This window comes from Leisingera aquaemixtae (assembly GCF_019801145.1).
Lineage (GTDB): Bacteria > Pseudomonadota > Alphaproteobacteria > Rhodobacterales > Rhodobacteraceae > Leisingera > Leisingera aquaemixtae_A.
The window spans coordinates 1-57,671 of record NZ_JAHVJQ010000011.1 but is presented as its reverse complement, the minus strand read 5'-3'; the positions used below and the strand labels follow the sequence as shown (position 1 = coordinate 57,671).

At 68.6% G+C, this 57,671-nt stretch carries 41 protein-coding genes (1 of these 41 running past the window's edge); 23 read left to right on the top strand and 18 right to left on the bottom strand.

Annotated features, from left to right (window positions below; all coding sequences use genetic code 11):
- The 3 genes from KUW17_RS20040 to KUW17_RS20030 form a co-directional block, all read right to left on the bottom strand.
- Positions 1 to 1,590, bottom strand: the 5' portion of a protein-coding gene (locus KUW17_RS20040) for a calcium-binding protein (RefSeq protein WP_222482082.1). It extends 861 nt beyond the left edge of the window; the window shows 1,590 of its 2,451 coding nt (coding positions 1-1,590); its start codon is at positions 1,588 to 1,590; its stop codon lies off the left edge, out of view.
- 196 nt (positions 1,591 to 1,786) lie between these two features.
- Positions 1,787 to 2,455 (bottom strand): hypothetical protein, encoded by a 669-nt coding sequence (locus KUW17_RS20035; RefSeq protein ID WP_222482081.1) that lies wholly within the window; start codon positions 2,453 to 2,455, stop codon positions 1,787 to 1,789.
- Positions 2,452 to 3,399 (bottom strand): helix-turn-helix transcriptional regulator, encoded by a 948-nt coding sequence (locus KUW17_RS20030; protein ID WP_315899412.1) that lies wholly within the window; start codon positions 3,397 to 3,399, stop codon positions 2,452 to 2,454. The genes KUW17_RS20035 and KUW17_RS20030 overlap by 4 nt, the downstream gene beginning before the upstream one ends.
- Positions 3,400 to 4,249: 850 nt before the next feature.
- Between KUW17_RS20030 and KUW17_RS20025 the strand changes: the two genes are divergently transcribed.
- Positions 4,250 to 4,876 carry a helix-turn-helix domain-containing protein gene (locus KUW17_RS20025; protein ID WP_222482079.1) on the top strand — a complete coding sequence of 209 codons (627 nt, stop codon included), beginning with the start codon at positions 4,250 to 4,252 and terminating at the stop codon, positions 4,874 to 4,876.
- A gap of 316 nt (positions 4,877 to 5,192) precedes the next feature.
- Here the strand turns inward: KUW17_RS20025 and KUW17_RS20020 are convergent, their stop codons facing one another.
- Complete coding sequence (locus KUW17_RS20020) at positions 5,193 to 6,434, bottom strand: glycosyltransferase family 4 protein (RefSeq protein WP_222482078.1); 1,242 nt, start codon at positions 6,432 to 6,434, stop codon at positions 5,193 to 5,195.
- A gap of 159 nt (positions 6,435 to 6,593) precedes the next feature.
- Here KUW17_RS20020 and rfbC point away from each other — a divergent pair, with 159 nt between their 5' ends.
- From rfbC to KUW17_RS19980, 8 genes are all read left to right on the top strand, one after another.
- Complete coding sequence (gene rfbC, locus KUW17_RS20015; protein ID WP_222482077.1) at positions 6,594 to 7,154, top strand: dTDP-4-dehydrorhamnose 3,5-epimerase; 561 nt, start codon at positions 6,594 to 6,596, stop codon at positions 7,152 to 7,154.
- On the top strand, positions 7,151 to 8,203 hold the full coding sequence (gene rfbB / locus KUW17_RS20010) for a dTDP-glucose 4,6-dehydratase (RefSeq protein WP_222482076.1): 1,053 nt from the start codon (positions 7,151 to 7,153) through the stop codon (positions 8,201 to 8,203). The genes rfbC and rfbB overlap by 4 nt, the downstream gene beginning before the upstream one ends.
- Positions 8,204 to 8,330: 127 nt before the next feature.
- Positions 8,331 to 8,804, top strand: coding sequence for a metal-dependent hydrolase (locus KUW17_RS20005; RefSeq protein ID WP_222482075.1), 474 nt, complete (start codon positions 8,331 to 8,333; stop codon positions 8,802 to 8,804).
- Positions 8,801 to 9,649, top strand: coding sequence for a dTDP-4-dehydrorhamnose reductase (rfbD, locus tag KUW17_RS20000; protein ID WP_222482074.1), 849 nt, complete (start codon positions 8,801 to 8,803; stop codon positions 9,647 to 9,649). The genes KUW17_RS20005 and rfbD overlap by 4 nt, the downstream gene beginning before the upstream one ends.
- The gene (rfbA, locus tag KUW17_RS19995) at positions 9,646 to 10,548 is read left to right on the top strand and encodes a glucose-1-phosphate thymidylyltransferase RfbA (RefSeq protein WP_222482073.1); all 903 of its coding nucleotides are present in this window, start codon (positions 9,646 to 9,648) and stop codon (positions 10,546 to 10,548) included. Before rfbD ends, rfbA begins: the two co-directional genes overlap by 4 nt.
- A 169-nt stretch (positions 10,549 to 10,717) precedes the next feature.
- Complete coding sequence (locus tag KUW17_RS19990) at positions 10,718 to 12,715, top strand: secretin N-terminal domain-containing protein (RefSeq protein ID WP_222482072.1); 1,998 nt, start codon at positions 10,718 to 10,720, stop codon at positions 12,713 to 12,715.
- Positions 12,648 to 14,180, top strand: a complete 1,533-nt coding sequence (locus tag KUW17_RS19985; protein WP_222482071.1) for a GspE/PulE family protein — start codon at positions 12,648 to 12,650, stop codon at positions 14,178 to 14,180. The genes KUW17_RS19990 and KUW17_RS19985 overlap by 68 nt, the downstream gene beginning before the upstream one ends.
- A complete protein-coding gene (locus KUW17_RS19980) occupies positions 14,177 to 15,385 on the top strand; it encodes a type II secretion system F family protein (RefSeq protein WP_222482070.1) in 1,209 nt (402 codons plus the stop codon). The genes KUW17_RS19985 and KUW17_RS19980 overlap by 4 nt, the downstream gene beginning before the upstream one ends.
- 16 nt (positions 15,386 to 15,401) lie before the next feature.
- Here the strand turns inward: KUW17_RS19980 and KUW17_RS19975 are convergent, their stop codons facing one another.
- Complete coding sequence (locus KUW17_RS19975) at positions 15,402 to 15,878, bottom strand: type II secretion system protein N (protein ID WP_222482069.1); 477 nt, start codon at positions 15,876 to 15,878, stop codon at positions 15,402 to 15,404.
- A gap of 126 nt (positions 15,879 to 16,004) precedes the next feature.
- On the opposite strand from KUW17_RS19975, the gene KUW17_RS19970 reads away from it, so the two are divergent.
- Positions 16,005 to 16,517 carry a tetratricopeptide repeat protein gene (locus KUW17_RS19970; protein ID WP_222482068.1) on the top strand — a complete coding sequence of 171 codons (513 nt, stop codon included), beginning with the start codon at positions 16,005 to 16,007 and terminating at the stop codon, positions 16,515 to 16,517.
- 45 nt (positions 16,518 to 16,562) lie between these two features.
- On the opposite strand, the gene gspM is transcribed toward KUW17_RS19970, so the two are convergent.
- The 7 genes from gspM to gspG are packed head-to-tail and all read right to left on the bottom strand — an operon-like array spanning position 16,563 to position 21,249.
- Positions 16,563 to 17,066: a type II secretion system protein GspM gene (gene gspM, locus KUW17_RS19965; protein ID WP_222482067.1), complete on the bottom strand. Its 504-nt coding sequence runs from the start codon at positions 17,064 to 17,066 to the stop codon at positions 16,563 to 16,565.
- Positions 17,063 to 18,292, bottom strand: a complete 1,230-nt coding sequence (gspL, locus tag KUW17_RS19960) for a type II secretion system protein GspL (protein ID WP_222482066.1) — start codon at positions 18,290 to 18,292, stop codon at positions 17,063 to 17,065. The genes gspM and gspL overlap by 4 nt, the downstream gene beginning before the upstream one ends.
- 6 nt (positions 18,293 to 18,298) lie before the next feature.
- On the bottom strand, positions 18,299 to 19,264 hold the full coding sequence (gene gspK / locus KUW17_RS19955) for a type II secretion system minor pseudopilin GspK (protein ID WP_222482065.1): 966 nt from the start codon (positions 19,262 to 19,264) through the stop codon (positions 18,299 to 18,301).
- A complete protein-coding gene (locus KUW17_RS19950; RefSeq protein ID WP_222482064.1) occupies positions 19,261 to 19,917 on the bottom strand; it encodes a type II secretion system protein GspJ in 657 nt (218 codons plus the stop codon). The genes gspK and KUW17_RS19950 overlap by 4 nt, the downstream gene beginning before the upstream one ends.
- 11 nt (positions 19,918 to 19,928) lie before the next feature.
- Positions 19,929 to 20,339 (bottom strand): hypothetical protein, encoded by a 411-nt coding sequence (locus KUW17_RS19945; protein ID WP_222482063.1) that lies wholly within the window; start codon positions 20,337 to 20,339, stop codon positions 19,929 to 19,931.
- On the bottom strand, positions 20,324 to 20,800 hold the full coding sequence (locus KUW17_RS19940; RefSeq protein ID WP_222482062.1) for a prepilin-type N-terminal cleavage/methylation domain-containing protein: 477 nt from the start codon (positions 20,798 to 20,800) through the stop codon (positions 20,324 to 20,326). Before KUW17_RS19940 ends, KUW17_RS19945 begins: the two co-directional genes overlap by 16 nt.
- On the bottom strand, positions 20,785 to 21,249 hold the full coding sequence (gene gspG, locus KUW17_RS19935) for a type II secretion system major pseudopilin GspG (protein ID WP_222482061.1): 465 nt from the start codon (positions 21,247 to 21,249) through the stop codon (positions 20,785 to 20,787). The genes KUW17_RS19940 and gspG overlap by 16 nt, the downstream gene beginning before the upstream one ends.
- Before the next feature lie 133 nt (positions 21,250 to 21,382).
- Between gspG and KUW17_RS19930 the strand changes: the two genes are divergently transcribed.
- From KUW17_RS19930 to KUW17_RS19920, 3 genes are all read left to right on the top strand, one after another.
- Complete coding sequence (locus tag KUW17_RS19930; RefSeq protein WP_222482060.1) at positions 21,383 to 22,150, top strand: prepilin peptidase; 768 nt, start codon at positions 21,383 to 21,385, stop codon at positions 22,148 to 22,150.
- 88 nt (positions 22,151 to 22,238) lie between these two features.
- Positions 22,239 to 23,840: a tetratricopeptide repeat protein gene (locus tag KUW17_RS19925; protein ID WP_222482059.1), complete on the top strand. Its 1,602-nt coding sequence runs from the start codon at positions 22,239 to 22,241 to the stop codon at positions 23,838 to 23,840.
- The gene (locus tag KUW17_RS19920; protein WP_222482058.1) at positions 23,837 to 25,063 is read left to right on the top strand and encodes an SEL1-like repeat protein; all 1,227 of its coding nucleotides are present in this window, start codon (positions 23,837 to 23,839) and stop codon (positions 25,061 to 25,063) included. Before KUW17_RS19925 ends, KUW17_RS19920 begins: the two co-directional genes overlap by 4 nt.
- A 45-nt stretch (positions 25,064 to 25,108) precedes the next feature.
- Here KUW17_RS19920 and KUW17_RS19915 read toward each other — a convergent pair whose 3' ends face one another.
- Both KUW17_RS19915 and KUW17_RS19910 read right to left on the bottom strand, forming a co-directional pair.
- Entirely contained in the window at positions 25,109 to 32,695 is a 7,587-nt protein-coding gene (locus tag KUW17_RS19915) for an Ig-like domain-containing protein (protein WP_222482057.1), read from the bottom strand.
- A gap of 260 nt (positions 32,696 to 32,955) precedes the next feature.
- Positions 32,956 to 36,039: an FG-GAP-like repeat-containing protein gene (locus tag KUW17_RS19910; RefSeq protein WP_222482056.1), complete on the bottom strand. Its 3,084-nt coding sequence runs from the start codon at positions 36,037 to 36,039 to the stop codon at positions 32,956 to 32,958.
- Between the two features lie 64 nt (positions 36,040 to 36,103).
- Here KUW17_RS19910 and KUW17_RS19905 point away from each other — a divergent pair, with 64 nt between their 5' ends.
- Positions 36,104 to 37,012, top strand: a complete 909-nt coding sequence (locus KUW17_RS19905) for a hypothetical protein (RefSeq protein WP_222482055.1) — start codon at positions 36,104 to 36,106, stop codon at positions 37,010 to 37,012.
- A gap of 35 nt (positions 37,013 to 37,047) precedes the next feature.
- Positions 37,048 to 37,671, top strand: a complete 624-nt coding sequence (locus tag KUW17_RS19900; protein WP_315899411.1) for a sulfotransferase family 2 domain-containing protein — start codon at positions 37,048 to 37,050, stop codon at positions 37,669 to 37,671.
- A 37-nt stretch (positions 37,672 to 37,708) separates the two neighbouring features.
- Here the strand turns inward: KUW17_RS19900 and KUW17_RS19895 are convergent, their stop codons facing one another.
- The 3 genes from KUW17_RS19895 to KUW17_RS19885 form a co-directional block, all read right to left on the bottom strand.
- A complete protein-coding gene (locus KUW17_RS19895) occupies positions 37,709 to 38,968 on the bottom strand; it encodes a hypothetical protein (RefSeq protein ID WP_222482053.1) in 1,260 nt (419 codons plus the stop codon).
- Between the two features lie 59 nt (positions 38,969 to 39,027).
- The gene (locus tag KUW17_RS19890; protein WP_222482052.1) at positions 39,028 to 39,441 is read right to left on the bottom strand and encodes a hypothetical protein; all 414 of its coding nucleotides are present in this window, start codon (positions 39,439 to 39,441) and stop codon (positions 39,028 to 39,030) included.
- A 192-nt stretch (positions 39,442 to 39,633) separates the two neighbouring features.
- Positions 39,634 to 40,752 carry a polysaccharide biosynthesis/export family protein gene (locus KUW17_RS19885; protein WP_222482051.1) on the bottom strand — a complete coding sequence of 373 codons (1,119 nt, stop codon included), beginning with the start codon at positions 40,750 to 40,752 and terminating at the stop codon, positions 39,634 to 39,636.
- Positions 40,753 to 40,841: 89 nt separating this feature from the next.
- Between KUW17_RS19885 and KUW17_RS19880 the strand changes: the two genes are divergently transcribed.
- The 7 genes from KUW17_RS19880 to KUW17_RS19850 all read left to right on the top strand — a co-directional run bounded on the left by KUW17_RS19880 (position 40,842) and on the right by KUW17_RS19850 (position 53,943).
- Complete coding sequence (locus tag KUW17_RS19880) at positions 40,842 to 41,708, top strand: NAD-dependent epimerase/dehydratase family protein (protein ID WP_222482050.1); 867 nt, start codon at positions 40,842 to 40,844, stop codon at positions 41,706 to 41,708.
- Positions 41,709 to 41,726: 18 nt separating this feature from the next.
- Positions 41,727 to 42,338: a sugar transferase gene (locus KUW17_RS19875; RefSeq protein WP_222482049.1), complete on the top strand. Its 612-nt coding sequence runs from the start codon at positions 41,727 to 41,729 to the stop codon at positions 42,336 to 42,338.
- Positions 42,339 to 42,572: 234 nt separating this feature from the next.
- Positions 42,573 to 44,453, top strand: coding sequence for a polysaccharide biosynthesis protein (locus KUW17_RS19870; RefSeq protein WP_222482048.1), 1,881 nt, complete (start codon positions 42,573 to 42,575; stop codon positions 44,451 to 44,453).
- A 175-nt stretch (positions 44,454 to 44,628) separates the two neighbouring features.
- Positions 44,629 to 46,845 carry a YjbH domain-containing protein gene (locus KUW17_RS19865; RefSeq protein ID WP_222482047.1) on the top strand — a complete coding sequence of 739 codons (2,217 nt, stop codon included), beginning with the start codon at positions 44,629 to 44,631 and terminating at the stop codon, positions 46,843 to 46,845.
- Positions 46,842 to 47,531 carry a YjbF family lipoprotein gene (locus KUW17_RS19860; RefSeq protein WP_261397308.1) on the top strand — a complete coding sequence of 230 codons (690 nt, stop codon included), beginning with the start codon at positions 46,842 to 46,844 and terminating at the stop codon, positions 47,529 to 47,531. The genes KUW17_RS19865 and KUW17_RS19860 overlap by 4 nt, the downstream gene beginning before the upstream one ends.
- Positions 47,532 to 47,706: 175 nt before the next feature.
- Positions 47,707 to 47,970 carry a hypothetical protein gene (locus KUW17_RS19855; RefSeq protein WP_222482046.1) on the top strand — a complete coding sequence of 88 codons (264 nt, stop codon included), beginning with the start codon at positions 47,707 to 47,709 and terminating at the stop codon, positions 47,968 to 47,970.
- Between the two features lie 477 nt (positions 47,971 to 48,447).
- Positions 48,448 to 53,943, top strand: coding sequence for an Ig-like domain-containing protein (locus tag KUW17_RS19850; protein ID WP_222482045.1), 5,496 nt, complete (start codon positions 48,448 to 48,450; stop codon positions 53,941 to 53,943).
- A 144-nt stretch (positions 53,944 to 54,087) separates the two neighbouring features.
- On the opposite strand, the gene KUW17_RS19845 is transcribed toward KUW17_RS19850, so the two are convergent.
- The gene (locus tag KUW17_RS19845; protein WP_222482044.1) at positions 54,088 to 54,672 is read right to left on the bottom strand and encodes a polysaccharide biosynthesis/export family protein; all 585 of its coding nucleotides are present in this window, start codon (positions 54,670 to 54,672) and stop codon (positions 54,088 to 54,090) included.
- Positions 54,673 to 55,067: 395 nt separating this feature from the next.
- On the opposite strand from KUW17_RS19845, the gene KUW17_RS19840 reads away from it, so the two are divergent.
- The gene (locus KUW17_RS19840) at positions 55,068 to 56,468 is read left to right on the top strand and encodes a hypothetical protein (protein ID WP_222482043.1); all 1,401 of its coding nucleotides are present in this window, start codon (positions 55,068 to 55,070) and stop codon (positions 56,466 to 56,468) included.
- Positions 56,469 to 57,671: the final 1,203 nt, after the last annotated feature.

Genomic DNA, 57,671 nt, shown 5'->3' with positions numbered 1-57,671 from the left:
CTTGTCGCTGTCGGCGCCGCCCTTGATGGTGTCATTGCCGGCATCGCCATAGAGGCGGTCGTGGCCGGCATTGCCGAGCACCCAGTCGTCGCCGTCATTGCCGTGCAGCTTGTCGCCGCCCTTGCCGCCCATCAGCTTGTCATTGCCGTCGCCGCCGAAGCCGAGGTCGTCGCCGCGGCCGCCGACGATCACGTCATTGCCGCCTTCGCCGAACATGGTGTCGTCGCCGGAGCCGCCGCGGATGCGGTCATTGCCGTCCGGGCCTTCGTCGATCGGGGTGTAGCAGTCCGGGCAGTCGACCTCTTTCAGCCCGTCTTCCATCTGGGCATGGGCCTGCACCTCTTCCCGGGGCTCGTCGTCGTCGCAGCAGCTCCAGTCGATGTAGTAGCCCTTGACGTCGGCGCCGAGGTTGGTGCCATGGTCGCCGAAGATCAGGTCGCCCTGGGCGCCGCCTTCCAGCACGTCGTTGTTGGAGCCGCCGCGCATGGTGTCGTGGCCGGCGCCGCCATTGACATCGTCGCGGCCGGAGCCGCCGTCCATCAGGTCGTCGCCGCGGCCGCCCTGCATCAGGTCGTCATCGGCTTCGCCGAACATGGTGTCGTTGCCGCCCTGGCCGTCCATGGTGTCGTTGCCGTCGCCGCCCAGCATGCAGTCGTCGCCGTCATCGTCGTCGGTCTTGTTGCCGGTGGGGCTGTCGGCGCCGAAGTCGAGGTCGTCATTCTGCGACTGGCGTTCATCGCCGAACATCTCGTCGTCGCCGATGCCGCCGATCACCAGGTCGTCGCCGAGGCCGCCGGCCATGCGGTCGTTGCCCTGCTGGCCGTGCATGCGGTCATTGCCGTCGCGGCCGTACATGGTGTCGTTGTTGTTGGAGTGGTCACTGTCGTAACGGCCGTTCAGGTCGTTCTGGCCGTCGTCGCCCCACATCCAGTCGTCGCCGCCTTCGCCGTCCATGCAGTCGTTGCCGTCCTCGCCGTAGAGGTAGTCGCCGCGGTCGCCGTCTGCATAGCTGTAGTCGCCGTCGGCATCGTCGCCGAAGATGTGGTCGTCGCCCTTGCCGCCGAACACGGTGTCGCTTTCCTCGCCGCCCAGCAGCGTGTCATTGCCGGTCTCGCCGTCGATGTAGTCGCAGCCTTCCTCGCCGTCGATCCAGTCGTCGCCGTCATCGATATAGACTTTGCCGTAGATCGGCACCTGGTACTCTTTCCAGGTTTCCGGGTCGACCCGGGTCTCGTAGCCGGTGATCACGGTTTCATAATGGCCCTTGCCGTCGGCATTGCCGCCGAACAGGTAGTCGTTGCCGGTGCCGCCTTCGATCAGGTCGTCGCCGTCCTGGCCCTCGATGTAATCCTGGCCGGCTTCGCCATCGAGCCGGTTGTTGCGCTCGTTGCCGTAGATGGCGTCATCGCCGGCCCCGGCTTTGGCATTGTCGCCGGCGTCGTGGTCGTTCAGGTCGATCACATTGCCGTCGGTGCCGCCGCGCTCGGTGGTGCCGTCGTTGTAGTCCGGGTCGTGCTTGTCATCGCTGAAGCGGATGTCGCATTCCGGATTGCAGACTTCCCAGTCCGGGTGCTGGTCTTGGATACCCATGGTGAATTTCCTCCTCGTTAACGGTACGGGGCTGGGCAGCGGGCAGCTGCCCGGGTCCGTGCCCCTGCCAGGGCCGCTGCCCGGGAAACACCCCCGGGGCGGGCTGGCGCAAAAAAGGCGTCGTGGTGCCTTCTAGGCGGTATTGCAGCGCATCCGCGCCGCGGCCGATGCCCCCAAATGGGGACAAAATGCGGTCTTAAGGCGCGGGCGGCGGCCCGCCGGCCAGGCCGGCAAGCGCTGCGGCCGCGGCCTGCACGCCCGCCTGCAGCGGGGCGTGCCAGTACATTCCGGCCGCCGCTGCGGCGGCGGCCAGCGCCAGCGCCGCCAGCGGTCCGCGCCAGCGCCGCCGCGGCTTTGGCGCCGCTTCGGCCAGCGTCTCGGCCAGGGCGGCTTTCAGCACCGGTTCCAATTCGATCCTGAGCGCCCCCTCCATCCGGTTCACCGCTTCTTCCAGCTGGTCGATGCGGGCGGTCAGCGCGGCGCGGTCGGCAGCAGCCTTCTGCGCGGCTTGCGCGCCCAGCCCCTCGTTGAGGGTGGTGAACATCTCGGCGATGCGCTTGTGCAGCGCCACCAGGTCGGCCTGCGCCGCCAGCGGCGCGCCGTCCGGGACGCCCTGGCGCAGCGCGGCGGCAATCTGCGCCAGCACCGCGGCGCTCAGCCGCGGCGGCTGCACCGGCTGGTCCGGCGCCTGCGCGGGGTGTGCGGCCTGCGCGGCGGGCTCTCCGGCGGCCGCCTTTTCGGCGTCCGGCTGCGGCGCGGGGCGCTCCGGCCTGGCCTGGGCGGTCTGCGCGGCCTGGGCCGGCTGCGGGCTGCCGGCCGGGGCGGGCGGGCCCTGCACCGGCGCATCAAGCGTCAGCTTGTTCATGACGCTCTCCCCAGCGAGGCCTGCCAGGTCAGCCGCTGCGCCATCTCGGCGCGACCGCCGGCCTGCAGCTTGGCCAGCACCCGCTTGGCATAGGTATTGAAGGTCTGCTCCTTGAGGCCGGCGATATGCGCCGCCTCACGGTTGGTCAGCCCCAGCTGAATGAGCGCCGCCACCCGCGCTTCGGCCGGCGACAGCCCCATCTTCTGGGCCAGCATCTCGATGCGGCGGCGGCCGGGCTGGCGCGGCAGGATCGCCACCACCAGCGGCTGGCCGGCGCCGGCGCAGCGGTAGCGGGTCAGCGACACCGGCAGCCGCATGCCGCTCTTGCGGTCCTCCAGGAACAGGATCAGCTCGCGCGGGCCGCGGCTGCTGCCGCGGCGCGAGCGGGCGCATTCGGCCACCGCGGCATAGAAGCCCGCGGTGTCGCCCGGGCGGGCGCAGCTGAGACGGCCGCCGCGGCCGCTGAGCAGATCGCCGCCATCGAGCATGTCGCGGCCCGATTCATTGCAATGCAGCAGGGTGCCTTCGGCGTCGAGCACCAGCACCGCGCTGTCGGTCTTTTCGGAAATGGTCCACAACAGCGCGCTGGTCACCGCCGCCTGGGTCTCGCCCGCCAGCTCGCGCAGGCTGTCCTCGCGCAGCACCGGCCAGATCGCCTGCAGGATGTCGCGGCAATGGGCGTCATGCGGGCCGCCGTCGAGCTTGAGCGCGATCAGGTCCTCGCTGCCGTCCTCGAAGCCGCAGGAAAACAGCGCCCAGCCGCGGCCCGCGGCCAGTTCCGCAGCCAGCTGGCCCGGCAGCCGGGCCGCCAGCGCCAGCGCCGCCTTTCCCCCGGCGCGGCGCGGGCGCAGCGTCTTGGCGGCGCCGGGCTGCAGCTGCCGCCGCAGCGCCGCCGCCGCCGCGGCGGAGCAGGCAGACCCCAAGGGTGGCGCGCTGGTCAGCACCGGGGCTTTGCGGTGTCCCGGCTGCACCAGGGCCAATTGCGTCAGAGAAGAGATTTGCCTTTGCAGAGACTTAGAAAACAATAACTTGCCCGTTTGCGAAACGGACGCACCCAACATACCCATGTTGCCCCCCGGCATGACATAATGAATGTCTTGAGGGTAGCACGATGGCCGTCGCGTCAAACCGGGCAGAGGGGGTACGCCAAAGGCCGGAGCGCAGCCGGGCGGGGCCGGGGCAGAGGCTCAAAATACCACCATGGGGGTAGCTGCACGGAGCAGGAGCGGCGAATCGGCGAAGCTTTAAGTTGTTCTCTGAGTGAATTGCGTTGTCTTAAAATTGTAAATTTCAATATGGAAACGATCCGTTTCCCCAATGGCGACAATGCCAAGGGAGTAAGGCGCCCTGGCCGGTTTGCGTGAAAAAACAGCCGGATAAGGCAGGAACCGGGGCCGGCGGGCGGCGCGGCCTGCCAAAAAGCGCTGCTCCGGGCGGGGAAGTTCCTTAACAATAAAGGATAGATTCGCTACGGTTTATCCACAGCAATGCGCATCAGAAGTGTTTCCTGCTTGCATGCGCGGCCTGGCCCGGGACGTTTTTTCGCGGGCGTGTTCTGTATTTATCACGATCCGGAAACGGCAGCGCCCGGGCGCCGCCGGGGCCCAGGCGGCGGCAGGCAGGTGAAGTGTGTTCCGGGGTGCGGCGGCGCATTGCCAGACAGGCAGCCTGCGGGGGTGGGCGGCCATAACAGCGCGCTCCAGGGGGACGGCCGGATGCAGATCCGGAATGTTACGAGTAAAGGAGTTTTTGATGCCTGTTCACATTGTGGGGGAAAGCAGGCTTCTCAGGGACATGTTTCTGACCATCTGTGAAGCAAATGACTATGAGACCGGGCGCTGCTGCAGCAGCCTGGCGGAACTGCCGCAGCTGCCGCCGCGGGATATGATCCTGTTCTACAGCCATGATACCGGCGACGGGCTGCTGCAGGAGCTGCAGGCGTTCCGCGCCCGCAACGGCGCGGTGCAGCTGATCCTGATCACCGGCGACGGCTGCCCCGCCGCCGCCCAGACGCGGCTCAGCCATTATGCCGAGGCGGTGATCCCGGAGCGCAAATCCGCCGGCGCGCTGATTGCCGCGCTGCAGGTGGTGAAGGACGGCTACCGCATCGTGCTGTCCGGTGCGGCGGCGGCGGACGCGGCCGCGGCGGAGGCCGCGAACGGGGAACTGCCGCAGGCTGCGGAGGCGCCTGGGCCTGCCCGCCAGGGCCAGCGGCACGGGCTGTCGGAGCGCGAGCAGCTGATCCTGGCCAAGCTCACCGAAGGCGCCACCAACAAGAGCATCGCCAATGAACTGGGCATCTGCGAAGCCACGGTGAAGGTGCATCTGCGCACCTGCTTCCGCAAGATCGGCGCCAAGAACCGCACCCAGGCGGCGCTTTGGGCTTCCGAGCAGCTGCCGCCGCAGGCGCACCGCCACTGACCGCGGGCCGCGGCAGGCAGGCACAAGGGCAGGCGTCCCGGCCTTGAGGGCTGGAGGCGCCGCTTGCCGGATGCGGGCGGGGCCGGGGCCCGCCGCATCCGGCCGGTATGCCGCACGCGGCGCCAGGCAAAAGTGTTTTGGGTGAGCAAGCTTCCCGGAAATGTTCCGGGAAAGCGCTCCGCTTGTGAATGGGCACAGCCCGAAGGCGCCGCTGCGCGGCGGCTGCACCGGCCTTGAGGCGGAACCGGCGGAAATGGCCGTATCAGAGCCTGGTTTCCCGCGCCTCCGGCTACAGCTTTGTCCTCCGCGCCTCCGGCTAGATCCTGATTTTCCGGGCCTCCGGCACGAGCGCATTGATTTGTGCGATATGCTCCGGCAGGCAGCGGGTCAGGAAATCGTATTTTTCCACCACATGGGCGCGGGCATTGGGGCCGATATGGGCGTAGTCCTCGGGATTGGCCAGCACGTCCGCGACCTGATCGGCCAGTTTCTCAGGGGAAAAGAAATCCACCAGCAGCCCGGTCTCGCCATGGCTGACCGCCTCGCGCACCGGCGCCACATCGGCCGCCACCACCGTCGCCTGCATCGCCATCGTCTCCAACAGCGACCAGCTGAGCACGAAGGGCATGGTCAGATAGATGTGGCAGCGGCTGATCTGGATGATCCGGCAGAGGTCGTCATAGGGAACCTTGCCGAGGAAATGCACCCGGCTCCAGTCGACGCTCTTGCCCAGCTCATCCTCCATCTCGCCGCGCAAACCGCCGGGGTGCTTGCTTTCGGCGCCATAGGAGGTCTCGCTGCCGCCGATCATCAGGACGCGCGCATTGGGGCGCTGCGCCTGAATCCGCGGCAGTGCGCGCATCATGATGTGGAAGCCGCGGGCGCGCTCCATGTTGCGGGCAATATAGGTGACCACCTCGTCGTCGCGGGTGAGCGGTTGCTCCAGCCGCCCGAGCGCGACCGAGGCGGCGGGATCAGGGCCCAGCTTGTCGGTGCGGATGCCGTCATGGCAGAGATACATGCGGTCGTGGAAGCTGGCCGGAAACCGGTCGCGCTGCCAGGCAGTGGGCACATGGCCCAGGTCGACCTGCTCGATGCTGGCATAAGGCACGGTGTTGCGCGCCTCGGCAAAGAAATAGGCCTGGTCGTTGGGCGGGTTTTCCGGGTCGAAGCCGACCAGCCCGCCGGAGGTGCGGTAGAAATACTCGAAGAAGCCGATCACCGGCACATCCGGGTAGGGGTCTTTCATGAACAGCAATTCGCCCCAGCCGGTGTGGCCGATGATGATGTCGGGGGTGAAGCCCTGCGCCTTCAGCTGCCGCGCCGCCAGCGCCGCGCCGAGGCCGGTGCCGGCCGCTGCCTCCCAGTCCTTGGAGAGGCCGAAGGCATCCTTGGCAGGCGTGTGGAAGGGCTTGTAGACAACCGATCTGATGCCCTTCAGCTGCACGCCCTTGCGCTGGGTCAGAAAGACGATCTCATGGCCGCCTTGCGCCGCCAGCCAAGGCGCAAGCTCGCGGTACTGGCCAGGCATGTTCTGATGCACAAACAAGATTTTCATGAAACCATGCTTGCCGGGGCAGCGGCGGGGATGCAAGCCGGGGCGGTGCCATTGCCGGGCCGCTGTTGCAGCGCTGCGCGCGCCCGGCGCTGGCGCCGGGCGCGCGCAGCAGCTACAACGGTCAGAAGAGACAGAAACCCAGGAACCGGGGCGGATAGAATGCAGGTTGAGGAAACCGGATTGCCGGGGCTGAAGGTGCTGACGCCGCCCCGCTTTGGCGATGCGCGCGGGTTTTTCAGCGAAAGCTGGAACAAGCGGCGGATGCAGGAGGCGGGGATCGATCTGGATTTCGTGCAGGACAACCATTCGCTGTCAGCGGCGGCGGGCACCCTGCGGGGCTTGCATTTCCAGGCGCCGCCCCATGCCCAGGACAAGCTGGTGCGCTGCGGCCGGGGGGCGCTGTTCGACGTGGCGGTGGACATCCGCAGGGGCTCGCCCGGCTATGGAAAATGGTTCGGGATCGAGCTGACGGCGGAAAACGGCAGGCAGGTGCTGGTGCCCAAGGGATTTCTGCACGGCTTTCTCACCCGGGTTCCTGAAACCGAGGTGATCTACAAATGCACCGATTACTACGCGCCGGACTGCGACGGCGCGGTGGCCTGGGACAGCTGCGGCATCAACTGGGGGTTTGAGGGCACCCCGGTGCTGTCGGAAAAGGATGCCGCGGCGCCCGCGTTTGCGGAGTTCAACAGCCCGTTTGGGTGGGAGGGTGCGGCATGAAGCTCCTGGTCACCGGCGGCGCCGGTTTCATTGGCTCCGCGGTGGTGCGGCTGGCGATTGCCCGCGGCCATCAGGTGGTGAACCTCGATGCGCTCACCTATGCCGCCTGCTTGGACAATGTGGCCGCTGTGGCGAAAAGCCCGGCCTATGCCTTTGAGCAGGCCGACATCCGCGACCGCGCCGCATTAGACACTGTTTTTGACCGCCACCAGCCCGATGCGGTGATGCATCTGGCGGCAGAAAGCCATGTCGACCGCTCGATCGACGGGCCCGGCGATTTCATCGAAACCAATATCACCGGCACCTTCAACATGCTGGAGGCGGCCCGCAAATACTGGACCCAGGCGGGCAGGCCGGAGGCGTTCCGCTTCCACCATATCTCCACCGACGAGGTCTACGGCAGCCTGCCCGCCGACCCGTCGGTGCAGTTCACCGAAGCAACGCCTTACGATCCGCGCTCGCCCTATTCCGCGAGCAAAGCCGCCAGCGACCATCTGGTCAGGGCCTGGCACGAGACCTACGGGCTGCCGGTGGTGCTGAGCAACTGCTCCAACAACTACGGGCCGTACCATTTCCCGGAAAAGCTCATCCCGGTGGTGATCCTGAATGCCTTGGCGGGCAAGGAGCTGCCGGTTTACGGCGACGGCTCCAACGTGCGCGACTGGCTCTATGTCGAGGACCACGCCGATGCGCTCTTGCTGGTGGTGCAGCAGGGCGCGCTGGGGCGCAGCTACAATATCGGCGGCGAGAACGAGCGGTCGAACCTGGAGCTGGTCAACACGCTCTGTGCCATCCTGGATGAAAAACGGCCGCGCAAGGATGGGAGGTCTTACAAAGACCAGATCACCTTTGTGAGTGACCGCCCGGGCCATGACGCGCGCTATGCCATCGACCCGAGCCGCATCCGGCAGGAGCTGGGCTGGCGGCCTTCGGTGACAGTGGAGGAAGGGCTGGAGCGCACGGTGCAGTGGTATCTGGACAACGAGGCCTGGTGGCGGGCGCTGCAGGACCGCGACGGCGTCGGCCGGCGGCTGGGGACGGGGACGTGATATCGCGAGCGGCAGAAGGGCCGCGCCTCCCCGCGGGACGGCGCAAACGCGCCGCCCCAGGGGGGCGGGACGGCGCGGCCCGGGCCGCAAGCGCCCCGGGCGGACCCTTCCTCAATTGGGATCTCTCATGCTGACCGCGCATCTGCCCTCGGGCTATGTGCTGGCGCGGCTGGCGCCTGAGGGGCACCGGTTCCTGATGCCCGCCGCCCTTCTGGGCGCGGTGCTGCCGGATTTCGATATGCTGTGGTTTCACTTCATTGACGATGGCAGCATCCATCATCATCGCTACTGGGTGCATGTGCCCGCCTTCTGGGCGGCCGTTGCGGCTCTAACTCTGCCGGTTCTGGCCTTTCTTGCCCGCGCCTTGCTGGCTCCGGCGCTGATGTTCTTTGCCGCGCTGTTCCTGCACATGGTCCTGGATACCATCGGCGGCGGCATCCTGTGGGCGGCGCCTTTTGACAGCGGGCTTTATACGCTGGTGGAAGTGCCGGCCGCTCAGGCGCATTGGGTGCTGTCCTTCCTGCTGCACTGGACCTTTTTGCTGGAGTTGGGCGTCTGGGCGCTAGCCTTGTATCTGTGGCGCACGGGGAGGTGCATATGATCCTAGTGTTCGGCAAGACCGGCCAGCTGGCCCGCGAACTGGCGGCGCAGGGCGGTGCCGCCTGCCTGGGCCGCGATCAGGCGGATCTGTCGGATCCGGCGGGGTGCGCGGCCGCCATCCGCGCCCATGCGCCTGCCGCCGTGATCAATGCCGCCGCCTATACCGCGGTGGACAAGGCCGAGGAGGAAGAGGCGCTGGCAACCGTGATCAACGGCGAAGCCCCCGGCGCGATGGCGGCGGCCTGCGCGGAATTGGGCATCCCCTTTGTCACCGTCTCCACCGATTACGTCTTTGACGGCAGCGGTGATGCCCCCTGGCGGCCGGGGGATGCCACCGGCCCCTTGAATGCCTATGGCCGCTCCAAGCTGGCGGGCGAAGCCGCGGTGCGCGCGGCGGGCGGCGCCTATGCCATCCTGCGCAGCTCCTGGGTGGTCTCGAGCCACGGGAACAACTTCGTGAAAACCATGCTGCGTCTCGGCAAGGAGCGCGGGCGCCTGACCATCGTGGCGGACCAGATTGGTGCCCCGACCCCGGCGCGGGACCTGGCCGCGGCCTGCCTTTCGGTGGCGCGGCAGCTGGGCGAAGATCCGGCCAAATCCGGCACCTATCATTTTGCAGGGGCGCCCGAAACCAGCTGGGCTGGGTTCGCGCGGGAGATCTTTGCCGGGGCCGGCATGGCCTGCGCGGTGGAGGATATTCCGGCCTCCGCTTACCCCGCACCGGCAGCGCGGCCCTTGAATTCGCGCCTCGATTGCACCGCATTAGAGACTGTTTTCGGCCTCTCGCAGCCGGACTGGCGGGCGGGGCTCATGGATATTCTGAAGGACTTGGGAGAATTGGCATGACTGACGGCACGCCCGGCGCCGGGACCGCATCCGGCAGAAAGGGCATCATCCTGGCAGGCGGCTCCGGCACAAGGCTCTATCCGATCACCATGGCGGTGTCGAAACAGCTGCTGCCGCTCTATGACAAGCCGATGATCTACTACCCGCTGTCCGTCCTGATGCTGGCGGGCATCCGCGAGATCTGCGTCATTACCACGCCGCAGGACCAGGAGCAGTTCACCCGGACCCTCGGCGACGGCAGCCAGTGGGGGATTTCGCTCACCTACGTGGTGCAGCCCTCTCCCGACGGGCTGGCGCAGGCCTTCATCCTGGCCGAGGAGTTCCTGGCGGGGGCGCCGTCGGCGCTGGTCTTGGGCGACAACATCTTCTTTGGCCACGGGCTGCCGGAACTGCTGGCCGCGGCAGACGCGCAAGGATCCGGCGGCACCGTCTTCGGCTATCACGTCGCCGATCCGGAACGCTATGGCGTGGTGGCCTTCGGCGCGGACGGCACCGCCCGCCAGATCATCGAGAAGCCGCCGGTGCCGCCGTCGAACTATGCGGTGACCGGGCTCTATTTCCTCGACGGCAGCGCGCCGCAGCGGGCCCGCCGGGTGCAGCCCTCCGCCCGCGGCGAGCTGGAAATCACCGATCTGCTGCAAAGCTACCTGAATGAAGGGGGCTTGCGGGTCGAGACCATGGGGCGGGGCTATGCCTGGCTTGATACCGGCACCCACGGCTCGCTGCTGGATGCGGGCAATTTCGTGCGCACCCTGCAGGAGCGGCAGGGCCTGCAGGCCGGCTGCCCGGAGGAAATCGCCTACGGGCGGGGCTGGATCACGGCGGCCCAGCTGCAGGCGCGGGCCGGGCAGTTTGCCAAGAACGCCTATGGCGCCTATCTCGAGCGGCTGCTGAAGTAGCCGCCGCTTCAGCCGCAGGCGGTGTTGGCGCGGCGCCGCACCACCGGCGGGAAACGCGCCCGGGGGCGGAAAATCCCCTGTGTTCCGGCAGCGGTTCGCTTTATATGCTGCTGCAAAGAAACAGGACGGCGGGACGCGAGGGCCCGCCGCGGGGAACAGAGAGCAGATCATGGCATATCCCGCAGCAACAGAACCGGCGGCGGCCGGCCCGGGGGGGTGGCTCCGGGAAACGGCGCGGGGCTGGATCTGCGCCGCCGGGCTGGCGGCGCTGCTGCTGATCCAGGCGGCAGCACCGCTGCGGGCGCAGGTGGCGCTGGACCTGCGCGATGCGGATCTGCGCAGCTTTGCCGAGATCGTCTCCGAGGCCACCGGCCGCAGCTTCGTGCTGGACCCGGCGGTGCGCGGCACGGTGACGGTGCTGGCGCCCGAGGAGCTGCCGCCGGAGAGCCTTTACGAGGTGTTCCTGTCGGTGCTGGAGCTGAACCGGCTGACCATCGTCGAGAGCGCCGGCGCCAGCCGCATCGTGCCGATGTCCTCGGCGCGGGAGCTGTCCTCCGGCGCCGCGGCGGGCCAGGCGGCGGGGTTTGAAACCCGGGTGATCCGGGTCCGCGACATCCCGCTGCAGGAGGTGGTCGAGGTGGTGCGCCCGCTGCTGCCGGCCGAGGCGGTGATCACCGCGCTGCCGGATTCGAACCGGCTGATCCTGTCCGACCGCAGCGCCAACCTGGCGCGCATCACCCGTCTGATCGAGAAGCTGGACCAGCCGCAGCGCCCCGACCCGGTGGAGATCATCCGGCTGCGCACGGCGGCGGCGGCGGATGTGATGCAGGTGGTGCAGGCGATGCAGATCCTGCCCGAGGGCGCCGCGGTCAGCGTCGACCGGCGCTCCAATGCGCTGGTGGTCTCCGGCCCCGAGGCGCTGCGCCACCGGGTGCGGGTGCTGGCGGAGGAGCTGGACACCCAGCGCAACACCGTGGTGTCGCGCAGCATCGGGCTGAACTACGCCGATGCGGCGGCGCTTGCCGACGTGGTGATGCGGGCGCTGAACGATGACGGCGGCAGCGCCGTGCGGGCGCCGGTGCGCATCGTGCCGGAGCCGCAGACCAACACGCTCCTGGTGTCGGCGCCGCAGGAGCGGATCGACGACATCCTGCAGATGGTGCGCCATCTGGACCGCCGCCCGACCCAGGTGCTGGTGGAGGCGGTGATCTTCGAGATGTCGGTGCAGGGGCTGTCGGACCTGTCGGTGCAATTCGGCGCGGTGCTGAACGATGCGCTGGTCGGCGGGGTGCAGTTTGCGCTGCCCGGGCGCACCAGCCTGATCAGCCTGATCTCCGCCGCCCGCAACGGCAATGCCGTCGACATCGGCAATGGCGGCGCCCTCGGCGGCGCCCGGCTGGAGGACGGCGACGGCATCGCCGGGCTGATCACCGCGATCACCTCGGTCACCTCCACCCGGCTGCTGTCGACCCCCTCGATCCTGACCCTGAACAACCAGGAGGCCGAGATCGTGGTGGCGCAGAACGTGCCCTTTGTCACCGGCAGCTTCTCCACCGTCGGCAACAGCGCGGTGGAAAACCCGTTCCAGACCATCGAGCGCCAGGATGTCGGCCTCACCCTCAACGTGACGCCGCAGATCAATGCCGACCGCACCGTCAGGATGCTGGTCAAGCAGGAGGTCTCCAACCTGACCAGCAACACCGCCTCGGCCGGCGGCGAGATCACCGCGCGGCGGTCGCTGTCGACCACCGTGCTGGTGCGCGACGGCTCGGTGATCATGCTGGGCGGGCTGTTGGAAAACGGCGCCGGGGCGGTGGACCAGCGGGTGCCCGGCCTGTCGAAACTGCCGGTGCTGGGCAAGCTGTTCCGCGGCAAGAACGCCACCGGCAACCAGCGGGTGCTGCTGGTGCTGCTGCGGCCGCAGGTGATCACCTCGGAGGCCGAGGCGCAGCGGATCTCCAGGACGCTGGCGCGCAAGGCGCAGAGCACCAGCGCCCTGATCGCGCCGCTGGATGACGGCGGCTTCCCGAAATCGCAGATCGGCGCGCTGCCGTTTGACGGCGCCGATCTGAACCAGCCGTTTGATGCCGGATTCATTGATGACGTTGCACAAAGCCGAAACTTCCCGCCGCTCCCCAGCCGGCTCCGCTTCAACAGCGGCAACTGAGCCCGGCCGGGCCGCCGGACGGCTGCCTTTTGCCTTTGCCCGGGGCCAGCAGGTGGCGCTGGAGGGGGCGCGGCTGATCCTGGGGCCGGAGGCGACCCAGCTGGGCCTGCGCGAGGCGCAGCGGCGGCTGGGCGCGGGCGCGGTGCCGGAGGTGGAGATGCTGGACCGGATCGGCTTCGAGGCGGCGCTGGCGCGGATCTATCAGCAGGGCGGCCCGGCGGAGGCGGCCGCGGCGGAGATCAGCTTCGACCTGGAGGAAGCCGCCTTTGCCCGCCGCCAGCGCGACCTCTTGGACGAGCCTGGCGATGCGCCGGTCATCCAGCTGGTCAACCAGCTGTTGCGCCGGGCGGTGCAGAGCGGCGCCTCGGACCTGCATGTGGAGCCGCATGAGGGCGGCCTGCGGGTCAGGATGCGGATCGACGGCATGCTGCAGCAGATGATGGACCGGCCGGACGTGCCGGTGCGCCGGATCGTATCGCGGCTGAAGGTGATGGCGGGGCTGGACATTGCCGAGACCCGGCTGCCGCAGGACGGCCGCATTGCGCTGTCGCTGGCCGGGCGGCAGATCGACACCAGGGTGAGCTCGCTGCCGGGCCACCACGGCGAGCGCATCGTTCTGCGGATCCTGGACCGCTCCGCCGGGCTGATGCCGCTGGAGGCGCTGGGGCTGAGCGCGGCGCAGCAGGCGCAGCTGGCGCGGCTGTCGGCGCTGCCCAACGGCATCATCCTTGCCACCGGGCCGACCGGCGCGGGCAAGACCACCACGCTTTATTCACTGCTGCAGCTGGCCAACCGGGCCGAGCGCAACATCGTCACCGTCGAGGACCCGGTGGAATACGACCTGCCGGGCATTTCGCAGAGCCAGATCAACGCAAGCATCGGCATGAGCTTTGCCGCGGGCCTCAGGGCGGCGCTGCGCCAGGACCCGGATGTGATCCTGGTCGGCGAGATCCGCGATGGCGAGACCGCGTCGACCGCGGCGCAGGCGGCGCTGACCGGGCATCTGGTGTTTTCCACCCTGCATGCCAACAGCGCCGCGGCGGCGGTGGTGCGGCTGCGCGACCTCGGGGTCGAGGATTACCTGATTGCCGCCACCCTGCGCGGGGTGCTGGCGCAGCGGCTGCTGCGCAGGCTGTGCGCGGACTGCCGCAGCCCGCGTCCGGCGGAGCCGGAGGAGGCGGCGCTGTTTGCCCGCCACGGGCTGGCGCCGCCGCCGCAGCTGTTTGCGGCGCAGGGCTGCGCTGCCTGCGGCGGCAGCGGCCATGCCGGGCGCTTCGGGATCTACGAGATCGCCGCCATCCCGGCGGAGCTGCGCAGCGCCATCGCGGCGGGCGCGGATGAGGCGCAGATTGCGGACATGGCACTGGCGCCGGCCGAGCGGCTGGCGGGCCAGGGCCTGGCCGCCGCCGCTGCCGGAACCGTCAGCCTGGAGGAGGTGCTGCGGGTGGCGGGGGATGCCTCATGAAGGCTTATTCCTACGTTGCCTATACCGCCCGCGGGCGGCGGCGCACTGGCACCGTGGTGGCCGAGACCGAGGCGGATGCCGCCGCCCAGCTGGCGCAGCAGGAGCTGTTTGCCGCTGAGCTGGGGGAGGCGCGGACCGGGGCGGCGGGCCGCTGGGGCCGCAGCGGGCGGCGGCTCAATAGCGAGCTGCAGGCGGTGTTCACCCGCCAGATGGCGGTGATGCTGGAGGCCGGGCTGCCGGCCGATGCGGCGCTGGAGGCGGTGCGCGCCGGCGGCCACCCGGCGCTGGATGCAGCCGCCGCGGCGGCGCGGGCGGCGCTCCTGGACGGGGCCAGCCTGTCGGCGGCGCTGGAACAGGCAGGCGCGGGGTTTCCGCCCTATTACCTGGCGTCGCTGAAGGCTGGCGAGGCGGCGGGCGAGCTGGCGCCGGTGTTTTCCGGCCTCGCCGCGCATCTGGAGGAGCAGGGCACCGGCAAGGCGCAGGTAGCGGCAGCGCTGGTCTATCCGGCCTTTGTGGCGGCGGTCTCGATTTTGGTCTGCGGCATCCTGATGACCAGCGTGGCGCCGGAGATCGTGGCGATGTTCGAGCTGACCGGCCGCCCGCTGCCGCCGCTGACGGTGGCGGTGATGGCGGTCTCCGGCGCGGTGCTGGCCAACCGCTGGCTGCTGGCGGCGCTGGCCCTGGCGGCGCTGATGCTGGCGGCGGCGGTGCCGCGGGTGGCGGCGCTGCGGGCGGCGCGCGACCGGCTGCTGTTGCGGCTGCCGGTGGCCGGGCGGCTGGCGCGGCTGGCGGAGGCGGTGCAGTACATGCGCACGCTGGCGCTGGTGCTGGGCTCGCGCCATGCGGTGCTGAGCGCGGCGGAAAGCGCCGCCGGGGTGCTGACCATCGCCGCCTTCCGGGCCGAGGGCCGGGCGGTGGCCGCGGCGGTGCGGCAGGGCGAAAGCCTGGCGGCGGCGCTTTCCCGGCTGAGCTTCCTGCCGCCGGCCGCGCGCCAGCTGATTGCCGCGGGCGAGGTCTCGGTGCAGCTGGCGCAGATGACCGGCCGCGCCGCCACCCTGGCCGAGCACCGGCTGGCCACCGAGCGCAAGCGCCTTGCGGCGCTCTTGGAGCCGGTGCTGATGATGTTGGTGGGCGGGCTGGTGCTGGTGATCGTGCTGGCGGTGCTGCTGCCGGTCTTCGACCTGCAGGCGGCAGTGGCGGGCTGAACCGGGCCTGCCGGGCCTACTCGGCAAACCCCAAGAGCTCCGGCGCGCCGCCGCCGCGGGCCAGCCAGACCCCTTCGGCGCTGATGCGGACCACCTCGGCGCCGCCTTCCAGCCGGTCGCCCGCGCGCACCATCTGCGCGCCTGCCGGATGCGCCAGCACCGCCCAGGTGGCGCCGCCCGACTGCACCACGCCGCGGAGGCTGTAGCCGAGGCTCGTGAGCGGCGGGCGCGGCGGCTGCGGCTCGGCAGCCGGAGCGGCGGCTGCGGCCGGGCGGGGCGGCTGCGGCTCGCCGAACAGAGGCGGCCAGCGGCGGCTCTCTCGGCGCGGCGCCGGCGCCGGTTCCGGGGGCTGCGCACCGGGGTCCGCAGCGGCAAAGGCCATCGCCCGGCCGCCGTCTGCGCCGCCGGGGGCCAGCTCCTGCCACAGCAGATGGCCGGACCAGGCTGCCGCAGCCAGGGCCGGAACGGTGCAAATTGCAGCAATCAGACGCATTAGAGCCTTTCCCGGACATCAGCCGCAGATCCTGGCGGCCTGAAAATCCGGCCGCAGCCCAAGCATAGACGGGCTGGCGCAACCATGGTAAAAACCGGCCCATAAATAAACACGAAAAGAGCAGAAATGCAGGCGATCCCCTTTGCAAAAGCCGCGCTGGCGGGCCTGGCCCTGCTGCTGCTGGGCAGCTGCGGCGGCAGCCCGCTGGGCCAGCACAGTTTTCAGGCGCAATATTCGGTGGCGCGCAACGCGCTGGAGGCCGGCGAATACGATCTGGCCCGGCGCAGCTACCGGAAACTGATGCAGGCGCCGGGGCCGCTGGCGGCACGGCTGCAGCTGGAATACGCCCATGCCGAACTGCGCGGCGGCGATTTTGCGGCCGCGGCCCGCAGCGCTGGCCAGCTGGCGCAAGGCCAGTCCGGCCCGGCCCGCGCCGCAGCGCTGGCGGTGCAGGGCACGGCGCTGCACGAGATCGGACTGGCGCAGCTGGCGCAGGGCCAGGCCGAGGCCGGGCGGCAGCAGCTGGAAGCCGCCCGCAAGGTGCTGGCCGAGGTGCTGGAGACCCATCCGGAACTGGATCCGCTGGGTTCGATGGCGGGCCGCCGCGCCAGCATCGAGGCGCGGCTGAAAACCCTCTGATCCGCCTTTTTAGAGCCTGTTTTGCCCGGCCTGCCGCGGGCGGCCTCAGCTTCCGCCCGGGACCAGGGTGATCCGGGCAGCGGCCTTGCCGGGGGCATCCTCCAGCGCCTCGAAGCGGAAGCTGCGGATGCTGTAGCCCCAGCCGGGATGCACCGACGACAGCCAGGCGGCCAGCCGCAGGAAATCCACCGCGTCAAAGCGCAGCGTCACCGCGCCGCCGCCTTCGCTGCCCAGCTCGCTGAGCGCAGAGCGCAGCCCGGCCGTGTTCAGCCCCTGTTCCAGCCCGCTGAGCCCGGCGGGCGCCCCGGCGGCGTCCCGCGGCAGCGGCAGGGCGGCGTCCAGCGCGGCTTTCTCTGCCGCCCGCGCCCGCACCCAGGCCTGCAGCGCCAGCGCGTCGCTGCGCGCCGCCTCCGCCTGCTGGCGGCGCTCCTGCAGCGGCAGCAGCAGCGCCAGGGCCAGCGCCAGCGGCAGCAGCACCGCCAGAACGGCCAGCAGCTGCCGCTCGCGGCGGCTCCGCTGAAGCAGCAGGTCGATCAGCCGGGCGCTCATGGCCGCGCCTCCGCGGCGGTGATGGCAAATTCGGCCCGCACCCCCTCTGCGCCGCTTAGGGTGCGGGAATCGGTGAGCGCCGCCTGCAGCCCGGCCTCGCCCAAAGCGGCGGCGAGAGCATCGGCGGCGGCAAAGCCGGGCAGGCGGATCACCAGCGTCAGCCCGTCGCCGTCGCGGTAGCCGAGCCGCTCGGTCTGGCCGCCGGAGGCGGCGGCGGCCTCTGCGGTGCGGGCGGCCATCTCCAGCGGATCAGGGCCGCTGCCCGCGGCGGCGCCGCGCAGCTCTGCCAGGGCGCGGCTCACCTGCAGGCGGGCATCCAGCACCGGGGCGCCGCCGGTGAACTGCTGCTGCACCAGCGCGCCGGTCTCGGCCGCCAGCCTCTGTGTCTCTGCCTCCAGGCGGTTGATGGCGATGAGCTGGCCTGCGCTCCACAGCACCGCGGCGAGGGCGGCGGCCAGCGCGGGCCAGCGCCAGGGCAGCACCCGGGCGGCCAGCTGGGCGCGCGCCGCCATCGGGTTTTTGCGCAGGTCGCAGGCCAGTTCGCCGTGGCCCAGCAGCTGCGGCTGCGGCAGGCCAAGCGCCGCCACTGCAGCCGGGTTGTCCGCCACCGGGATATCCCGCTCCTGCGCCAGCGCGCGCAGGGCGGGCAGGGGGGCTTGCAGCAGCAGCGCCCTGGGGGCAGGGCCGGTTTCCAGCGCCCGTTTCAGCATTGCTTCACCCAGCGGCGCCGCCGCGGCAAAGCCGTCCGCGGGGCCGAGCCGGGTCAGGATGCGGCCATCCGGGGCGGCGGCAAGGGTCCAGACCCCTTCGGCGGCGGGCAGCGACAGGTAGTCGGGCAGCACCGCGCGGCCGGGCAGAGCCTGCAGGCCGGCGAGCCAGGCGGCATCGGCGGCCAGAACCCGGGTCCAGGCGCCTGCGGTCTGGCTGCGGGCCTTGGCTGCGGCGGGGGCAAAGGGGCGCAGTTCCAGCCCGTCCCCGGCAGCGGCGGCTCCCAGCAGGCCGGCCAGCTGGCGCCGGGCCACCTGCTCGCGGGCCAGGCCGCGCAGCCCGGCAGGCAGGTCGAGGGCAAACAGCGGCACCTCCTCGCCCGGGACCAGCACGATCTGGCGCGGCCCGGCGGCGGCAGCGCCGTCCAGGGGCAGGAACTCCGGCGGTGCGTCAGAGGTTTGTGCGGGCGCGGAAGGAATGGCCGGGGTCTCCTGCGGCAGGGGGTACGGATCTGTCATGGCGGCTCAGGGGCGGGTGGTCAACCGCCAGGCAACCGCCGCCTGCTGCCGCGGCCCCTGCCGGTGCAGCACGGTCACGCGGCGGCCGGACATGGCGCCAAGCTGCACCGCGGCTTCGGCCTGGAACCAGTCCGAGGACACGGTCAGCCGGTCCCCGCTCAGCAGCGAAGCCGGGCCGTCTTCCGGATTTGCCCCTGCACCGTCCTGATCCGCTTGTGCCCCCGCTTGCGCCTCTGCCTGTTCCAGCCCGGCCGCCGCCAGGAATTCCGGCACCGAGGGAAACGGCTGCTGGCGGCGGCGGGCGGCGAGCCGGTTCAGCGCCGCGGGCGGCATCTGCGGCAGCAGCGCGGCCAGCACCTGGGGCGGGGCGGTGTTCACATTGAGCCGGGCGTCCCCCGGCAGGGCAGCAATGAAGGGCAGCAGCCGCGCATAGGCGCGCGGCGGTAGGCCGGGGATGCCCTGCAGCTGGCGGGTGCTGAGCAGGGCGCCGCCCACCGGGTCCAGCGGCGGGTCGAGTCGGGCCCAGGCGGCGCGGTTCTTCGGCCCGCCGGGCTGCAGGAAGCTGCGGATGGCGGCGCCTGCCTGCGGCGGCAGCGCCAGCTGCTTCAGCAGCCGGTCAAACGCCTCCCTCGCCGCGCTGTCCTGGGGATCGGCCAGCCAGTTCACGTTGAAGCGCCCCTGCAGGTCGCTGATCTCCCCGCTGAGCACCGCGCCGCCTGCCAGCTCTGCCGCCTCCACCGGGGCGGTCCAGGCAGTGCTGTCCGCTGCGCCGCGGCTGAGCCGGGCGGCCGCCAGCGCCTCAAACGCGTCCAGCGCCAGGGTGAGCTGCGCCGCCTGCTGTCCCGCCTGCAGCCGGGCGCGGCCGGTTTCGGCCCGCGTCAGCAACAGCGCCGCCGCCGCTGCCAGCGCTGCCGCCAGCACCAGCGCATTGACCAGCACGAAGCCGGCGTCGCGGGGGCGGCGGCGGCTCATTTCAGGGTCTCCACAAGGGTAATTCGGCCAAAGGCGCGGGTGTCCAGGGTCACCTCGACGGCCAGCGGCAGGGTGCTGGAATAGACCTCGGGCGCTGCGCCCGCCTGGTCGCTGTCGGTGCTGCCGGGGGGCGGGGGCAGGGCCAGCGGCTGGACACCGTCGCGCCAGCCGGTTCCCTCCCAGTAGCTGCGCAGATGCAGCCCGGTGACGCCGTCCAGCACCGGCATCTGCGGCTGCCGCGCGGCGGCGGTGGCCGGTGTCAGCGCGGTCCAGAACCGGCGGCTGAGCTGCCCGCCTGCCAGCTGCCATTCGATCCGTTGCAGCCCGGGAGTGCTGGCGGCGGAGTTGTCCAGGCCGGGCTGGCCCCCCGCCGACAGCGCCAGCACGCCGTTCCGGAAGCTGAGCGCCGATTGCGGCGCCGCCCGGCCCGGAGGGTAGAACAGCATCGGCACCACGGCGGCCAGATCGGCGCGCAGCAGGCTGGCGGTGCGGTCCAGCGCCGCCGCCTCGGCGCTGCGCGCGGCGATGCCCTGGCGCAGCCGGATCATGCCGCCAAGCGCCTGCGCCCCCATCACCGCCACCAGCGCAAAGATCGCCATTGCGGCCACCAGCTCGATCAGGCTGAGGCCCCGGTCGCGCGCGCCTGGTTTCATTCCGCCCGGCCTCACCGCGCCCGCCCCGGCGCCAGGTAGAGCACCAGCTGGGCGCCTTCGCCGCTGCCGACGCGGGCGGTGACGGTGGCCTGCAGCAGCCCGCCGGCCGATGGTTTGGCGGCGGTTTCCAGGGTGATGGTGCGGCCGCCCTGGGTCACCTGCCCCGGCAGGGAACGGGCAGTGCCGTAAAGCTGCAGCTCCTCGGCGCGGTTGCGGGCGGCAATCCGCGCCAGCAGCCGCGGCGCCTCGCCGCCGGCCGCGATCCGCGACTGGTCCGCCGCCCGCAAGGCGGCCAGGCTGGCAACCGACAGGACCAGCACCGCCACCGCCAGCTCCACCAGCGTCAGCCCGGCGCTGGACGCGGCGGTATGTCTGCGCGCTGTCCTTCGCCAGTTCACCCGCCAGTTTATCCGCCTGTGCATCTGAGCCCCGCCCATCCGTCGCTTTCACAGGTGCTGCCGTCCTGGAAGGACAGGCGGAAGGCGCTGGTCCGGCCGTTGGCCAGGAACTGGACCTGCGGCGCGCCCGGCGCCGGCGCCGACCCGCGGCGGGCAAAGATCGCGCGGCCCTGCCAGCGCTGCAGCCGCCCCGGGTCCTGCCAGCCTTCGGCCCCGCGCTGCACCAGCTGCAGCCCCTGCGGGGTGACGGCGAGGCCGCGGCTCTGGCCGCCGGAGACGGCAAGCTGGCGGGCCGCCTCGAACTGGGTCTGGAACAGCGCCCGGTCGCGGCTGCCGGGGCTGCTGCCGCGCGGCAGCGCCAGGCTGGCCGCCACGGCGAGCACCGCCAGGATGGCAACGCAGACCAAGAGCTCGATCAGCGTGAAGCCGGCTTCGGTTCCGGCCCGGGCCCCGGGTGCGCAATCAGGCTCTATTGCAGGGTCCAAGAGCCGATATCCGCATCCGCGCCGGTGCCGCCGGCCGCCCCGTTGGCGCCATAGGTGAAGATGTCGAACTCGCCATGCACGCCGGGCGAGAGATACTGGTAGGGCTGGCCCCAGGGATCCACCGGCAGCCGGTCCATATAACCATTGGAGGCCCAGTTGGCGGGCACCGGGTCGGAGGCGGGCCGGCTGACCAGCGCCGCCAGCCCCTGCTCGGTGGTCGGGTAGCGGTAGTTGTCGAGCCGGTAGAGCTTGACCGCGCTGGAAATGGCGGCGATGTCGGATTGGGCGCGCACCGCGCGGGCCTGGTCGGGACGGTCGATCACCCGCGGCACGATCACCAGCGCCAGCACCGAGAGGATCACCACCACCACCATCAGCTCCAGCAGCGAAAAGCCGGCGTCACGGGCCGGCTGGCGGCGGCGGGCAGGGCAGGAACGGGGATGCGGCATGGCTCTCTTTCTTTTCTCCGGCAGCATGATAGAGGAGGTGCGGATCTGCTGACCCGACCCTTAGCCGATCCGGGCAGGGGCGGAAAAGAGGGGAAAGAATGCTTGCCGCAATAAGCTCTTGCCTGTGTCCCCGGTGACCGCGCCGGAGGTGTTCCTGCTGCTGCTGGCGCCGGCCATCGGCTCCTTTCTGGGGGTGCTGGCGGACCGGCTGCCGCGCGGCGAGGATGTGCTGCTGCAGCGCTCTGCCTGCCGCAGCTGCGGCGCCCGGCTGGGGAGGCGGGACCTGGTCCCGGTCCTGTCCTTTGCACTGAGTCGCGGATGCTGCCGCCATTGCGGCGCGGTGCTGCCGGCCTGGCTTCTGTACGTGGAAATCCTGGCGGGGGGCGCCGCGGTGCTGGCGCTGGCGGCGGGCGGATCCTGGGGGGCGGTGCTGCTCAGCTGCCTGTTCCTGTGGCTGCTGATTGCGCTGGCGGCGGCGGATCTCCTGTGGCTGCGGCTGCCGGATGCGCTGAGCGCGGCGCTTTTTGCGGTGGCGCTGGCGATGGCCTGGCCCGCCGGGCCGGAGGCGCTGGCGGCGGCCTGCCTGGGCGCAGGCCTGGGGGCGGGCAGCTTCTGGCTGATCCGCGCGGGCTACCGGCATTTGCGCGGGCGCGAGGGGCTGGGGCTGGGCGACGTCAAGCTGATGGCCGGGCTCGGCGCCTTTGCCGGCCCTTACGACCTGCCGCTCCTGGTGCTGCTGGCGGCGGCGGGCGGGCTGGCGGCGGCGCTGCCGCGCGCCCTGCGGCGGCGGCAGATGGCGCCTGTGCCGCTGGGCCAGCAGGCGCTGCCCTTCGGTGCTGCGCTTTGCGCGGCGGCGGCGCTGCTGTGGCTTCTCAGAGCCGCCGCGCTGCTGCCGGGCTGAGCAGGTCAGGATTGGTTTGATCTTGCCCCGGCTGCCGCTTAGGGTCCGCCGCGTCACCTGCCCCTGTTTCCTGACCGCGTGAGAGATAATGCCCCGTTTCCAGACGCTTTTCCTGCTGCCCCTGCTGTCCCTGCCTGCGCTGCTGCCGCAGGCGCTGCAGGCCGGTGATGACGTGCAATCCCCGGCGGCGGCGGCGCTGCCCGCCCGGCCGGACATGGCGGCCATCGAACAGGCCTGGGCGGCGGGGGATTTCGTCTTTGTCCGCCAGGGGCTCAAACGCCATGCGGAGGAGACCGGCATGCCGCTGGCGCAGTACCGCTATGGCCGGGTTCTGCTGGAAGGGCGCGGTGGGCCGGCCGACCCTGCGGCGGCGCAGGGCTGGCTGGAGCAGGCGGTGGCGCAGAACCATGCCGATGCGGCGGTGCTGCTGGCGCGGCTCTACCTGTCGGGGGTGCCGGGCGGGCCGCCGCGCGATCCGGCGCGGGCTGCCGAGCTGCTGAAGGGCGCTGCGGCGCGCGGCCGCAGCGAGGCGCAGTATTACCTCGGCCTGCTGCACCGCGCAGGCGAGGGGGCGGCGCAAAGCGACGGGGATGCCTTCACCTGGTTCCTGGCGGCGGCCGAGGCGGGCCATGCCGGGGCGCAGTTCGAGCTGAGCCGGGCCTATTCCCGCGGGCTTGGCACCGCGCCGGACGGGCAGGAGGCGCTGCGCTGGCTGCAGGAGGCGGCGGGAACCGGCCACGCGGAGGCGCAGTTCTACCTGGCCTATGCGCTGGACAGCGGCCAGGGGGCGGCGCAGGACCGCGGCCAGGCGCTGGACTGGCTGCGCCGCGCGGCGGAGGGCGGCTTTGCCCAGGCGCAGCTGGCACTGGGGCGCAAGTATCTGAAGGGCGACGGCGCTGAGGCCAACCCGTCCGAGGCGCTGCGCTGGCTGGGCACGGCGGCGGCGGGCGGCAGCGCCGCGGCGGCGGCGGAGCTGGGCGCGGCGCTGCGCGGCCGCCACGGCGTGTCGGCGGACCCGGTGCGGGCCTGGGGCCTGCTGACCCAGGCCGCCGAGGCCGGGCTGGCGGAGGCCGCCCTTGCGATGGCCGAAATGCGCGAGGCGGGAGAGGGCGGCCCGCCGGATCTGAAACAGGCGGTTGCCCTGTACCGGGAGGCCGCGGAGATGGGCAGCGAAACGGCGGTGCTGCATCTGGGCGCGCTGGCGGGCGCCGGGCGGCTGGACGGGCTGATGGCGCCGCACCGGGCGGTGCCCTGGGCGCTGGCGGCGGCCAGGGCAGGCGATGCGGCGGCGCAGGGCTGGCTGGAGGACCGGGCGGGCGCGGGGCTGCGCCCGGCGCAGACCGCGCTGGGGCTGCTGATCAGCGCCCGCGAAGATCTGACGGAGGCCGGGGCGGACCGCGCCGCCGGGCTGTTCCTGGCCGCGGCCGAGCGCGGCGACACCGAGGCCCAGCATCAGCTGGGGCTGTTGCACATCAAGGGCCAGGGCGTGGCGCAGGATTATGTCCAGGCGCACAAGTGGCTGAACATCGCGGCGGCGGGCGGCCATGCGAAAGCGCTGGAGATGCGCGCCGTGGCGGGCGACCTGATGACCCCGGAGCAGCTGGCCGAAGCGCAGGCGGCGGCGCGGGTCTTTTTTGAGCAGGCGGCGCCGCCCGAGCATGTTCTGCAGGACGCCGGGGCCTCGCAATGACCCCCCGGCGGAGCGCGCTGGCGGGGCTGTGGCTGTCGGCGCTCTTGTGCGGCGGGGCGGCTGCGGCAGAGGACGGGCCCTGGCAGGCGCCGCCGCTGGCAGAGCTGCAGCAGGCGGCGGACGCGGGCGGCGCAGCGGCGCAATACGCGCTGGCGGTGCGGCTCGAGGAGGGCAGCGGCATCCTGCAGAACTTCACCCTGGCCGCCGAATGGCTGGCCCGCGCCGCGGCCCAGGGCCATGCCGGCGCGCAGAACCGGCTGGGGCAGTATTTCCATGAGGGCCTGGGGGTGGAGCGCGATCCGGAGACCGCCCTGCGCTGGCTGGAGCAGGCGGCGGCGGACGGGCAGCCGCAGTATCTGTTCGACCTTGCTGCAGTGCTGGAGCAGCAGCCCGGCGGCGGCGCCCGCGCCGCGGCGCTGTACCAGCGCGCCGCAGAGGCCGGCCACAGGGATGCGGCGGTGAGCCTCGGCGTGCTTTATCAGAACGGCACCGGGGTGGCGCAGGACCTGGAGCGGGCGCGGCGGCTTTACGAGGGGCCGGCGGCGGCAGGCCATCCGCGGGCGCAGAACAACCTGGGCCTGATGCTTGTGCGCGGCGAGGGCGCGGTGCAGGACTATGGCCGTGCCGCGGAACTGTTCCGGGCGGCGGCGGCGCAGGGGCTGCGGGTGGCGATGGGCAACCTCGGCGTGATGTATGAGAACGGCTTCGGCGTGGCGGTGGACGAGGCGCGGGCGGCGGAGCTCTACCGGCAGGCAGGCCAGGGCGGCGCGGCGGGGGCGGCGGGCCGGGCCCTGCCGGCCAGCGTCTATGACCCGCGGCTGCTGCCGCCCGGCACCGGCCCGGAAGAGCTGGAGCAGCTGCGAAGCGGCGCGCGGGCCGGGGATCCGGTGGCGCAGTTCATGCTGGCCTGGCTCTATCTGCAGCCGGAGCCGGACACCGTGCCGCAGCCGCAGCTGCAGGAGGCGGCGCGGCTGCTTGGAGCTTCGGCCCGGGCCGGCTACCCGGCGGCGATGGCCAACCTGGGGCTGATGTATTTCGAAGGCCGGGCGCTGCCGCAGGACTATGTGCTGGGCTATATGTGGCTGGTGCTGGCAGGCACCGCCGGCTTTGACGCGGCGCCGCAGCTGGGCGCGGGGCTGTCGCCGCGGATGACCGCGGCGCAGATCGCCGAGGCGCAGATGATGGCGGCGGCCCGGGCCGCCCGGAACACCGCCGGCAACTGACCCCGCCGCAGGAGCGCGCCGCCCCCGGAGAGGGGCGGCGGCGGCTCAGAAGTCCAGCCGGATGCCGTGCTCGACGGCCAGGCTGCCGGCCGACGGCGCCGTTAGCCGGGTCACCACCGCGCCCTGGCCGCTGGCAAAGCGGCGCTCGCGGGTGACGCCGAGCGACAGCCGGTCGCTGCCGTCGATATGCTCGTAATCCAGCTCCAGCCCGAAGCTCAGCCCGCGCGACAGGTTCAGCATCTCCTGCGAGAAGGCAAAGCCGAAGCCGCAGCCGGTCTCAGAGCTGCCGCCGCTGAAGGAGGACAGCTCGCAGGCAAAGCGCGGCGCGAAGGACAGATGCGTGAGGGTGGCGCCCGGCGGGGTGCTGCCCTCCGGCGCCTTCAGCCCGGCAAACTCCAGCTCGGCGAACAGCCGGGCGCCGTTGTAGTCCGGAATGCTGATCGAGCCGGTGTCGCTCTGCGACAGCTGGGTGGCGGTCACATCCGCATCGCTGGCCGCCGCATAGGCAAGATCCAGACCCACCCGCGGGCTGACGGTCATGCTGTCATAGCTGCGGCTGCCCGACAGCGCCGCGCCGGCAAAGCCCGCCGCATACTGGTAATCGCCTTCGGCCCGGATCGGCGCGGCATCGGCGGCAAAGTCCAGGTCAAAGCGGTGATGGCCAAGCGCCGCCGCCGCGTAATAATCTAGGAACAGCCCGCCGCTCAGGGAGCGGGCGCCGTAGATCCCGGTGTTCAGCCCGAAACCGGTGACCGCGCCATCGGCCAGGTCCTGCACGCTGGTGCGGCTGACATAGCCGCCCCAGAAATGCCCGCGCAGATCCTGCTCCGACAGGAAGCGCTCGCTCTGGCGCGAGACCTGCAGCATCGCCTGGGTGCCCAGCCCGTCAGTGTGGCTGATCGAGAAGGCCCCGTCCAGGATCTCGCGGCTGCCGCGGTTGCAGTTGTAGCTCTCCCAGCCGAAGCTGCCGTCGCTGGAGCCGTTGCCGTCCTGCACCTGCACATTGCCGTCGGCGTCGAACGCCCGGATGGTGCCGCAGCGCAGGTCCTCCCGGCCGGCCTGCAGCCGGTCCAGCGCGCCCTTGGAGAGGCGGCTGAAGTAGCGCTGCTGGGTCTTCACCGTGGTTTCCAGGTCGCGTTTCAGCACTTCGGTCAGCTGCTCGCGGATCTGGTCGACCAGGTCGTCGGCGACCTGCACTTCGGCCAGCGCCAGCGCATAGCCGTCAAAGCTGGTGTCGGCGGAGCTGACGGCGACGGAGGGCTGGCAGCTGTGGGTGCCTTCCACATCCTCGTCGTCGATGGCGCGGATGGTCAGGGTCCGGGCGGTGGCGAAATTGCCGGGGGTGAAGGTCATCCGCGACGGCGAGACGGTGCATTGGCTGTCGCCGCTGAAGCTGAGCACCACATCTGCCAGGGGGGCGCCCGACAAGCTGAAGGACATCGCCGCGGTGTCGTCGCCGTTCTCCGACGCGGTGAGGTCGTCATTGGTGACCGCAATCGCCGCAAAATCGTCATCGGTGATGGTGGCGCTGCCGGTCAGCTCCGACGCGGTGCTGCTGAGCACGGTGCCCTGGTCGCCCGCGGTCACCGCGGTCAGGGTCAGCTCGATGGTTTCGCCGCCCTCGACGATGGTGTCATCCAGCACCGGCGCCTCGACCTCGGCCTCGGTACCGCCTGCCGCGATGGTCACGGTGCCGGAGGGCGCGGTGTAGTCATCGCCGCCGGTGGCGGTGCCCGCCAGCGTGTAGCTGATCACCGTGTCCACCGCGGCGGCGCGCGCCAGCGACACGGTGAAGACCGCCGCCTCCGGGGTGCCGCCATTGGCCTCGGCGCCGTTCTGCACTGCGCTGACCGTCACCGCGTTTTCCGAGCACTGGGTCATCGGGATGTTGTTGGCCAGCACGTTGGGGTCGCCGGCCTCGATCACGAAAGTGTCGTAGAAGGCGGGGTTGGCAGAGAGCGAGGCATCGGCCAGGTAGCCGGTCGAGCCCACCTCGGTGGAGCCGATCACCGCCGGGTTGTCGGGCAGCAGCGAGGTCACGTCGAGGCTGCCAGAGGACAGCCGCGCGCTGCTGGCGGCGCCGCCGTCGGACGGGTAGCCGTAGCTGACCGTATAGGTGCCCGGGCGCAGCGCGAACCACTGGTATTCGCCGCTGGAGCCGTCGCGCACGATGTTGATGTCATTGCTGATGCCGACACTGCTGTTCGAGCCCGACGGGCCGGTCACGGTGATCGAGCCGCCGGTCAGGATGCGGCCGTCGTCCTCGCAGTAGAAATAGCCCTGCGGGTCGTAATCCTCGGCATCCGGGATGCCGTCGCCGTCGCGGTCCGCGGTGCTGCTTTCATAGGAATCCGGAATGCCGTCGCCGTCGCTGTCGGCCTCCGGGCTGGGGTCCGGCGTGCCGGTCAGCGCGGCGGTCACTTCCAGCGCCGCGGAAGCGGTGCTGGCATTGCCGCTGGCGTCGGCGGCGGCGCCGGCCTCGGCGGTGATGGTGACGGTGCCGTCATGGTCCGGGGTCACCGTGAAGCTGTAGCTGGCGCCGGAGCCGGAGAGATCCGAGGCGGCGCCATTGTCCAGCGTCAGCCCGCTGAGCGCAAAGCCGGTCACATCCTCGCTGAAGGCGAGGGTCACCTGGAAGGGCTCGCTCTGCGCGCTGTCCGGGCCGCTGAGCGCGGCCGAGGGCTGGCCCGCATCCTTGGAGAGCGTTGCGCTGGCCTGCGGCGCGGCATTGCCTGCCGCATCGGAGGCATCGGCGCTGAGGTCCAGGCTGCCGTCGGCCAGGGCGGAGACATCCAGGCTGAGGCTCCAGGCGCCGCCGGCCACGGTGGCGCTGCCGCTGGCGGTGGCGGAACTGCTGTCGGTAACAGTGACAGAAACGCTCTGGCCGTCCTCGATATCCCCCGCGGTGCCGGACAGGGTGAGGGATGCCGCCTCGGAGGCGTTCACCACATCATCCCCGGCCAGCGGGCTGTCGAAGGCAAGGCTGGGGGCGGTGGTGTCCTTGGCGATTGTATCGGTGGCCGCCGCGCCCGCGTTGCCGGCGCTGTCGGTCAGGGTGACCGTGAGCGTCAGGGTGCCGCTGGCCAGCCCGGACAGGTCGAGCCCGGTGATCTGGTCGGCGGCGCTGGCGATGGTGCCGGAGCCGGTGACATCCGCGCCGCCGCCGCTGGAACTGATGCTGTAGCTGTAGGCGGCGCCGGTTTCGGCATCCGCAAAGGTGAAGCTGATCGCGTTTTCATTGGCGGCATTGGCAGCGGCCTGATCGAAGGCCGCGCTGTAGCCCGTGGGCGCGGTGGCGTCCTTGCTGATGGCGGCGCTGGCCTGCGGCGCGGCAGAACCTGCCGCATCGGAGGCGTCGGCGGTGACCGTCAGGCTGCCGTCCGCCAGGCTGGAGACATCCAGGCTGAGGCTCCAGGCGCCGCTGGCCACGGTGGCGCTGCCGCTGGCGGTGGCAGAGCTGCCGTCGGTGACGGTGACAGAGACGCTCTGGCCGTCCTCGATCTGCTCCGTGGTGCCGGACAGGCTGAGCGTTGCGGCTTCGGAGGCATTGACCACATCATCCGTGGCAATGGGGCTGGCAAGGCTCAGCGCGGGCACGGTGAGGGTTGCCTGGGCGGTGCCGGAGGTGCCCAGCGAGGAGGTCAGGCTGCCGGTGGTGTTGACCAGGGTGCCGGTGGCGGTCGGCGTGACGTCAACGGTGACGGTGCAGCTGGAGGCAGCAGCCACGGTGCCGCCGCTGTAGGAAACCGTGGAACTGCCCGCGGCAGCGGTCAGGGTGCCGCCGGTGCAGGTGGCGGACGCATTGGCGGGGCTGGCCACAACCATGCCTGCGGGCAGGCTGTCGGTCACATCCAGCGCGCTGGCCTCGATCAGGGCGCTGCTGTTGTCGATGGCCAGGGTCATCGTGATGCTGCCGTTCAGCGGCGCGCTGGCAGCGGCGAAGCTCTTGGCGAAGCCGGGCACCGGCGCGGCGCTGACCGTCAGGCTGTCTGATGCGGTGCCGGAACTGCCGGAGGAGGAGGTCAGGGCGCCGCTGGTGTTGCTGAGCGTGCCGGTCGAGGTGGCGCGCACATCGGCGCTGACGGTGCAGGACGCGCCTGCCGCCACGGTGCCGCCCGAGTAGCTGATGCTGCCGGATCCGGCCGTCGCGGTCAGGGTGCCGCCGGTGCAGGTGGCGGACGCATTCGGAACCGGCGCCACCACCATGCCCGCAGGCAGGCTGTCGGTGAAATCCAGGCTGGAAGCGGCAATCGCCGAGGCGCTGTTGTCCACGGTGAAGGTCAGGGTGGTGGTACCGCCCTGCACGATGGCGGCATCGCCGAAGGCCTTGGCGAAATCCGGGGCCGGCTCGACGCTGAAGGCGGCGCTGGCGGCGGCGGCGGCAAAGCTGCCGTTCTCCGTCAGGTCGCTGGTGCTGCCGCTGTAGCTGCCGGTGGCCGCCGCCGCCGGGACGCTGACGGTCAGTTCGATCGAGCAGCTTTCGCCTGCCGCCAGGCTGCCGCCGGTCAGCAGCACGGTGCTGCTGCCTGACACGCTGGAGCCGCTGCCGCACAGATCGCTGCCGGTGCCGGCGGTCACCGCCAGGCCGGACAGCATGGCGTCCAGATCGTCGCTGAAGCGCAGCCCGCTGAGGCTGCTGCCGCCCGCGGGGTTGCTGATCTGATAGGTCAGCGTGGTGCTGCCGCCCGCCGCCAGGGCGCTGGCGGCAAAGCTCTTGCTGAACGCCGGCGGGTTGGCCGATTGCACGGTCAGCGTGGCGCTGGCGGCGGTGCCGGTGACCGAGGCGCTGCTGGCGGTGCCGGTGACCTCGCTGGTGTCGCCGCTGTAGCTGCCTTCGGAGGTGGGGGCGGTCAGCGAGACGCTGACGGTGCAGCTGCTGCCCTGGGAAAGGCTGCCGCCGGAATAGCTGATGCTGCCTGATCCTGCGGCCGCCGTCAGGGTGCCGCCGGTGCAGGTGGTGGAGGCATTCGGGGCGGCCGCCACCACCATGTCGGAGTCGAAGCTGTCGCTGAAGGCCAGGGCGCTGACATCATAGCTGCTGCTCAGATTGGTGACCGTGTATTGCACGTCCACCGCGCCGCCGGCCGCGACCGTGCTGCTGGAGTAGCTCTTGGCCAGCTCCAGCAGGTCGGTGGTGCTGACGCTGAAATTGGCGCTGATGGCAGAGAGCGCCACGGAACCGCTGTTCACGGTGGCGGTGATGGAGGAGGTGAGCGAGCTGTAGTCCCCGTCCGCGGCCCCCGCGGGCACCGTCAGGTCCAGGCCGATGGTGCAGGTCTCGCCCGGGGCGATCTCGATCCCGGTGAAGATGCCGGTGGTGGTGCCGGAGTAGGCGGGGCTGCCGCCGCAGCCGGTGCTGAAGGAGGCCGTTGAGGAGGCGGCGAGGCTGGACAGCGCCGTGCTGTAGCTGTCGGTGAAATACAGGCTGGAATAGGTGAAACTGCTGTCCGGGTTCTCCAGCGTGTAGGTCAGCGTCATGGTCTCGCCGGGCAGGGTGCTGGCCGGGCTGAAGCTCTTGGCGGTGATCAGCGCCGCGGCCTCCAGCACCTGCAGCGTATCCGAGGCGGCGGCGGCGGTGGTGGCCTCGCCGCCGGCGGTGGCGGTCAGGCTGGAGGTTGTGTTGGTGTAGGTGCCGGGGCTGCCGGAGGGCAGCGCGATCTCTACTGCGACGGTGCAGCTGCCGCCGGGATCCAGGCTGCCGCCGGTGTAGGACAGGGTTGAGGTGCCGCTGAGGCTGCCGCCGCAGCTGTTGCTGGTCAGGCTGGACAGGGTGGTGCCGGAGAGGAAGGCATCCAGGTCATCGGTGAAGGCAATCGCGGTGGCGGTGCTGGCGGATTCGGCGCCGCTGGAAATTGTGAAGGTCAGCGCGGCGGTGCCGCCGCCCTGGGCGGTGTCGCTGCCGAAGGCCTTGACCAGCGACAGGTTGGCGCCGCCCTCGACGGTGAGCGTGGCGCTGGCGCCGGAGGTGCTGGACACCGAGCCGCCGTTGACGGTCGCGGTGACGGCGCTGGTGGCGGTGGCGTAATCGCCCGGCGCGGTGCCGTCGGCGACCTGGTAGACCACATCGATATCGCAGCTGGCGCCGGCCGCCAGGCTGCCGCCGGTCAGCAGCAGGTTCGTGGTGCCGCTGACGTCGGCGGTATAGAGAATACTGCCGCTGCCGCAGAGATTTGATCCGGTGCCGCTGGACACGGCGATGCCGCCGGGGGTGTCCAAGGGCTCGCTGAAGGCAATGTCGGAGGCCGCCAGGGCGGTGTTGGGGTTGCTGAGGGTGTAGCGCGCGGTGACGGTGCCGCCCGGCTGCGCCGGGCCGTCGGTGAAGGCCTTGGCAATGGTCGCCGGCAGCCCGCCGTCGGCCAGGATGCGCAGCGTGGTGGAGGCCGTGGACCCGGTATAGGCGCTGCCGCCGAAATCGGTGGCGGTCAGGGCGCTGGTGGTGTTGGTGTAGGTGCCGGCCGCGGCGCCGGCAGGCAGCGCCAGCTCCACCGACACCGCGCAGCTTGCGCCGGACGCCAGGCTGCCGCCGGAGTAGGACAGGGTGGAGCTGCCGCTGAGGCTGCCGCCGCAGCTGTCGCTGTTGAGGCTGGAAAACGTGGTACCGGAGAGGAAGGCATCCAGGTCATCGGTGAAGGCGATCCCGGTGGCGCTGTCGTCCCGGCTGCCGTTTTGCAGCGAGAACTCCAGGGTGACGGTGTCCCCGGCGCTGGCCTGGTTCACGCCGAAGGCCTTGAAGAGGCTGATGCCGCCTGCGGGGGTGCCATTCACGGTCAGGTCGACCGAGGCGCTGCCCGCGGAGGTGACCGAGCCGAAAACGTTGCGGTACTGCAGCTCGTTGCTGAGCGTGTAGCTGCCCGCATCCACGGCCTTGACCGTGGCGTTCACGGTGCAGCTGAAGGTGCCTTCGGCCTGATAGGTGGGGCCGGTGAAGCTGATGCTGCTGCCGCCCGCTTCGGCGGTGAGGGCGGCGGCACCGCTGCCGGCATCGCAGCTGTGGCTGGCGTTGGGCGGCGTGGCGAGCTCCAGCCCGGCGGGCAGGGTTTCGGTGAATACCGGCGTGGTCCAGTCGTTGAATGAGGGGCTGGCGGGGATCACCACGTCGAAGCTGTAGGTCAGTGCGGTTGTGCTGCCGGGGTCCAGCGCCGTCAGGCTGGCGGATTTGGCATAATTTGCGGAAGAAGCGGCGGTGACGGTCAGATCATCCGAGGCAGTGCCGCTGTTGCCCAGAGAGGAGGTCAGGTCGCCGGAAGTGAAGCTGTGGGTGCCTGTGGTGCTGGAGGCCACCGGCACCGACACCGTGCAGCTGCTGCTGCTGCCCAAGCGGCCGTCTGCGTAAGTGATTGTGCTGCCGCCGGCGCTGGCGGTGAGGGTGCCGCTGCAGCCGTCCGAACTGCTGGCGCTGCCGATGGTCACGCCCGCGGGCAATGTGCCGCTGAAGGCAAGGCTGTCTGCCGGGGTGCCGGAGCTGCTGTTGTCGATGGTGAAGGTCAGCGTGCTTTCGGTGCCTGAATCGATCGTGTCCGGCGAGAAGGCGGCGCTGAAACCGGGGGCGGACTGGGCCTGAACGGCTGCGGGAAGCGCAAGGGTCAGAACAACGGAAAGCAGGCGCGTGGCGCGGTGCAGCAGACAGGTCATCGAAATTCCTTAACTATCCCTCGGGAAGGGTCCGCCCCGGTCTCCGCCAGCCATGGCCCTCCATGAGGCACGCTACTGCAGGCGGGAATCCGCCACAACTCTGCAATGTGAAAAAAAACAAAGTTTCATGCACTGTAGCAGCTGTGCAATTGCCCTGCGTATCAAGGCGTTAATCTATGACAACCGCACCGCATGCCCGCTGCGGAACGCTGGACGGGCGTTCGGCAATAATAAACTTAAGGTTGTATTTACTTTGGCGTCTACGGCTGCCGGGTGACCGTGTAGAGCTGCCCGGCCGGCAGCGGCCCGTCCAGGCGGGTCTCCAGGCCGTCCGGCCAGCGGATCAGGGCGCCCGCGGCGCTGTCCTGCGCGCCCAGGCCGAAATGGGCGCGCGGCGCATCGAAGCTCATGAAGCCGCCGCCAAGCTGGATCTCGCGCATCTGGCGGCTGCCGTCCCGTCCCAGCAGCGTGATGCGGGCGCCGATGCCCGCGCGGTTGCCGGCCAGATCCTGCAGCCGGAACGCCAGCCCCGGGTTCTGGGTGTTGTTGCGGAACACCATCAGCGGCCCGTTCACCGGGTGGGTCACCAGGTCCAGATCGCCGTCGCCGTCCATGTCGAACTGGGTGGCGGCGGCGGTCATCAGGTAGTCCTCCAGCCCGAACGGGCCCGAGGCCTCCTCGAAGCCGCCCTGGCCGGTGTTGCGGAAGAACAGGTTGGAGGGGGAGACCTCGTTGGGCACCCAGGTGCCGTTGACGATATAGATGTCCTGCCAGCCGTCCTGGTCGAAATCAGCCACCTTGGTGTCCCAGCTCCAGCCGCCCACATCCAGCCCGCGCTGCTCCGCGGTGTCGGTGAAACCGGCGCCTTCCGGCTCCAGCAGCACGTTGGAGCGCAGGATCTGCGGGTGGGTCAGGGCGATCTCTTCCGCCTTGGGTTGGCGCGCCGGCTTGAAATGCAGATCGCAATAGGCGCGCGGCACCGGCTGGCCCGCCGGGATCAGCGCGCACAGTGTTGCGTCGCGTTTCTGGATCGCCAGGTCCTTGATCAGCATCGCCTTGCATTCCGCCTGGTAGCGGCCGCTCAGCTGCTGGCAGCGCCCGGCATAGGCGGGATCGAAACTGTTGCCCGCCTTGTACCAGGTCTTGATCGCCATGTTCTGCCGGCAAACCGCCTTGGCCTCGGCCTCCTGGATCGCGTCGCAATAGCGGCGGAGCGGCTGCATCTTCAGCCGCTCCGACACCCCGGAGGAGCGCCCGGCGATCTGCGCCAGGTAGATGGCGGGGCGGCCCTGGTTGAACAGATCCGCCGTCTTCACCGCCATCGTGGTGGTGGTGGTATGCGGGATGACGCCCTCGGGCTGGGTCACCATGGCAAGGCCGCCCTTGCCGTCGCCGCGGTAGAAGTAGTCGGGGATGTCGAAGTCGTTGCCGACGATCAGATCCTGGGCGCCGTCGCCGTCGAAATCGGAAAACAGCACCGACAGCGTCTCGCCCGGGATGCCCGGCAGTTCGGTGAACTGCGCGCCGCTCAGCTGCCCGTCCGGGTTCCACAGCACCCGGTTGCGGGATTCCTCGCCGGGAATGCGCCGGTACCAGCCCGCCGCCCAGTTCCCCAGCGCCGCATCCAGGTAGCCGTCGCGGTTTATGTCGGCAAAGGAGAGCGCCATGGTGAGCGGCGCATCGGCGCGGTTTTGAACCGGGCGCGGCGGCTCGGCGCCGAAGCGCCCCTCCACATTGCGCCACCAGTAGTTGCCCTGCAGGTAGGTGGCCAGGAACAGGTCGCTCCAGCCGTCATTGTCGATATCGGCAATGACGGCATTGAAGACCGGCGCCCCGGCCAAGTCCCCCAGGTCCGCGGCCACCGGGGTGAACCGGCCGCTGCCGTCGTTTTCATAGAGGTAGAGGCCGGCCTCGGTGGAGGCCGCCGCAAGGTCGATGTCGCCGTCGTTGTCGATATCGCCCGAGGCCAGGCTGCGGCCTTCCCAGAAGGGGGGCCACATGTCGCGCATGGTGAACTCGACCGGCTTGGCGATGCCGATCGTGGCGGCCTCGGCGCGGGTAAAGCCAGCGGCGGCGGCAGGCGAGGGCGGGGTGAAGGGGGCGGCGGCCACGCTGACGCGGGCCGCACCTGCGCCCGCGGTCTGCACCGGCGCTTCCAGCCCGGCGGCCTGGGCCGCGCCCCAGGGGGCGGGCGCCTGCGGTGCGCCTCCCAGCAGCTGCTCCAGCGCGCGGCGGCTCTGCCACTCATGATAGGCATGGGTGCCCAGCCCGGCGGCAAAGCCCAGGGCGCCGATGACGGCAGCCATCAGCGCCGCCGCCCTGAGCCCCAGCGCCGAGGTGATGATCATGAAGGAATAGACGGAGAAACTGCCCAGCGTGAACAGCGCCGCCATCACATAGCCATGCGCCATCCCGGCGGCGATCAGCGCCCCCGCCAGCACCACGTCGAACCCCATCGGCACCGGCAGGAACAGCGCCACCAGCGTCAGCAGCGCCAGGGCGCCTATGCCGAATCCCAGCCCGGTGACCAGATCCTGCGGGAACAGCGTGCCGGCAGCGGCGCCGAGAAACCCCGCCAGCAGCATCATCGGCACCGTCAGGCGGATGATGTACAAGAGGTTTTTGAGATAGGCCCGGGCCACGCCCATAACCGCCGCCGGCAGGCTTTCGCCCGGCGCCGCCTCGGCGGCCAGCTCGCCGGCGCTCCAGGGGGTCTGGGCCGCAGCCTCTGCCGGGGCGATCTGCACCTGCGGCAGATAGCGGCAGATCAGCGGCACCGCCGCCAGGATCACGAACAGGCTGAGCGCCAGCTTGGCCGCGGCCATGTAGAAGGGCACCAGCGAGAACAGCATCGACAGCACCACCACGTTGAGCGTGGGCGAGGCCACCATCGCCGCCAGCGCGGTCTCGGCCCGCATGCCGGAGGCATACATCCCCTTGCCGATCGGCGCGACGCAATTGGCGCAGACCCCGAGCGGCGCGCCGACCGCCAGCCCCAGCGCCGAATTGGCGAACCGGCCGCGGAAGCTGCGCGTCTGCAGGCAGGACAGCAGGGTCATGATGGCGGCGGCAAAGAGAATGCCGAAGGTCATGCCCTTCTTGTTGGTATGGATCCAGTTGAGGGTCGAATAGCCGATCCGCTCCAGCGTGCCCATCGCCGCTGTCAGCGGGTATTTGGCCTCGAAGCTCAAGGGATCCTCGAGCTGGATGGCGCCCGACATCATCGCCTTCTCGCTGAGCGCAGGATAGCGCGAGCCGGTCCAGAACAGATAGGCCAGGGCGCTGAGGATCAAGAGCGCGAGGACAAAGCGTTTTTGATGGGGCGGAGCAATCAGATTCAGCATTGTCTGGTCTTGGCTCGTAATTTAAGTGTCATGAAAATGCGAGGGCTTTCGCCGCAATTGGGGCGTGCGCGCACGCTATTCCAGCGGCTTATCCGAGGCAATGACAGATACAACTGTGAACGTGAACTACAAGGCCCAGGATCAGGCTGCGTTTGGAATACTGGTCATTGGCTACAACCGGCCGAAGCATCTGGAAGCGGTTTTGACCAGCCTGCACATGCAGGGCTATTCCAGCCTGACCCATGTCTGGATCGATGGCACACAGGGGCGCCGCGAACTTGCGGACGCGAACCGCTCTTCGGTAGAAGTTGCGCAGAGGTTTCCGGTAAAGGAAGTTCTGGCGCTCAAAGGGCACCTGGGTATCGAAAAACTGATGCTAGATGCACTTGCGGATATGAGTGCTGCCTACCGCAATGTGCTGGTCCTGGAAGATGATTGCTTTCCAGTGCGGGGCGGTGTGGACTTGTTCCGGACGTCGCTCGACGAGGTGGCCGGGCGCCCGGACGTCTATTCCGTCTATGGCCATCATTTCGGCAGCGAACCGGCGGACAGCCGGGATTTCACCCGCTTCCAAGGCTGGGGCTGGGCAGCCTGCAGCACGCAGATCCGCAAAATTCTGCCGGAACTGGCCCGGCTGTATATGCTGCCGGAACCGCACTATCTGGCCCATGTCGCCGCGCATATGACACCGGACATTCGCGCCCGCCTGGACCGGACGCCGCCGCGCAACGTGTTGGGGGTTTTGCAATCTTTTTATTCTTGGGACTCCGCGACTGCCTTCGTGACTGCGCAGCGCGGTCTGCTGCATGTGCGCACCGCCGAGGTCGCCATCCGGAATACCGGTATTCACGCGCAATCTGGTCATTTCCATCCGGGGGCTCCGCATTTGCGCAAGCCGCCTTTTAGCATGATCACCGTCGAAGAGGCTTGGGATTATTTCGACGCTGCCGGGCAGGATACGGGAGTGAGCTGATGATATCGGCTAAGTATAAATTCATCTACATCCATGTGCCCAAAACCGGCGGCACTACCATTCAGGATGTGCTGCTGCCCTTCAGTGATGATGGGAAATACTTGCTGCCGTTTCAGGACGGCATTGACAGTTTTGAGGTGAAAGGGCCGGTTACGCCCGGTAAACACGCAACCTTGCAGGATTATTACGATCTGCTGGGCGGGGATCTGGATAGCTACCGGGTGGTGGTGTCCGTGCGGCATCCGCTGAACCGGGCGGTGTCGGGATATTTTTCGCCGCACAAGTGGGCTGTCCGGCAGCAGGACGGCTCTTGGCAGGTTCAAGATCCATTCTGGGAAGAGGCGCGGTTCGAGGATCTTCTGAACATGCCCAACCACATGCCGGCAACCGATTATCTGCGCGTTAACGGCGCGATCCGCCGTCCCGATATTATTATCCGTCACGAGCGGTTCCTGACGGATTTCCAGGCCTGCCTCGATCATCTTGGCGTGCCCGGGGGGAGCGGCCACACTATACCGCAGCGCAACGCTTCGGCAGCGAAGTCCGGGCTGTTCCGGGCGGTGCAGCAGCGGCCCGAGGTGCATGAGAGGGTGGAGCGTAAATACGCGGCAGATCTGGAGTATTTTGGCTATCCGCCCTGCGCGGCCCTGTTCGCCTGAACACGGCGGGGGCCGGCGCCCCCCGCCGCCGGAAGTTTTATCCCCCAAGCTCCGCGAGCCGGTTTTCCAGCTGCGCAATCATATCCTCCTGGCCCAGAGTATAAAGCGTCAGCTCTTCAATTTTCTCCAGCAACGCCATCTGCATCTCAGTCATGTTGAGACCGGATTGGGCGATCTCGCCGGCCGAAGGGATCTTGGGCAGGTGGCCGTTTTCCTGGATGAAAGCTTTGACATCCTGCAGCGGCATCAGCACGTAATTCTCCTCGAATACGTAATCGGGCACGTTCAGCTGTGTGCCTCCGGCATAGAAACTGCCCAGGATGCTGAGGTTGCCAGCCCTGTCCAGGGTCAGCTCAGCCGAGTTTCCGTTGGAATCGGCGTCATTGATCAGAAAACTGCTGTCGGAGGCCGCATTCTCGTTGACCATCGCCCAGCGGACATTGCTGTTGGTATTCTGAAATACCAGGGACACACCGCCGTTATTGCGCAGCTCCATCAGCCGGCGGATGCCGGCAGTCGCAGCGGTATCTTCAACCAGAAGGGCGGGGGTGGAACTGGTGCCATCTGACGTGCGGAAATGCGCAAAGGCAGACGAGGCGCCGCCATCTGTGGCATCCACCAGCAATGCGGCGGCGGTCCCGCCGACCACATGCAGCTGGGCATCCGGGCTGCTGGTTGCCATGCCGACATCGCTGTCAGTATCAATGTAGATCGAGTTGTCATCTGCGCCGGGGCGGATCTTGAACGGCAGCTCGCTGCCGTTGGTCACGTCGCGGATGAAGAAGTTGGTCTCGTTGCCGGCGATGTCCCAGGTCTGGGAGGTGAAGCCGGAGGAGCCGTCCTGCTCCAGCCGCAGCGCCGGGGAGTTGCCCTGTTTCACATGCAGGTCGACAACCGGCGAGGAGGTGCCGAAGCCGACATAGCCGGTGGATTTGACATAGACCGCATTGTTGCCCGCACCGGCCTCGACCAGGAAAGGTGTCGAGCTGCCGTCGACATCGTCGATGGAAAAATAATTGCCGCCGCCGTTGTCCGAGCTGTTCGCGGTCAGCTGCCAGTCATTGGTGGGGAAGCTGGCGGAGTTCGAGGTGTCCTGGAATTTGATCCGGGTGTTGTTTTCCTTCAGCCGGATTGTGTCGAAGCCGAAGCTTTCGCCATTGACGCAATCATTGCCGACACAGAGGCTGAAGGTTGCGATCACATCGTCGTTGAACACCTGGTCTGCCTGCGCAGCACCTGCGGCCAGGGCCAGAAGGCTGGCGCCTGCGGCCAGGATCCGTTGGGGTTTGCGGCTCATGTCAAATTCCTTTTCTTGCAATCAGGGCGGCCGGCGGGCCGCGGAAGTCTGTTCGGGGATCAGTCTTCGGTGAGGATGTCCGGGGTGATGATGGCGCCGCGCGACACCGTGAAGGATCCGGTCATGGTGAAGGATTTGGCTTTGGACGCGGCGGGTTCGCCGCGGCCGTTGTCGGCCGGGTTGACGATCTCTTCCCGCTCGCTGGTGGCAGCGCTCAGCTCATAGCGGTAGGTGCCGTCCTGCACCGCGCCGCGCTCCAGCTCATAGACCGGGGTGCCGGAGGCCGCCTGGATCGAGGTGATCCGGCCGTTGGGGGCCACCACCACCAGGGTGGCATTGCTGAGCCCGATCCAGTTCTCGAACCAGATCGCATTGGAATTGTGCTGCTGCACCGGGTCCGTTTCCAGCGCCGCTGCCGCGCTGGCCAGGCCGAGGCCGAGGCAAAACCCGAAAGCCCGGAATGTCATCCGCATGGCGTGTCTCCCGTCGTGCATTTATCTTCAGAAACTGCTCTACCGCCGGGCCGTATGGCCTGTCCCGGCGGAAATACGCTCATTTCGAGCAGTATTACCCGACGTAATAGTAAAATGTTAAGGGTTTTATTGATTTTGCAGCATTTTTCACGCTTGCGGCCAGGGCGCCGCAAGCAGGCAGGCGCAACGCTCTTATTCGATCACCCCGGCGCGGCTGAAGACGCCGAAGAAATTGCCGAAGATGTTGGAGACGGTCAGCACGTCGTTGACCGGCGATTCGGTGGCCATCACCAGATCGCCCGGGTTGATCTGGAACTGGCGAGCCGAGAACAGCCCGTCGGCGGAGGTGAGATCAAGCGAGAACACCACCCGCTGCTGGCGCGGGCCGCGCACCCCGGGCGCCACCGCGCTTGCCGGGTATTCGCGCAGGATCAGGAGGCCCTTGGGATCGGCCTTGCCGTCCTGGAAGCCGCCCGCGACGGACATCGCGTCCATCGCCGACATCTCGTCCTTGGAGAAGATGTGCAGGTCTTCCTCGCCGGTGGCGCCGAAGGAGAGGAAATAGCGCTCGTCCTCCTCGACGAACACCCGGTCGCCGCCGCGCAGAAGGGTGTCGAGCGCCGGGTTGTTCAGCAGGTTGTCGACCGAGGTGCCGTAGATCGACTGGCCGCGCACCAGCCGGATCTGCGGGTTGTTGAGATTGGCGCTGATGCCGCCGCCCGCGGAGATCAGCCCCATCACCGTGTAGTTGCGGTCGGGCATCGGATAGGTGCCGGGTTGGGCGACGCCGGAGACCAGGTCCACCGAATTGCCGCGCCCCTCGGCCATGGCCAGCTGCACCTGCGCCGATGGCACCACCGGCTCCAGCGCTTCCTGCAGCCTGGCCCGCGCCAGGTCCGGGGTCAGCCCGTTAACGTTCACGTCACCCACATAGGGCATGAAGATGGTGCCGTTGGCGGCCACTTTCATGTCCTGCAGCTGCACCATTTTCTGCTCGGCGGAGGTCAGCAGCGAATTGTCGTTGCTGTCCCAGATGCTGAGGGACAGGAGGTCGCCGGGCTGGATGATCTGGGTCTTGGCGCCCTGGTGGGCGTGCAGCCAGTTCAAGCGCTCCTGCTTGCCGGTGGGCGGCCAGGCCGCCACCGCGGGCAGCAAGGCCCGGTTCACCTTGTAGAGCGCGAAATTGGCGTCCGCCTCACCCGATTCCCTCAGAATCTCTTCGCTGGCCGGGGCGCCGCCGGGCAGGCGGGAACAAGCCGCGGGCAGAAGGATCAGGCCGGCAGCCGCCAGCCAGGGAAGGAATTTCAGCATGAAGAGCCTGTTGTGGAACCGCTTTGATTTTTTTCTGCCGGAAGGATACTGGGCTGAGCCAGAGGGTTCAACAGAAACGGGCCGCAGGCATGAGGATTCCCGCCGTATTGGTTCTGGGCGCAACAGGGCGCATCGGGCGGCTGCTGCAGCTGGCGCCGCCGGGCGGCATGGCGCTGCGGCTGCAGGCGCGCCGGGCGCCGCAGCTGCCCGGCCTCCCGGCCGGGGACTGGCATGTGTTCGATCCGCTGGCGGAACCGGCCGCGCTGGCCCGCGCCGCGGCGGGCGCGGAGGCCATTCTCTGCCTGGCCGGGCCGGTGCCCGGGCCGGGGCAGGAGGAGGCAGGCATGCAGGACCACATCCGCCTCGGCGAAGCGGCGCTGCGCGCGGGCGCGGCAGCGGGCGCGCGGGTGCTGCTGGCCTCCTCGGCTGCGGTCTATGGCGCCCAGGGCGGGCTTTTGTCCGAGGAAGCGCCCTTGCAGCCCGCCAATGCCTATGGCGCGGCCAAGGCGGAAATGGAGGCCAGCGCCGCGGCGCTGGCGCCTGAGCTGGGGGTGCAGGCCTGCGCCTTGCGGATCGGCAATATCGCCGGCTTCGACGCCGCCCTGGGCGGCTGGCGCCCGGGCTTTGCCCTCGACCGGTTTGCCGATGGCCGCAGCCCGCGGCGCAGCTACATCGGCCTGCGCAGCCTGGCGCGGGTGCTGGCGGCGCTCGTGCAGGCGCCGGATCTGCCCGCGGCCCTCAACGTGGCGCAGCCCGGGGCGGTGGAGATGGCGGCACTGCTGCAGGCGGCCGGGCGCCGGTTCAGCTGGCAGCCCGCCCCGCCCGCGGCGATCCCGGAGGTGGTGCTGGACACGGCCCGGCTGCAGGCGCTGCTGCCGGTGCCGCTGGCGGCGGCGGACCCGGCGCAGATGGCGGCCGAATGGGCCGCATCAGAGCCTGATTTCGCAGGCAGATAAGCGGAAGGATCCCACGCTATGACCTGGCGCAAACGGCTGTTCGACCTGTTCTTTGCCACCCTGCTGATTGCGGTGCTGGGCCCCGTGCTGCTGCTCCTGCTCGGCTGGCTCCTGTGGAAGGAGGGGCGGCCCCTGTTCTATGTGGCAGAGCGGATGAAGGCGCCCGGCCGACCGTTTAATCTCTGGAAGCTCAGGACCATGACGGTGGTGGAAACGGACACCGGGGTCTCGGGCGGCGACAAGGCGGCCCGCATCACCAGGACCGGCGCCTGGCTGCGCTCCAAGCGGCTGGATGAGTTCCCGCAGCTGTGGAACATCCTCAAGGGCGATCTCTCCTTTGTCGGGCCGCGGCCGCCGCTCCGGCAGTATGTCGAGGCGCATCCGGAGCTTTATGCCCGGGTGCTGAAATCGCGCCCCGGCGTCACCGGGCTCGCCTCGATCACCTATCACAAGCATGAGGCGGCGCTCCTGGCGCGCTGCGGCACGTTTGCGGAAACCGATGCGGTTTATTCCCGCCTCTGCGTGCCGATGAAGGCGCGGCTGGACCTGATCTACCAGCGCCATCAAAGCATGTGCTTTGATTTCGACATCGTGTTCCAGACCATCGGCAACCTCTTCCGCCGCCGGTAGGCGCGGGGGCCACAGTGCGGCGGGTTTCCGCCGCTGCCGGTTTTGCGGCGCGGCGGAAACCCGGTATGATAGAATTTCCGGCCAAATGGCCGCGCCGCGGATTTGGCAGCGGAGTCCGGTGCTTGGCCGCATGTTCGTGTTTACTTTTTTCTGCTATCCGGCAACTGCAGGGCTGCCGGGACAGGCACGCAGAAACCAACAGGGAAAAATACCCGGGCACAGGGGCAGACAGGCATGTACAATCTGATCAGCGCGCTTTCGCGCAAGCAGAAATCCTACGTCTTCCTGGCCGTGGATCTGGCGCTGCTGCCGCTGGCGCTGCTGTTCACCCTCGAGGTGCAGCCGCTGCCGGACCCGGCGCTCGCCACCCTGGTTTCGCTGCTGCCGCTGCTGCCCTATGTGCTGGCCGCCGCCGCGCTGCTGGCGCTGTGGCTGGGGCTGCCGCGGGTGCAGCTCAACGCCTACGAGCGCCATGCCGCGGCGCAGAGCGCGGTGCTGGCGGGCGGCAGCGCGCTGGTGCTGTCGCTGCTGGCCCGCTTCTTCGGCCCGGCGCTTGGGCCGGGAACCTATGTCGCCTTTGCGATCTTCTATTTCCTGGCCATGGCAGGCGCGCGCGCGGTGATGCTGCAGCTGGTGCTGATGGTCTACCGCCGCGCCAATCCGCGCTGCCGGGTGCTGATCTACGGGGCCGGCAATACCGGCACCCAGCTGGCGCAGGCGCTGAAGGCGCACAGCGGTATCGACCCCATCGCCTTTGCCGATGACAACTCCTCGCTGCAGGGGATGACGCTGGTCGGGCTGCCGGTCTACGCGCCCTCGCGGATCGCCGAAATCGTCGAAACCCGGCAGATCCGCCGGGTGCTCTTGGCGATGCCGTCGCAGAGCCAGCCGCGCCAGGCGCAGATCATCCAGCGGCTGCAGAAGCTGGGGCTGGAGGTGCAGGCGCTGCCCTCCTTTGCCCAGCTCATCGGCGAGGAGGCGCTGGTCGACAAGCTGACGCCGGTGGCGCCGCAGGCCTTCCTGGGCCGCGACGCCTGCACCGTGCCGCTGCAGGAAGCCGCCGGCTCCTACCGCGGCAAGGCGGTGCTGGTGTCCGGCGCCGGCGGCTCGATCGGCTCGGAACTGTGCCGCCAGGTGCTGGCCTGCCGCCCCGCCAGGCTGGTGCTGTTCGAGCTTTCGGAACTGGCGCTCTACACGGTGCATCAGGAACTGGGGCCGGTGGCCGCGGAGGCGGGCATCGAGCTGGTGCCGGTGCTGGGCACAATCACCGACCCGCGCCAGGTGCGGATGGTGCTGAATGCCCATCAGGTGCAGGTGGTGCTGCATGCCGCCGCCTATAAACATGTGCCGCTGGTCGAGGCGAACCCGCTGCCGGGCCTCGCCAACAACGTCTTCGGCACCCAGATCCTGGCCCGCGCCGCGGCCCGGGCGGGGGTGGAGCGCTTCATCCTGATTTCCTCCGACAAGGCGGTGAACCCGGCCAATGTGATGGGCGCCTCCAAGCGGATGGCGGAGCTCATCGTGCAGGACCTGGCGACCCGCTTCGGCACCCGCACCGTGTTCACCATGGTGCGGTTCGGCAATGTGCTGGGCTCCTCCGGCTCTGTGGTGCCGCTGTTTCAGGAGCAGATCAGCCGCGGCGGCCCTGTCACGGTGACCGACCCGAATGTGAAACGCTTCTTCATGACCATCAGCGAAGCGGTGCAGCTGGTGCTGCAGGCGGGCGACATGGCCCAGGGCGGCGAGGTCTTCGTGCTCGACATGGGGGCGCCGGTGCCGATCCTGCAGCTGGCCCGCCAGGTGATCGAAAGCGGCGGCCACTCGGTGCGCGATGCGGACAACCCGGACGGCGATATCTCCATCGAGATCATCGGGCTGCGCCCCGGCGAGAAGATGGAGGAGGAGCTGACCCTCAGCGAAGAGCTGATCCATACCCGCCATCCGAAGATCTTCTGCGCCCGCGAGACCGTGCTGTCGGAGATCGAGGTGGCGGGCTTCCTGCGCAGCCTGCGCCAGGCGGTGGCGGCCGGCGACGAGGCGGCGGCGCTGCAGGTGGTGCGGCACTGGGTCGAGGGCTATGGCCAGGCCGCGGAGGCCGGGCGTATAAGCTCCTGATCCGGCTGCGGGCGGCTGCAGGTGCGGCACCGGGGCTGCAATCCCCGCAAAACCGCTGCCGCCGGGCCTGCGGGCAATTGATCCGGCCCGCCGCCATGGTCTAAGCAGGGCGGCAGATAACAGCGCCCGGGCAACGGCACCCGGCGGCAGGCAGTACCAGAAGGCAGGCTTTCCCGTGATCCCGATCAAATCCCTCGTGCGCAGGACCGCCCCGGCGGCGGCGCTGTGCCTGGCAGCCCTGCCGGGCCAGGCGCTGGACCCCGGGGCCGCCCGCGCAGAGGAGGGGGCCGCGCCCGGCACCGCTGCTGCCGCGCCGCGGCTGAAACCGCTGCCGCCCCCCAGCCTCAACTTCTATGGCAGCCCCGGCCTCATCGACATGCCAAGCGCGGAGATGCTGCCGGACGGCCAGTACGCGGTCAGCTATTCCTGGTTTGCCGGCCAGAGCCGCTACAACCTCACCTTCCAGGCGCTGCCCTGGCTGTCGGCCAGCTTCCGCTACAACGGCATTCAGAACCTGAACCTGTTCGGCTTCGACACCTATTACGACCGCGGCTTCGACGTGCGCGCCCGGCTCTGGCGCGAGCGGGGCTGGCTGCCCGAGGTCACCATGGGGCTGCAGGATTTTGCCGGCACCGGCATCTATGCGGCGGAATATTTCGTCGCCACCAAACGGTTCGAGGGCCAGGCCTTGGGCTGGGGCCGCGGCCCCGGGCGGCTGAAGCTCACAGGCGGCTTCGGCTGGGGGCGGCTCGGCAGCAATGGCGGCATCGCCACCACCGGCGGCCCGCGCCCGGCCTTCGCCGCCGGCGACACCGGCGGCGAGCTGTCCACGGATCAGTGGTTCCGCGGCACGGTTTCCCCCTTTGCAGGCTTTGAGTGGCAGCCGGATGAGCGCTGGAGCTTCAAGGCGGAATATTCCACCGATGCCTATGTGATCGAAACCCGCGACTCGGATGTGTTCGAGCATAAGTCCGCCGCCAACTTCGGGGTGGAATACCAGTATTCCGACCGGGTCCGCCTCGGCGGCTATTATCTCTACGGCTCGGAGATCGGCCTCACCGCGCAGATCCAGCTCAACCCGAAACACCCGCCCACCCCGCTGGCGGTGCCGGCGCCGCACCCGGTTGTGCCGCGGAGCCAATGGGCCACCGAACAGGCGCACTGGACCCGGGACTGGGCCGCAAGCGCCAGCCGCAAGCGCCAGATCCGCGACCTGGCGGCAGAGGCGTTGAAGGCGGACGGGCTGGTGCTGGAGGCGATCACCCTGGCCGGCACAGAAGCCGAGCTGCGCTACCGCAACCTGCGCTACCGCTCTGAATCGCAGGCCGCAGGCCGCGCCGCCCGCGCCCTGGCGCAGACAATGCCGCCCTCGGTGGAGACCTTCCGCCTGGTGCCGGTGCGCGGCGGCACCGGCCTAGCGGCGGTCGAGATCCGCCGCTCCGACCTGGAGGCGCTGGAGTTCGATCCGGATGCCGCCGATGCGCTGCTGGCCACGGCCGGAATCAGAGACGCAGGCCCGCTGCCGCAGGAGGCGATCTTCTCGGATGAATTGTACCCGGCCTTTGCGACCTCGGTCAGCCCCTACACCCAGCCGGCCTATTTCGACCCGGACCAGCCGTTCCGCCTCGATGCCGGGGTCGATTTCGCCGCCTCCTATGCGCCTGCGCCCGGCTGGCGCATCGCCGGCGCCCTCCGCCAGCGGATCTGGGGTAATGTGGAGGGCGGCCGCGCCTCCAACTCGGTGCTGCCGCATGTGCGCACCGACCAGTCGGAATATGCCCAATACGGCACCACCCTGGAAAACCTCTATGTCAGCCGCCTGTGGAAGCCGGGCAGCAATCTCTATGCCCGCGCCACCGCCGGCCTGTTTGAGAGCATGTACGGCGGCGTCTCCGGCGAGGTGCTGTGGAAGCCGGTGAACAGCCGCCTCGGCCTCGGGCTGGAAGCCAACTACGTGGTGCAGCGCGATTTCAACCAGCGGTTTTCCTTCCGCGATTACCGGACCTTCACCGGCCATGCCTCGGCCTATTACGAGCTGGACCGGGGCTACCAGCTGCAGCTGGATGCCGGGCGCTACCTGGCCGGCGATTACGGCGGCACCGTCAGTCTGAACCGCGAGTTCGACAACGGCTTCCTGGTCGGCGCCTTCTTCACCCTCACCGATGTCTCGGCCGAGGACTTCGGCGAAGGCTCCTTTGACAAGGGCTTCCGCTTCCGCATCCCGGTGGACTGGCTCCTGGGCAAGCCGTCGCGCTCCAGCTTCGGCCTGACCATCCGCCCGACCCAGCGCGACGGCGGCCAGAAGGTGACGGTGCCGGGCCGGCTTTACGCGCCGGTGCGCGCGGCCCACCGCAGGAGCCTGGAAGAACAGCGTGCGAGGTTCTGGGAATGAGCATGATCCGTGCCGCCGCCGCCGTCCTGGCTGCCGCCCTGCTGCTGGGGGGATGCGCTCGCGGCCCCGACGAGGCGCCGGCTGAGCTGGCGGTGCTGCAGGCCGTCGGCGAGCAATTCAGCCGCCGCCGCGCCGCGCCGCAGCCCCCCGCAACGCTGACCCGGGCGCTCCTGGACCAGCAGCCCCAGGACTATATCGAGGTCACCATCGAGAACCGCGATGCCAAGGCCTATCTGAGCCAGACGCTCAGCCGCCGCGACAGCCATCCCGGGCAGATCGAAGTCTGGCGCACCCAGGACAATGTCTCTGTCGCCCTGCGCCAGGGCATGCTGATCGCCACCCGCGGCCTCGGCGGCGGCCTCTTGTCGGCGCAGGTGCCTGCGGCGGAAGGCGTTGGCGGCCCTGCCCGCGGCGGCGCCCGCCGCTATGCGCTGCGCGCCGAAGGCAACGGCCAGACCATCGTGAACATGGCCTGCAGCCTGCAGGACCTGGGCCCGGCGCCGGTGGAGATCGTCGGAATCACCCATCCCGCCCGGCATCTGCAGGAGCACTGCGAGGGCGGCGGCGGGGCAGTGGTCAACGATTACTGGGTCGATTCCCGCCCGGGGCGCACCTTGGTGTGGCAGTCGCGGCAATGGGCAGGCGCTGAAATCGGATATGTGCGGATCCGCCAGCTGCGGCGCTGACTCTGGCCCTGACCTTGGTCCCGGCACCAGCAGCATTGTTGCAACGGACGGAAAAAATCCGTGCTGCAAACCGGATTTCAAGAGTTTTGCAGCTATTCTCCACGTTGAAATGAAAACCCGCCTCCCCTAAGGTCCAATCAACGGCCTGTTCCACAGTTCTCCGAAGGAGTTTGAAATGAAGAATCTTCTGACCGCCCTTACCTTGGCAGCCCTGGCGTCCGCCACCGCCGTTTCGGCGCAGCAGCAGACCCCCGCCCCGGCACCGGGTGCCGGCGCAGGCGCCGGCGGTGCAGGTGCTGGCGGCGCAGGTGCCGCAAACGGCTTTGCCCTGGGCGGCTTGAGCGCGGGTGCCACTGCAGGCATCGTGGCCGGCGTGGTTGCGATCGGCGTGATTGCCAACGACGACGACAACGCAACCAGCACCACCACCAACAATTGATCTGACCGCCCTCCGGGGCACTGGCATGATTTCAGGGAAACGGGCCTCTAGGGGCCCGTTTTCCATGTCCGCCGCCACTACGGAAGAACCTGCGCCCGCCTGCCGCGGCCCGCACCGGAGCCCGGCAGAGACCGCTTCTGAAAACATATCCTCCTGTTCAGGCAAGGGCGCGCCAGCGGATCCCCCCGCCCGGCGGCAAGCCGCCTTGGAGTTGGAAAACGTACGGAACTGACGGGATGGACGTGCCCCGCAGCTTCCGGGCAATTTCCGGGCTCGGGGCGTCAGGCAACTCCGCGGATGCCCAACCGGACGGCCTGCAAACGCCTCCCCAACTTGGCAGAACGGGCTAAAATTGATAGTGTTGGTACAGGGCCTTGTGGCTATGCGGCGGTATTGGTTGGCGCGCCGCGTGCCTTGCTTTCTAGCGACCCAGAGTTAGCTGACTGTGTGCTTGTTGTGTATCGCTTGGAGGGCCCGATGACCTTTCAGTCTGACGATTTCTCGTTGGGAGCGCTGGATCCGCTTGTCTGGAGCTTCGCCGCGCCCCCGGGCGCCACGGTGACTTCGGACACCGCCGGGCAGGAAGCCTTCGTCAGGCTGGAGACGCCCCCGGGCGACTTCGATCCCTATGACACCAACAACGGCGCGCGCATTGTTCAGGCGGCGGCGGACGAGGATTTCCAAATCATCACGCGCTGGCTGACCTCACCCAGCGAGAAGTTCCAGGGGCAGGGCTTCCTGGTGGAACAGGATGCCGGCACCTGGCTCCGCTTTGATGTGTACTCAAACGGCTCCAAGCTGTTTGCCTATGGCGCGGTGACAACCGATGGCGATACCCGCACCAAGTTCAAAGTCAGCCTGGGCACCACCGAAATGCCCTACATGCGGCTGACCCGGACGGGGGATGAGTGGACCTTCGAGCTGTCCGCCGACGGCAGCAACTGGACGGTGTCGCGCAGCTTCACCGAAGCGATCACGGTGACCGCCGTGGGGCTGATGTCGAGCAGCAGCGGCGGCGCGCCGGGCTACATCGCCGAGGCCGATTATTTTGAGAACACCGCAGCACCGATTGTGAATGAGGACGACGGGGTCAGCGGCAACACCGCGCCGACGGCTAGCGACGACAGCGCCGCCGCGGACCATGACACCGCCGTCGTGCTGGATGTGCTGGCCAATGACAGCGACGCAGACGGCGACCCGCTCACCGTCACTGCGGTCACCGCGCCGTCCAACGGGACGGCGGTGATCAATGCCGACAACACCATCACCTACACCCCGGATGCGGGTTTCACCGGCGCCGACAGCTTCACCTACACGATCAGCGACGGCACCGACAGCGACACCGCAACCGCAACCGTGACGGTCGCCAACCCGCCGTCCCAGGAGATCGTCTCTGACGATTTCTCGTTGGGAGCGCTGGATCCGCTTGTCTGGAGCTTCGCCGCGCCTCCGGGCGCCACGGTGACTTCGGACACCGCCGGGGAGGAAGCCTTCGTCAGGCTGGAGACGCCCCCGGGCGACTTCGATCCCTATGACACCAACAACGGCGCGCGCATTGTCCAGGCGGCGGCGGACGAGGATTTCCAGATCATCACGCGCTGGCTGACCTCGCCGGACGCGCAGTACCAGGGGCAGGGCTTCCTGGTGGAACAGAATGCCGGCACCTGGCTCCGCTTTGATGTGTATTCGAACGGCTCCAAGCTGTTTGCCTACGGCGGCGCGACGACCGATGGCGATACCCGCACCAAGTTCAACGTCAGCCTGGGCACCACCGAAATGCCCTACATGCGGCTGACCCGGACGGGGGATGAGTGGACCTTCGAGCTGTCCGCCGACGGCAGCAACTGGACGGTGTCGCGCAGCTTCACCGAAGCGATCACGGTGACTGCCGTGGGGTTGATGTCGAGCAGCAGCGGCGGCGCGCCGGGCTACATCGCCGAGGCCGATTATTTTGAGAACACCGCAGCGCCGTTTGTCACTGAAGACGGGGGCAGCACCAACACCGCGCCGGCAGCCAGCGACGACAGCGCCGCCGCGGACCAGGACACGGCTGTTGTGCTGGACGTGCTGGCCAACGACAGCGACGCGGACGGCGACCCGCTCACCGTCACCGCGGTCACCGCGCCGTCCAACGGAACGGCGGTGATCAATGCCGACAACACCATCACCTACACCCCGGATGCGGGCTTCACCGGCGCCGACAGCTTCACCTACACGGTCAGCGACGGCACCGACAGCGACACCGCAACCGCAACCGTGACGGTCAGCCCGCCGGGCAACACCGCGCCGACAGCCAGCGACGACAGCGCCGCCGCAGCCCATGACACCGCCGTCGTGCTGGACGTGCTGGCCAATGACAGCGACGCAGACGGCGACCCGCTCACCGTCACCGCAGTCACCGCGCCGTCCAACGGAACGGCGGTGATCAATGCCGACAACACCATCACCTACACGCCGGATGCGGGCTTCACCGGCGCCGACAGCTTCACCTACACGGTCAGCGACGGCACCGACAGCGACACCGCAACCGCAACCGTGACGGTCGCCAGCCCGCCGTCCCAGGAGATCGTCTCTGACGATTTCTCGTCTGGCGCGCTGGATCCGCTTGTCTGGAGCTTCATCGCGCCCCCGGGCGCCACGGTGGCTTCGGACACCGCCGGGCAGGAAGCCTTCATCCGGCTGGAGACGCCCCCGGGCGACTTCAACCCCTATGACACCAACAACGGCGCGCGCATTGTCCAGGCGGCGGCGGATGAGGATTTCCAGCTCGTCACGCGCTGGCTGACCTCGCCGGACGCGCAGTACCAGGGGCAGGGCTTCCTGGTCGAACAGAATGCCGGCACCTGGCTCCGCTTTGATGTGTATTCGAACGGCTCCGGGCTGTTTGCCTACGGCGGTGCGACGACCGATGGCGATACCCTCACCAAGTTCAACGTCAGCCTGGGCACCACCGAAATGCCCTACATGCGGCTGACCCGGACGGGGGATCAGTGGACCTTCGAGCTGTCCGCCGACGGCAGCAACTGGACGGTGTCGCGCAGCTTCACCGAAGCGATCACGGTGACCGCCGTGGGGCTGATGTCGAACAGCAGCGGCGGCGCGCCGGGCTACATCGCCGAGGCCGACTACTTTGAGAACACCGCAGCGCCGATTGTGAATGAGGACGACGGGGTCAGCGGCAACACCGCGCCGGCTGCCAGCGACGACAGCGCCGCCGCGGACCAGGACACCGCCGTCGTGCTGGACGTGCTGGCCAATGACAGCGACGCGGACGGCGACCCGCTCACCGTCACCGCGGTCACCGCGCCGTCCAACGGGACGGCGGTGATCAATGCCGACAACACCATCACCTACACCCCGGATGCGGGCTTCACCGGCGCTGACAGCTTCACCTACACGGTCAGCGACGGCACCGACAGCGACACCGCAACCGCAACCGTGACGGTCAGCCCGCCGGGCAACACCGCGCCGGCGGCCAGCGACGACAGCGCCGCCACGGACCAGGACACCGCCGTCGTGCTGGACGTGCTGGCCAATGACAGCGATGCGGACGGCGACCCGCTCACCGTCACCGCGGTCACCGCGCCGTCCAACGGAACGGCGGTGATCAACGCGGACAACACCATCACCTACACGCCGGATGCGGGCTTCACCGGCGCTGACAGCTTCACCTACACGGTCAGCGACGGCACCGACAGCGACACCGCAACCGCAACCGTGACGGTCGCCAGCCCGCCGTCCCAGGAGATCGTCTCTGACGATTTCTCGTCTGGCGCGCTGGATCCGCTTGTCTGGAGCTTCATCGCGCCCCCGGGCGCCACGGTGGCTTCGGACACCGCCGGGCAGGAAGCCTTCATCCGGCTGGAGACGCCCCCGGGCGACTTCAACCCCTATGACACCAACAACGGCGCGCGCATTGTCCAGGCGGCGGCGGACGAGGATTTCCAGCTCGTCACGCGCTGGCTGACCTCGCCGGACGCGCAGTACCAGGGGCAGGGCTTCCTGGTCGAACAGAATGCCGGCACCTGGCTCCGCTTTGATGTGTATTCGAACGGCTCCGGGCTGTTTGCCTACGGCGGTGCGACGACCGATGGCGATACCCTCACCAAGTTCAACGTCAGCCTGGGCATCACCGAAATGCCCTACATGCGGCTGACCCGGACGGGGGATCAGTGGACCTTCGAGCTGTCCGCCGACGGCAGCAACTGGACGGTGTCGCGCAGCTTCACCGAAGCGATCACGGTGACCGCCGTGGGGCTGATGTCGAACAGCAGCGGCGGCGCGCCGGGCTACATCGCCGAGGCCGACTACTTTGAGAACACCGCAGCGCCGATTGTGAATGAGGACGACGGGGTCAGCGGCAACACCGCGCCGGTTGCCAGCGACGACAGCGCCGCCGCGGACCAGGACACCGCCGTCGTGCTGGACGTGCTGGCCAACGACAGCGATGCGGACGGCGACCCGCTCACCGTCACCGCGGTCACCGCGCCGTCCAACGGGACGGCGGTGATCAATGCCGACAGCACCATCACCTACACCCCGGATGCGGGCTTCACCGGCGCCGACAGCTTCACCTACACGATCAGCGACGGCACCGACAGCGACACCGCAACCGCAACCATCAATGTCGGCAGCCCAATCTACGTTTGGTACGGAAATACGCAGACTTTCGGGCTTCCTGGAGAAGCACAGCGCTGGGTCAACGTCCTCGGGAATGTCGTCGCCACCAATCTCACCTCGTTGAGCTACACACTCAATGGCGGCGCCGAACGCACCCTTGAAACCGGCCCGGATACAAGGCGCCTTGCCGAAGAGGGCGATTTCAACATCGATATCGACTTTGCCGAACTCGATGGCAGCGCCGCGGACGATCAGATTTCGATCATCGCGCGCTATGATGACGGGTCGGCCCATACCCAGGACGTGACGATCGAATACCAGAGCGGCAGCAGCTGGGCGGCGGATTACTCAATCGACTGGAGCACCGTCACCAATGTCCAGGATGTTGTGCAGGTCGTAGACGGGCACTGGGTGCTGACCGGTGACGGCCTCCGGGTCGCGGAACCCGGCTATGACCGTTTCGTGGTTCTGGGCGACGACAGCTGGGACTACTATGAGGTCAACCTGTCCTTCACCGGGCACGATCTGTATTCCGTGGATCCCCGCGGGCGTGACGGCGGCACCTTCGGCTTCGGCTCGTGGTGGGAGGGGCATACGGATGATCCGCTGTCCGGCTGGCAGCCGAAATCCGGATACGACCCGTCAGAATGGCTGTTCTATTATAACGGCGACCCGAATGGGCGGTTCCGGTTCTTCAACGATGGCGGCAATTACCCGGTCAAGCTGGAAGAAGACACGGAATACAATTTCACGATCCGGGTGGAGCAGGCCAATGTCATAGACCGGCTGTACAGCGTGAAAGTGTGGGAAGCAGGCACTGCGGAGCCGGTGGACTGGCTGTTCCAGCGCGTCATTGCATCGGACGCGCCGATTACCAGCGGTTTTGCATTGCTAAGCCATTATTACGATGTGACGTTCCATGACATAGATGTCACCGAGATCGGCGGCAGCGACATTGTGAAAGGCACCGGCACCAGCGACGTTCTGTCGGCGGTCGATACAGGATCGGCAACCCCGGGGCAGAGCGAACTTGATATCTTTGTTGGCAATGGCGGCGGGGACCTGTTCCTGATGGGGGACGACACCTTCGTCTACTACGATGACGGCACGGCCGGGGCCGGTCTCGACGATTACGCCTATGTTTGGGATTTCACGGCTCAGGACCAGGTCCAGCTGCACGGCAGCGCGTCGGATTACGTTCTGTCCGAGGACGCGGCCGGATTGCCCGCCGGCACTGCGATCTGGCTGCGCGGGGCGCCGGGCAGCGAAGACGAGCTGATCGGGGTTCTGGCGGTGACTTATGGTCTTTCGCTCACCGGCGACGAGTTTGTTTTCGCCGACACGATTGCCTGATTTCCGGCTGCCGCCGGGCGTTTGGATACAGCACGTGAAGCTCTGAACAGAAGGCAGCCAAGCCCCTGCGCCCAGCAGGCCTGGCCGCAGGCAGAACACCGGAAATGGCACAAGAGATAAGGGAGGTCCTGGAAGGCCTCAGCCTTATTCAAACAAGCGCCGCTGCGGCACGACGATCACATCGCCCGGAACCAGAACCGTATTGCCGGAGAGGCCGCCGCCGTTGGTTCTGAAGTTATACAGGAAAATCTTGTCCCCGCGGCGCAGCTGGATCCGTTTGTCCGCTGCGAACCGGGTCAGCCCGCCGGCCTGCGCAATCGCCTGCAAAAGCGTGGTGCCCCGAGTTGCATCCAGCTTTCCCGGGTTGGCGATTTCGCCGGTGACGTAGATTGCCCTGGTCGCCGGAGCCGCCGAAACCGCGGCTGCCGGGCGCACGCCGACAGCGCCGACCGATACGAACACCGTGGGCGGCGAGGCAAAAGTGGAGGACAGTTTCTGTGTCAGGTCGCTCCGGACCTGATCGACTGTGCGCCCGCCGGCCGGAACGCTGCCCGCCAGCGGGAAGCTGATGGAGCCGTCCGGCAGCACGAGCGTGCTGCGGTTGAGGGTCGAATCCTCAAGAACTTCAACGTTGAGCGTATCGCCCGATTTGATCCGGTAGCTGCTTTGCGCCTGAGCTGCGGCAGTAAAAAGCAGCGCGGCAAAAATTCCTAACAGAACCCTGAACATGGCTGGTCCTCACAAGGCTTATGGCTATAGAGACAGCTTAGCGCGTGTCTTGCCTCACTGTAAGGCCTAGATTTTATTCAGAACTGCCCTAAGGCAGGGCCGTTTTTTTGCGCTTGGGCCGCGGTTTTCAGCAACGGTGCAAGACAGGTCCGGCCGCAGGCGGGCTGAAGAGCGGCGGCGCACGAAAAAAGGCGTGCAGCCTTGCCGCAGGCTCAATCGCCCCCCGATATGTTGCAATTTCAATACGGCGCAGGGCAAAGATCCTGCCAGCAGCCATATTCGCTGGCGTACCGCACGCAAGGCCATGGAATCCGTATAAGAGGATTGCAGGATCACAAGCTGCCGGCGGCCAGAGGCAACACTGGCTGCGGCGGCGGAAGCAAAGTACAAAAAAGATGACAGCAAGAGTTGGGGCAATCGTGGGACGGCATCTAATCTATCGCACCCTTTCAGCCGGCGCCTGCTTTGCGGGCTGCCTGCTGCCCGCCGCAGTTCAGGGCAATGAGACAGAAATCGCTTACGGCTTCAGCCAAAGCTTCGAGAGCAGCGACAATCTTGGTCTTGATCCGATCAGCCTTGGCAGCACGACGTTCGCCTCCACCGGCCTGACTTTCGGGCTGCTTCGCGAAACGCCGCTGGACCGGTTCGGGCTGACCGCTTCCGGAACCCTGCGCGCGGTGAACGGGCCGGGGGCGGAATCGGGGCTCGACGATCAGCGCCTTGAACTGAGCTACGACCGCGAAGGCGCGCGATCCGCGTTTGGTATCAATGCCAGCTATTTGCAGTCGGATATCGAGTTCCTGCGCCCGCTTGAGGATTTCGAGAACGACGAAGGCGAAATCGAACTGCCGTCCGATCTGGACGATCTGAACGGAACCGGCACCCGCGAGAGCTACAGAACCGGGTTCACGCTCGAGCTTGGCCAGGACGAGCCGGTCGGGGCGGCGTTCAGCGGCGAGTATCTTGCGCTGCGCTATTCCGACACAAGCAACTCCAGCCTGTCCGATAATGACCGCAGCAATCTGGATGCAGATTTGTTTCTGCGGTTCACGCCGCTGGTGACAGGCACATTGGGAGCCGCCTACCAGGTGTATGATGCCGAGGATGAGGAACAGACACGGCGGGAAACGAACACCGGGTATTTCGGCCTGAACTTCGAGGTGTCTCCGATCCTGCGCCTTGAGACACAGCTGGGCTATACCACCATCGATACGCGGGAGTTTGGCACCGTGACCCAAACCCAGGGCCCGTCAGGTTTGCTGCGGCTGGAACGGGATATGCCCAATGGGATCGTCAGTGCGGAAATCGAGCAGATCGTGACCGAGGACGGGGACATCCGCAACTTCCTGGCCGGGCGCAGCCTCGACCTGCCGAGCGGCTCTTTCGCGGTTGCGCTTGGTGTTGCGGACACTGACGCGGGCGGCTCGGATTTCATCGGCTCCCTTGACTGGAGCCAGGAGCTTGCCAGCGGCGCAATGAGCGCGCGGCTCGACCGTTCCCTGAGATTCGATGAGGAAAACGGCAACACTCTGAGAACCGCCCTGTTCTTTGACTATGCCCACGACATCAACAGTGTTTCAGCCATCGGCCTCAATGCCGGCTACACGATCAGCGATAAAACCGGCGGCAAGACCGACATCGGGGATTTCACAGTCTCTTACCGGCACGCCCTGACCAGGGACTGGGGGCTGGATCTCGGCTACCGCTACCGCCTGCGCGAGGAGCTGGAAGAGCCGCGCGCGCAATCCCATTCCGTCTTTTTCACGATGCGCCGGGACCTCGTCTTCCGCCCCTGATTGACATGGCCGGCAAGACCAGACCCCGTGCCGGAGGCGGGGGAGGGGGGTCTGCACCGGAAATGGAGTTTGCCCCTCCCCGCCGCCCCCTTGCCCTGGCAGGGAGGCTGCGGGCTTGGGGCTGGCAGCCTCCGTCATCGCGCTTGCCTGGGCGTTCTGCTGCGGAGTGCCGGGATCAATGCAATACCGGGCCGCGCCGGTCCAGACGGCCACATCAGGATGACCCGGCAGGCGACCTCTTCGCAGGGCCGCCGGGCATACCCGGATTAAGACCGGATGGCTTTCTTCCGCGGGTCCTTCGCAAAAAGTTTCCGTTCGGAGATTAGCATCGCCACTGTTGCGGCAATGAGCATGCTCAGGCAGCTGCCTCCCAGGTAAACCGCAAATGCGCCCAGAAGAGAGTGCCCCGCAATCAATGCGGCTGCTGCCGATATGGTCCCGACAAGTATGCCAAGCAGCATAATTCCCAAGATCAATGCTCCTTCTTCAGCGGAAACACCCTAGTCGAACAGGGTATGCTCGAGAGCTTAACACTCTCTTAAGGTCATTTTTTACCACTTTAGTATATTTGAAGAGGGGTGTGGAGAGCTTGATTAAACTGCAAGGCACAATTTAGGCAAGGATGCGCCTGTCCGGATACCTCGTGCGGCGGCTCCAGCGGCATTGCCATTTGTGAACAAATCCGTTTCAGCAGCCTGCCGCGCGGGACGGAGCGGCCGGGATTGCTGGCGCAGGCCCGGCTTGGCAGGCGCCGCCCAAGCCATCCGCGGTTGCAAGAAAGGCGGCAAAAATGCCCGCAGCACGGCCTGCCGTCCGCGGCCGGTTCAGCAATCCCCCGCCGCCGTTTCCCGGCGACTCGGCGGTTTCGCGCCTGATCAGGGCCTGCGCCGGGATTGCAGTTGTCCCCGGACGCACTTTCGAACAGTCATGATCCCGCCTTCGAGTTGCCTCATTCGAAGTGTACACGGGTTAATCAAGCCCGCGGTGCCAAGCTGCGCATGCGACCCCGCTGCGCAAGACAAAAGGGATCAGGCAAGGCTCGTTTCCCTGCCAACGACTGAACACTCGCAAAGCGGCTCCGAGAGGCCGTCCGCGAAAGGAACACCTATGACTGTTTACTATTCCTCCGACTTGGGCTGGGCAGCTGGTCAGAATGTTACGAGCCGGCTTGCGGACCTGGCCAGCAAGATTCTGAAGCCCGGC

Excerpts from the sequence above, each read along its gene's own strand:
- KUW17_RS20035 (WP_222482081.1), bottom strand. The coding sequence starts at position 2,455 with ATGAACAAGCTGACGCTTGATGCGCCGGTGCAGGGCCCGCCCGCCCCG.
- KUW17_RS20025 (WP_222482079.1), top strand. The coding sequence starts at position 4,250 with ATGTTTCTGACCATCTGTGAAGCAAATGACTATGAGACCGGGCGCTGC.
- KUW17_RS20020 (WP_222482078.1), bottom strand. The coding sequence starts at position 6,434 with ATGAAAATCTTGTTTGTGCATCAGAACATGCCTGGCCAGTACCGCGAG.
- rfbC (WP_222482077.1), top strand. The coding sequence starts at position 6,594 with ATGCAGGTTGAGGAAACCGGATTGCCGGGGCTGAAGGTGCTGACGCCG.
- rfbB (WP_222482076.1), top strand. The coding sequence starts at position 7,151 with ATGAAGCTCCTGGTCACCGGCGGCGCCGGTTTCATTGGCTCCGCGGTG.
- KUW17_RS20005 (WP_222482075.1), top strand. The coding sequence starts at position 8,331 with ATGCTGACCGCGCATCTGCCCTCGGGCTATGTGCTGGCGCGGCTGGCG.
- rfbD (WP_222482074.1), top strand. The coding sequence starts at position 8,801 with ATGATCCTAGTGTTCGGCAAGACCGGCCAGCTGGCCCGCGAACTGGCG.
- rfbA (WP_222482073.1), top strand. The coding sequence starts at position 9,646 with ATGACTGACGGCACGCCCGGCGCCGGGACCGCATCCGGCAGAAAGGGC.
- KUW17_RS19990 (WP_222482072.1), top strand. The coding sequence starts at position 10,718 with ATGGCATATCCCGCAGCAACAGAACCGGCGGCGGCCGGCCCGGGGGGG.
- KUW17_RS19985 (WP_222482071.1), top strand. The coding sequence starts at position 12,648 with ATGACGTTGCACAAAGCCGAAACTTCCCGCCGCTCCCCAGCCGGCTCC.
- KUW17_RS19980 (WP_222482070.1), top strand. The coding sequence starts at position 14,177 with ATGAAGGCTTATTCCTACGTTGCCTATACCGCCCGCGGGCGGCGGCGC.
- KUW17_RS19975 (WP_222482069.1), bottom strand. The coding sequence starts at position 15,878 with ATGCGTCTGATTGCTGCAATTTGCACCGTTCCGGCCCTGGCTGCGGCA.
- KUW17_RS19970 (WP_222482068.1), top strand. The coding sequence starts at position 16,005 with ATGCAGGCGATCCCCTTTGCAAAAGCCGCGCTGGCGGGCCTGGCCCTG.
- gspM (WP_222482067.1), bottom strand. The coding sequence starts at position 17,066 with ATGAGCGCCCGGCTGATCGACCTGCTGCTTCAGCGGAGCCGCCGCGAG.
- gspL (WP_222482066.1), bottom strand. The coding sequence starts at position 18,292 with ATGACAGATCCGTACCCCCTGCCGCAGGAGACCCCGGCCATTCCTTCC.
- gspK (WP_222482065.1), bottom strand. The coding sequence starts at position 19,264 with ATGAGCCGCCGCCGCCCCCGCGACGCCGGCTTCGTGCTGGTCAATGCG.
- KUW17_RS19950 (WP_222482064.1), bottom strand. The coding sequence starts at position 19,917 with ATGAAACCAGGCGCGCGCGACCGGGGCCTCAGCCTGATCGAGCTGGTG.
- KUW17_RS19945 (WP_222482063.1), bottom strand. The coding sequence starts at position 20,339 with ATGCACAGGCGGATAAACTGGCGGGTGAACTGGCGAAGGACAGCGCGC.
- gspG (WP_222482061.1), bottom strand. The coding sequence starts at position 21,249 with ATGCCGCATCCCCGTTCCTGCCCTGCCCGCCGCCGCCAGCCGGCCCGT.
- KUW17_RS19925 (WP_222482059.1), top strand. The coding sequence starts at position 22,239 with ATGCCCCGTTTCCAGACGCTTTTCCTGCTGCCCCTGCTGTCCCTGCCT.
- KUW17_RS19920 (WP_222482058.1), top strand. The coding sequence starts at position 23,837 with ATGACCCCCCGGCGGAGCGCGCTGGCGGGGCTGTGGCTGTCGGCGCTC.
- KUW17_RS19915 (WP_222482057.1), bottom strand. The coding sequence starts at position 32,695 with ATGACCTGTCTGCTGCACCGCGCCACGCGCCTGCTTTCCGTTGTTCTG.
- KUW17_RS19910 (WP_222482056.1), bottom strand. The coding sequence starts at position 36,039 with ATGCTGAATCTGATTGCTCCGCCCCATCAAAAACGCTTTGTCCTCGCG.
- KUW17_RS19895 (WP_222482053.1), bottom strand. The coding sequence starts at position 38,968 with ATGAGCCGCAAACCCCAACGGATCCTGGCCGCAGGCGCCAGCCTTCTG.
- KUW17_RS19890 (WP_222482052.1), bottom strand. The coding sequence starts at position 39,441 with ATGCGGATGACATTCCGGGCTTTCGGGTTTTGCCTCGGCCTCGGCCTG.
- KUW17_RS19885 (WP_222482051.1), bottom strand. The coding sequence starts at position 40,752 with ATGCTGAAATTCCTTCCCTGGCTGGCGGCTGCCGGCCTGATCCTTCTG.
- KUW17_RS19880 (WP_222482050.1), top strand. The coding sequence starts at position 40,842 with ATGAGGATTCCCGCCGTATTGGTTCTGGGCGCAACAGGGCGCATCGGG.
- KUW17_RS19875 (WP_222482049.1), top strand. The coding sequence starts at position 41,727 with ATGACCTGGCGCAAACGGCTGTTCGACCTGTTCTTTGCCACCCTGCTG.
- KUW17_RS19870 (WP_222482048.1), top strand. The coding sequence starts at position 42,573 with ATGTACAATCTGATCAGCGCGCTTTCGCGCAAGCAGAAATCCTACGTC.
- KUW17_RS19860 (WP_261397308.1), top strand. The coding sequence starts at position 46,842 with ATGAGCATGATCCGTGCCGCCGCCGCCGTCCTGGCTGCCGCCCTGCTG.
- KUW17_RS19855 (WP_222482046.1), top strand. The coding sequence starts at position 47,707 with ATGAAGAATCTTCTGACCGCCCTTACCTTGGCAGCCCTGGCGTCCGCC.
- KUW17_RS19850 (WP_222482045.1), top strand. The coding sequence starts at position 48,448 with ATGACCTTTCAGTCTGACGATTTCTCGTTGGGAGCGCTGGATCCGCTT.
- KUW17_RS19845 (WP_222482044.1), bottom strand. The coding sequence starts at position 54,672 with ATGTTCAGGGTTCTGTTAGGAATTTTTGCCGCGCTGCTTTTTACTGCC.
- KUW17_RS19840 (WP_222482043.1), top strand. The coding sequence starts at position 55,068 with ATGACAGCAAGAGTTGGGGCAATCGTGGGACGGCATCTAATCTATCGC.